The following is a 57,671-nucleotide window of genomic DNA, read 5'->3' as shown; positions in this document are numbered from 1 at the left end:
AATTTCGCAGCTATTTCTTTTTGCCATAGAGATTTGCGCAGGTGTAGCGCGGCCTTCATTCATCAATACACCCAATCTCCAAACCAGCAATTGAGCTTTTGTTATTTCGGTGATCATCTCCGCAAGCTTCTTTTGCTGTAACTGGAAACCGCCAATGCGCCGGTCGAACTGCACGCGTTCTTTGCTGTACCGGAGGGCTGTATCATAACAATCCATGGCAGCGCCCAAAGCACCCCAGGCAATTCCGTAGCGTGCCTTGCTCAGACATCCCAGTGGGCCCTTTAAACCTTTTATTGTAGGAAAAATGTTTTCTTTTGGAACTTTTACATGGTCAAAAACCAGTTCACCAGTTGCGCTTGCTCGAAGGCTCCACTTGCCATGGGTTGTTGGGGTCGTAAAACCTTCCATGCCCCGCTCAACTATTAAGCCCTGTATTTCCCCCGCTTCATTTTTTGCCCAGACCACAGCGACCTGCGCAAATGGCGCATTGCTGATCCACATTTTTGCTCCGTTCAAAACCAAATGATCGCCTGCATCTTTTATAGTTGTTACCATACCCGCCGGGTTGCTACCATGATCGGGCTCAGTTAAACCAAAGCAACCCAACCATTCTCCGCTCGCAAGTTTTGGTAAATATTTCTGCCGCTGTTCTTCGCTTCCGTAGGCATAAATAGGAAACATCACAAGTGAGCCTTGCACCGATGCCGTCGACCTTACGCCGCTGTCTCCCCTTTCAAGTTCCTGCATCATCAACCCGTAGCTGATATAGTCCATTCCACCTCCACCATACTGGGTTGGTATAGTTGGTCCAAAGCACCCGATATCTCCCAGTTGCTGTACAATTTGCCTCGGAAATTCTGCCCTCTGCGCATACTCTTCTATAATGGGCGAGATCTCTTTTTTCACGTAGTTGCGAATGCTTTCGCGCACCATTCTCTGCTCTTCGGTTAATAGCTCATCGAGCAAATAATAATCAGGTGATTGGAACAAATCTGTCTTAGCTGCCATTGTAAATCATTTATTTTTTGTACCGGCTGAATAAATTTTAGTAGGCATTCTTGCGTCGCACACTTGTACCTATTTTTCTCTATTCAGCAAAACTCGCCTTAAAAGGTTCAAAGTTATCAAAGTAACGCTTCGCTCTTATATTCTCCTAGTCCACGTATACTTCATGGTCATTCTCGAAAACCTTAGTAGCTAGGAGCTTAATTTGACTCTCCAAAATTCTATCCTGCGACAGTTCGGGCAAACTATCCATTGGAAAATATTGTACGTCTAAAACATCAAAACCTTTGCTTATATCTATCGTCTTAGGCTTGCAGAGAAAGACCATTTTGTACACATAAAAAGCCTGCGGTGGATGCGCGTGCATCTTCTTATCAAACACCGCCAAAAGCCGTTCGGGTATAACATCCAGCCCGGTCTCTTCTTTAAACTCTTTTACAATTGTCTCCTTTGGACTATAACCTATGTCACCCCATCCACCCGGAAGCGACCATTTGCCATCCATGCTTTCTTTTACCAATAACACCTTTTTATTCTCAGAAATCATCAAACCTCTGATATCAACTTTGGCAGTAGGATAATCTTTTGCAGGAGGAAGGATAGCCTTTACTTCTTCGAAACTTGTGTTACTAAACTGGCTTAGAAGGCTCCAGCCAATTTGTTGAAGCTCGAGGTATCGCTCTTTATCGTACTCATCTTTACTGTATAAAAGACCAATGTCTGCTAGCGATTTGAGCCGCTGGAGGTCATGTAAGATTTGTGTGCTACCCATAACTTTTACTTACTATAAATCTCGATTTAAAAAAAATTTTCATCTTAGTATAAATGAAAACAACAGGTAATTTGGCAAACAACAAATGTTGTAATTTTCTTGTTTAAAGCAGCTAAAATATATTGAATGAATTTTGAAGCGTCGTTGCAGTTCGCCCAACAGAAGGATAATGAAGACAAACTAGGAATATATAAACAACAATTTTACTTCCCGCAAATAGATGACAGGGACACGATTTATTTCTGCGGCAATTCCTTGGGATTGCAATCAAAGAAGGTGCAGGCATCGGTTCAGCAAGAACTAGATGATTGGAAAAACCTCGGCATAGCCGGTTTTTTAAATGCAAAAAACCCCTGGATGTATTACCAGGAATACTTCAAAAAATCACTGTCAAAAATAGTTGGGTGTAAGGAAGAGGAAGTAACAGTAATGAACAGCCTTACCGTTAATCTTCACCTGTTGATGCTAACCTTTTATCGTCCTACAGAAACGAGGTATAAGATCATCATGGAAGCCGGCGCCTTTCCATCTGACCAATATGCGGTAGAGACACAGGTGAAGCATCATGGTTTCAACCCCGAGGAAGCAGTGATTGAAATTGCGCCGAGAGAAGGAGAAAAGACACTTCGTCATGAAGACATTATTTCGGCGATTGAAACCAATGGAGCGAGCGTTGCAATGGTGATGTTAGGTGGAATAAACTATTACTCGGGCCAATTATTCGATATTCAATCCATTACAGAAGCTACTCAAAAAGTGGGCGCCATTGCAGGTTTTGATCTTGCTCACGCCTCGGGCAACGTTCACCTTGACTTGCATAACTGGAATGTAGATTTTGCCGTCTGGTGTTCTTATAAATACCTTAACGGGGGACCGGGCGCTGTTGGTGGATTGTATGTTCATGAAAGGTATGCAACCGATCCGTCTACCCCGCGCTTTGCAGGCTGGTGGGGAAATGATGAGCAGGCAAGGTTTAAAATGAAGAAAGGTTTTGTCGCCAAGCCAAACGCCAGCGGTTGGAACATCAGCACAGCGCAAATCTTAAACATGGCTTCTTTAAAAGCTTCGCTTGACATGTTTGAAGAAGCAGGTTTTGAAAACATCAAAGCAAAAAGCAAAGATTTAACGGCGTACCTCGAGTTCCTGTTACAGCAGCTGCAGCATTTGGATTTTGAAATCATAACGCCCGCTAATGCGGAAAGTCGCGGGGCACAATTGTCACTATACTTCAAAGAAAAGGGGAAGGAGATTCACGAGAAAATGATTGATAGTGGAATTGTAGTAGACTATCGTGAACCCGGAGTTGTAAGGGTTGCACCAGCCCCTCTTTATTGCTCGTACCAGGACGTGTACAGGTTTTATGAAATTCTGAAAAACTTTGATTAGAACCTGTAAAGCTTTGAACTAAGATGCAAGCGATGCTTCCTCGAACAAACTATTCATTTCATCGTGGTATTGCTCCGCTATGGTCTTTGCATCTTCTGCAAAACGTTCACCGGTGCCTGCATAAATAATTGCACGGCTCACATTAACTAAAAGACCTCCATCAGCATGTAATGCTGCGCGGGATACTTCTGCAAGACTTCCACCTTGCGAACCAACACCGGGCACCAGAAAGAAATGTTCAGGATAGGCTTTTCTAATCTGCTGCAGTTGCTCTGCTTTGGTGGCGCCGACAACAAACATTAAGTTTTCAGGCGTTCCCCATCCAGCCATTTGCTGCATTACTTTTTCATACAGATACTGTTGTTTGTGATGGTGTCCGGGTGTTAATTCAGATAAAAACTCTTCGCTTTCTGTACGAACTACCAATTGCTGAAAGTCTTCACTGCCCTTGTTAGAAGTAAGGCCAAGCACGATCGTCCATTTGTTTTCATACTCGAGAAATGGGCGAACGCTATCCTCCCCCATGTATGGCGCGACGGTAACAGCGTCAAAATTGTACACTTCAAAAAACGTTTTTGCATACTGAGCTGAGGTGTTTCCTATATCGCCACGTTTCGCATCTGCAATTTTAAAATGAGTTGCAGGTATGTAGTCAACAGTTTGTTCCAATGCTTCCCAGCCTTTTATGCCCATTGCCTCATAAAACGCAGTGTTGATTTTATAGCTAACGCAAAAGTCTTTTGTAGCATCAATAATTGCTTTGTTAAACTCAAACACTGCTTGCTCACTGGCGTGCAGATGTTTTGGCAACTTATTTATATCAGTATCGAGACCTATGCACAAATAGTTTTTCTTGCCTTTAACCTGTTGTATCAATTCCTGCCTGTTCATACTTTATCGTTTAAAATGCAAGATTTGGGAAATCAGTAATAATTCCATCGACGCCCCATTCCTTTAATTGCTTCATTTTCGATACATCGTTTACAGTCCATGGAATAATCTGCATACCCAGTTTTTTACAATCAGCAATTAACTGCTGGTCGACCAGGTGAAATTCGGGACTATAGATGGTAGGAGTAAATCCTAATTTAGAAAGCCGATCTTGTAAAGTACCAGTACCCTCCACCAGGTAAGCTGTTTTAATTGAACGGTATTTCTGATGAAGGTATTGAATGGTGCGAACGTCAAAAGATTGAATGATAGTTCTTGATTCTATATGTTTCGCTTTAATCACTTGCACCAGTAGTTCGACAAATTCAGCGGGTGGGGGATGATGAAGGTTGTCGGTAGTAGCTTTAGATTTCGTTTCGATATTATAGAATTTAGCAGGAAGATTTCTGGCTTTTGTGTACGTTTCCACACTATCAATTAGATCAGCCAGACGAGGCTTTACAGCTTTTAATTTTTTCTGCTGTGGGAACTGGGGATGAACTTTCATGCCTACATCAAACCTGCTTATTTCATCGTAAGTCATTTGATAAAGCACCAGCTGTTTCTCCTCGCCCGCGGTAAGATAACTCCCGTCGGGCTTGGTAGTAATGGCGGGATTAAAGTAAGGATCATGACTCACAATTACCTGCTTGTCTTTCGTTATCATCGCATCCATCTCCAAAGTGGTTACGCCAAGATCTACCGCATGAAGCATGGCAGGAATTGTATTTTCAGGAAAGATACCGCGGCCGCCGCGGTGTGCCTGCCAATCAAAAGTCATAGGCTTTATATTTTTTCTTGTTGCCACACAAGACAGTAATAATATGCAGCAGAGATATGTCAACCTAGTCATCGTTTCCCCGTTTTTCCATTATAGATGCGACCAGTTTTGCCTCGCTGTCACCATCTTTTAGGTGTTGAATAATATTGTTATAACTCTCCTTATCCCTGTTTTGACTTAGCTTAAAAATGTGGGCTATTTCAGTTACTTCAATCTCAAATCCTACGATTGCTTTTGTTAGTCGACGAACATACTCGCCTTCAAGATTCTCAACCAGGGACGGAGAGGCAGCATTGTTTTCGAACTGCTCGGTGAGTCGGTGTAAGATGTTTAATAAGCCTTCGTCATTCAGAAATTTCAGCTGGCCTTTTGCATGCACTGCCTGGTAATTCCATGTACTGGCCTGCTGTTGATTTGTATACCAACTGGCACTTACATAAGCATGTGGACCTGAAAAAATAGCGAGCACTTGAGGGTTTTGTACAAAGGCTTTATGATGATCTGACTGCCTTACAACATGTGCAAGGAGAAAAATCTTTTCTTCTCGTTCCTCTATTAATACGGGAATATGTGTAGCAACAGGATGATGATTTGCGTTGACGCCAGTAAGTACAATGAACGGATGATGCCGCATGAAATCAATCACCTCCTTCTCATCTTCTGCCTTGTAGTAAGGGATGTTGTACATGGGACAAAAGTAATTGAAGGAAAGTGAAAGCGAAGTGGTTTACAACTAAAATCATAAGAAGTCTTTCTTAAACCCTATTCGCTGTCTTGGTTTTGTTTTTTGATGAATGAGGTTGCGGATGGCATCGAACACCACTTTGAATTGCTCGTCATACTTATCCTCCAAAGCTGAAAGCTGCTTCTTCAATTCTTTGTTATTGTCGAGTAGCTGTCTCATTTGCACGAAAGCCCGCATAATGGAGATATTTACGTGCAACGCCTCCTTGCTTTTTAATACACTAGATAACATCGATAGACCCTGCTCTGTAAATGCAAATGGCACTGCACCACCAAGCCTGCCTTTCGAGGGTATCACATTTTGTGATACCAGGTAATCAATTTCAACAGGGGTTAAGTCAAATTTAAAGTCAACGGGAAACCTGTCTTTGTTTCGCCTCACCGCTTGCTTCAATGCCGTGTTTGTACGTTGTACAGTACAGCGAGATCGAAATCGAGCATTACCTTTTGTCCTCTTATAGAGTAGATCTTATCCGTTACTTCAAATGTTTGCTGCACGATTGCTTTTGCCATATATAAAAGAGGTATCACATTTTGTGATACCTCTAAAGTACTCAATAAACCAGCAAAACAAATAGATGAGCAACGTGCGTAACTGGGGTCTTTGTAAGATAAAACTGCCTTTGCAAATAGCAGTCTCTTCAACAGCTCAACCCTACTCTCCTACCTTACTCATCATGCCCACCTCTTCTACTATTTCCACCACCTGTGTTGCCGTCATGTTAGCATTTCGCATGCTGATACTTCTTGCGGCTGCAGCAGCGAACTCTTCAAATGCGTGCTTGGTTATTGCATCATCACCTACCATCACAGGTATCCCAATGTCACCGCCTTCACGTATGCTTTGCACCAGGGGTATTTGCCCTAAGAAAGGAATGTCATATTCCTCTGCCAATCTTTTACCGCCTTCTTTACCAAAAATGTAATATCGATTCTCGGGTAATTCTGCCGGCGTGAAATAACTCATGTTTTCTACCAAACCAATAATAGGCACTTTAATTTGTGCCTGCCCAAACATGGCAATTCCTTTTTTTGCATCAGCAAGTGCCACATCCTGTGGTGTAGTTACCACGACCACCCCCGTAACAGGCACTGTTTGTATCAGGGTAAGGTGAATGTCTCCGGTGCCGGGTGGCATATCGATTACGAGATAATCAAGATCACCCCAAAGGACTTCAGTAACAAACTGCTTGATAGCGCTGCTGGCCATTGGACCGCGCCACACTACCGCACTTTTTTCGTCTACCAGCAAACCGATACTTAAAAGCTTTATTCCATATCGCTCGAGCGGAACGATTAAACCTTTGCCGTTCACTTCCTGCATCATCGGTCTTTCGCCACGAACGCCAAACATAATGGGAACACTAGGGCCGTAAATATCAGCATCCATCAACCCTACTTTTGCGCCACCCCGGCTCAATGCTAGTGCAAGGTTTGCCGCTACCGTGCTCTTTCCTACCCCACCCTTGCCACTAATTACCGCGATAATATTTCTTACGTTAGGCAACACTGCGTCGCCTTCTTTACGTTTGCTGGTAGTATTCGAAGTGAACTTTACGTTTACGGTTGCCTCTTTATTCACCAGTATCTTCACTGCGTTAATGCAGGCATTTTTAATCATGTCTTTCAGCGGGCATGCCGGGGTGGTAAGCACCACCGTAAACGACACATAGTTGCCTTCAATTTCTATATCCTTCACCATGTTAAGCGTCACCAGGTCTTTACCAAGATCAGGTTCCTGCACATTGCTTAACGCCTTTAAAATCTCGTCTTTTGTCATCACAGAAGTTTTTGTTAAATAAGCTTAGCCGCCCGCAAAGTTAGCCATTGACTGCCGTACTTTGTTTTTGACCCTAAGCTATTTGTTAAGAAGGCGTTGAAGATAATTTTTTGTGTAACCTGCCTTTGTAACTTTGGTTCAACCGCCGTTGCGTCGCACTCCTGTACACATGTTTTCTATGCACCTGTCGGCTTGCTCGGCGGCGGATACTATGAACAAAATTTAGGGTGTTTTGTAATAAATGCTAATAAAAGTACAACTGGTTGAAGTGAGTGACACAACGATGATGCTATGAAAAACAGGGGTTGGAAACCGTCACATTTGTCTTACAATTATAAAAAGGCAGCATTGCTAACGAGATAACTACATGCATAAAACTTTACGATACCTCATTTTATTGATTTGCTTTTTTCCGCTAAGACTGTTTGCTCAGTTCGAGAGTATGCAAGACAGTGTGGTGCAGTTGTACGGAGTAGTGATGACAGCCGACAGTCTGCGTGCGCTTCCTGCAGTGAGCGTGGTAGTAAAAGGTACTAACCGCGGTACCATGACCAATGACGATGGCGTGTTTTCTATAGTAGTTTTGAAGAACGACCAGGTAGAGTTCACCAGTGTGGGCTTCAAACCGAAACTAGTTACGATTCCCTCTAAACTACAGAGTAATCAATACAGCATTATACAGCTTTTGGTAATTGATACCGCTTACCTACCAGCCACTATTTTAAAGCCTCGACCAACAAGGGCCCAGTTCGAAAGAGATTTTGTGAATGCGCGTTTTCCCGATGATAAATATGAGATAGCCAGGCAAAACAACGATATCGCAAAAAGGCGCGTCTTGATGGCAAGCCTTCCGGCAGACGGGCGCGAAGCATCGAATTATGCCTTGAGGCAAAGTGCGCAAAAAATGTACTATACCGGGCAGACACCGCCGATGAATATTTTGAACCCTTTCGCCTGGTCGGAGTTCATCCAGGCTTGGAAACGAGGCGACTTCAAAAGCAAGTAGCCCCAAAAGAACGCTTCCGTTTAATTTAAGGCTGCTTCCACTTCCTTCCACAATTGCTTCCTTAGTATCGAGCATTACAGCAGCAGTTTGCTGAAGCTGATAAATGGCTTCCTGCCTGTTCTTTTAACCGCCTATCCCGCGTTGCAACAACTCATACGCATTGGAATTGCATTTTTTTGTTTCACGTTACAATTTTGGTCCACCAATCAAAAACTAAAACAAAAAATAACTTCTTATGCAACGCTTTAATTCATTTAACCTCATTCACAAAGCCCTTCGTGCAATGCTGTATGATGCAGCGCTTACATTACAACAAACCTACTATGCGGATGTAGAAGAGGCTGAAGCTGCACTGGCAAAAGTAGAGACCGTCATTCACCATTTCGAGCAACACGCCCATCATGAAGATACTTTTGTGCTGCCTGCTATTGAAGCTTTCGAACCTCAGCTAGTGGAGGAGTTTGAACAAGAACATGTGGCCCATCACGAAATTGGAAATCGCCTGCAAACCCTGCTTACTATTTATCGTTCCTTACAAACAAGTGAAGAAAGAGTGAACTGCGGATCCTGCATCAGTAAATCCTTCCGTGACTTCATGGTCTTTAACATCAATCACATGGCTAAGGAAGAGATAGAAATTAACCGTGTGTTATGGGCTAATTATACTGACCAGGAGTTACTTGACCTAAATGCAAGACTTACTGCAGGGATACCTCCTGAAGAAAAAATGGTAACTGCTAAATGGATGCTGAGAAGCATCAACAAAGCTGAAGCCATCAGTTGGCTGCAAGCAGTAAAAGAGACCTCGCCTTCGTTTGTTTTCGATGCATTAATAGACATGACCTATACTGAACTACCAGAACAAATCAGGGCAGAAGTACAGGAAGCTGTCATGGAAGAGGAACTTTTATTTTAGATTATTTGAACTTTCTGAAGTCCGGTTGTTATATAAAAAGCCGGTAGGATTTGCCTCCTGCCGGCTTTCGTGTTTTAATGATGCATTTTCATTTTTCGACAAATTCCTTACCTCTTATTTGTTTGTAGGAGGCCCTTTTGTTGATCACATAAAACCTGAAATTCCTTAGCTTTAAATACTGTACTTGTAAAAAGAATATCTATGATGACAGAAGATACTCCTGACCAGGAATTAACGGAGGATGAAAAGCAACTTTTTGGGCAACTTTTGTGTGAAGACCAAAACCAGCTTACCGACTTTGACGAGGCGCGTCGGAACTTCCTTAAGCAGATCACGCTGGCAGGCGGGGGAATACTTGCCTTGCAAATGTTTGGTAAAGAAACTTTCGCTGGTTCGCTACACGAACCATTAAACGCAGAATTACCTGTTAATCTCGAAAACAGCGTCAACGTATCCTTTAAAGTTAACGGCATAAAGAAGTCTCTAGATGTGGATTCGAGGATGACGTTGCTAGACACCCTACGGGAGCGGTTGCAGTTGACCGGTTCAAAGAAAGGTTGCGACCATGGCCAGTGCGGTGCCTGCACGGTGATTGTTGACGGAAAGCGAGTGCTATCATGCCTAACCCTTGCAGCAAGCTGTACCAACAAGTCAGTAACAACTATCGAAGGCCTGGCCAAAAACGGGGAGCTTCATCCTATGCAGGCTTCGTTTCTTAAACACGATGGTTTTCAGTGCGGCTATTGTACGCCGGGCCAAATTTGTTCGGCAGTAGCATTGATGGGCGAAGCCAGAAACGGAGAAGTAAGTTATGTCACTCCCAACGTTCGTATAAAGGCGGCTCCGATACAACTTTCTGAAGAGGAAATCAGGGAACGGATGTCAGGAAATATTTGCCGATGCGGCGCTTACCCCAATATAGTGGATGCCATAAAGGAAGTACACAGTGCAAAGCCCGTAGCACAAAACTGGAACCTGGTGGATCAAAAAGAGTTAACCGAAATTTAAAGAGCTGCAGACTACAAAAAGACAAACAATGAGACCATTTAAATATTCTGCATCAACAACGATAAACTCCGCTGCTCAACTTTTGTCGGCTAATCCCAACGCAAGAATTCTTGCCGGCGGTACGAACATCCTCGATCTGATGAAGGAAGATGTGGAGCGACCCGACGAGTTGGTAGATATCAACCGGCTTAACCTTTCCGTGGTAAAACCAATAACTGAGGGCGTAAATAAAGGAGGGATATCAATTGGAGGTTTGGGTAAAAATGCAGAAACGGCTAACCACCCGCTTATTCGGCAAAACTTCCCGCTTCTTACGCAGGCAATCCTTGCCGGCGCATCAGCCCAAATCAGGAATATGGCCACAAATGGTGGAAACCTCAACCAGCGAACCCGCTGCCCTTATTTCTATGAGGTCTCTATGCCTTGTAACAAACGTGAACCGGGAACAGGCTGTGGTGCCCGTGAAGGAATCAACAGGATGCATGCAATTTTCGGCTGGTCAGAAAGTTGTGTCGCAGTTCATCCTTCTGATATGTGTGTTGCACTTGCCGCTCTTGATGCCGTTGTAAAAGTGCAGGGTTCAAGTGGAAAAGTGCGTTCGATTCCTTTTGCAGAATATCATCGGTTGCCGGGTGAGATGCCGGAAAAAGACAACACCCTTCAGCATGGAGAGGTGGTTACCTCCATTGAAATTCCTAAAAACAATTTTGCTAGTAAATCATATTATTTAAAGGTTCGTGACCGGGCCAGCTACGCATTCGCACTTGTTTCCGTGGCGGCCGCCATTGAAATGAATGGAAGCGGGATAAAACAAGCCTGGTTGGCCTTGGGTGGAGTAGCGCATAAGCCGTGGCGGGCATTTGAAGCAGAAAGATTTCTTGCAGGAAAAGCAGCCACCGCAGACAACTTCAGGCAAGCCGCAGAAATGGAAATGAAACAGGCTAAAGCACTTGAACACAATGGTTTTAAAATTGAATTAGGCACACGAGCAATTGTGCTGGCGCTGACAAGAGCAATGAATGGAGGGACTGCGTAGCTTGTAGTCTGGAGCTTCGAGTGGACGTTAATTCAGTTGTATATCATGTTTTGTTTTTCTTTTTTTCTTGATTTCAGAAACAAATGGGTGGACTCCTGTTGCAAGAACGAAGCCCGGCGGCTTGAGCTTTGACAGGAGGTTTAACGGTTTTACGAACAAAAATTTAGTTCGACGATAATTGGAAACTAAAAAGCTACACAGTCTTTGCACTAAATAACTTAAGATGAGTGATCTAAACAAATCAATCGGACAGGCGATCAATCGCATTGATGGTCTATTAAAAGTAACCGGCGCAGCCACCTATGCGACTGATTATGTATTGAAGAATACAGTACATGCAGTTATTTTTAAAAGCACAATTGCTGCAGGCAAAATAAAAGATATTGAAACGGGTGAGGCAGAAAAAGCGCCTGGTGTATTGGCAGTTATTACGCACAAGAATGCCCCGAAGTTGAATGAAAAAGGAGGCGTCCGCGGAGGTGCATTATTACAAAGCCAAAATATTGAATGGTACGGACAGCATATCGGATTGGTAGTTGCAGAAACATTTGAACAAGCGCGATACGCAACTAGGTTGATAAAAGTCAGCTACGAAAAGGCCGAGCCAAAGGTTGACTTTGAAAAGCACAAGAAAGAAGCTATTGCACCAAAAGACAATCATGACGCAATTCGCGGTGATGTTGATACCGCTTTTGGTAATGCTGAATTTAAAATAGAAGCGGTATACGAAACGCCTATAGAACACCATAACCCGATGGAGACTCATTCAACCATTGCTTTCTGGGAGGGTGATAAAGTGACTTTGTATAATGGTTCACAGATTGTAAATGGTGCGCAGGGCGCAGCTGCTTCAACCCTTGGCATTCCATCCGCAAACGTGCGTATTGTTACCCCATTTATCGGTGGTGGCTTTGGTTCAAAAGGCGGGCAATGGGCAAACCTGGTGCTTGCTGCAGTTGCTGCCAAAGCTGTTAACCGGCCCGTAAAACTTGCTCTTACGAGGCAGCAGATGTTCAATTCGGTCGGCCTGCGCCAGAGGAACCATCAAAGAATGCGGCTTGCAGCAACAAAGGATGGAAAGCTTACTGTACTGGCTCATGAAACGACAACCCATTGTGCTATTGACAACGAGTTTGTAGAGCCTTGCGGAGATTGCTCGAAGGTGATGTACGAGGTGCCCAACTCACTTATTTCTTATAGGGTGGTGCCAATGAATATCATTATTCCAACCTACACGCGCGGCCCCGGTAAGTCTACCGGCAGCTTTGCCCTTGAGTCGGCTATTGACGAGCTGGCTTATCAACTTAGAATGGATCCAATCGAGTTCAGACTAAAAAACGAGCCGGCAAAAGATCCTTCTAATGGCAAGCAATGGTCATCACGTACTACTGTGCAATGTTTACAGGAAGGAGCAAAGGCGTTTGGTTGGGGGAAGCGAAAAATCGAACCGAGGCAAAATCAACAGGGAGAGTATTTGATTGGTTACGGCGTTGCTTGCGGAACCTACCCTGCCCGTCAGCAAAACTCGTCTGCTATAGTAAAATTAACACGCAAGGGCAACGACGTAAAAGCAACGATAGAACTAGCTGCTTCTGATTTAGGCACCGGCACCAACACCATTATTGCACAAACGGCATCCGATGCTTTGGGTTTGGCAGTTAATAAAATCACCGTTAAAATTGGCGATTCTAGTTTGCCTCCTGCGGCGGGTTCAGTTGGCTCAGTGGGTGCGGCAAGTTTTTCTAATGCCGTAAATGATGCTTGCGAAAAAATTACGGATGAGTTGATGAAAAAATCAACTAAACAGTTTTTCGTTCGACCTACTGTAGCTAACCTGATGGTAAGCGAAAACCTCACTGCGTTTGAAACAAGGGCCGACGCAAAAGCACCGGCAGATGCCACCAATTATTCCTCCCACAGCTTCAATGCGAACTTCGCGGAGGTTTGGGTAAACAGCCTGACTGGGATGGTAAAAGTGAAACGTTTCCTGGCAGTTACAGGGGCTGGAAAAATCCTAAATCCCAAAACAGCACGGTCACAGATTATAGGTGGAAATGTATGGGGCATTGGAATGGCATTAACCGAAGAGTCTATCCTTGACCCTCGTTGGGGGAATTTCGTTACGCGTTCCTTGGCAGATTACCACGTTCCCTCCAATCTCGATATCGGGACGATTGATACCATATTCATCGATGAAAAAGACACCATACCAAATAAACTAGGGGTAAAAGGAATTGGCGAAGTTGGCATTGTAGGAGTGGCAGCCGCTGTTGCCAATGCTATTTTTAACGCTACAGGAAAAAGGGTGAGGGATTTGCCGATAACACCAGACAAGTTGTTGTAAGAATTATTCGTTTTTGGAGAATAGGTTTGTATTTCCTTCAAAGCTTTACCATTTGACCTTCCATAAAGTTGGGTTATCTTGGACAGACAAATTGGCGCGTATGAAAACTTTATTTCTTCTATTGTCGGCATGCTTAATAAAGCCTGCATTCGCTCAAACTATAGATACATTAAGCGGTCGGGCCAGAAAACTTTTACCAGACAGCGCAAGCGTTTTTGCGCCCCTAACTCCTTCCAAATATTCATTTAACACAACTAGTTTTAATAAAAGCCGAAGTTTTGTAACTCCCCTTCCTAACGGTTTAAAAGTAGAGTTGTACTCCAACCCCACCTACTTGCAACGGAACGCCTTCCCTGTTCATCCGTCTGCTGCTGAAACTATATTTGGTACCGCAGCTAAAATAACTGCACAAGCGCTACAACCAAATAAAAAAGTTTTTTAAAGCGTTTAGAGAGTAGCGCCGACAAAGATTTTTTCGCAATCCTTACAAACATCCGCATCTTCCAGGCTCTCTTCGGCACTATTATTATTGCAACTGTAGAAAGTAAACCAATAATAGCACCTATAATTCTATGGAATTTTTACTTGAAAGGGAGGATCTGATCAGCATTACCATGTCCATTCTTTGTGGAGGGATCATCGGTTTTGAGCGCGAATACAATAACAAGTCAGCAGGGTTTCGAACTATCATTCTTATAAGTCTTGGTTCAACCATTTTTACCATAGTATCTAAACATGGAACCGGCTCTGATGACCGGATTGCGGCAAATATTATTACCGGAATAGGCTTTATTGGTGCGGGTGTAATATTCAAAGACAAGCTGTCGGTATTAGGCTTAACAACGGCAGCAGTAATCTGGACAACAGCTGGCATCGGGATGGCAACGGGAATTGGCTATCATGCGTTAGCCTTTTGTCTAACCGTGTTTACAATCCTAGTGTTATCGGTGATGGGAAAAATTGAAACCCTTATCGATGGGTTGAACCATAGCAAGAATGTTTATTTCACTTTTAAGGATGCGGAGATAAACAATGTGTATTCGCTTGAAGGGGTTTTAAAAGAGTCAAAAATGAAAAGTAAACGGATAATGATGAATAAGAGCCACGGGAAATTATTTCTTATTCTGAAGATAACAGGAACCGAAAAACAGTTTGTCGAGTTGAGCGAAGAGCTAATCAAGATTGATACAATAATTGACTTTCATTAGTAGCATTTAAAACAATTTGCCATCCATGAATTTCAGGGCAAATACTATTCAAACCCTACATAAAGCTACACGTACTTACACATTTCCTTTTATGAATGTTCCTTGTTATTTTTCTACGTAAATAAAGGGAACGCATGTTACAGGCCAACACGGTTGATGAGGTATTAAGACATTTAGATAACATTATTGACTGGAGTAAAGAGCGACAAAGCCGCATTGGTTATTTCGCAATTCTGTACAGAAAAATGACTGCAGCTGTTAGAGATGGAATTCAAAACAACAGCTTTACGGGTAGTGAAAGAATGGCTCGCCTTGATGTTATTTTTGCCAACCGATACCTGCAAGCTTGGGACGCTTATGTAAATAAAAAGCCTTGTCCGAATGCTTGGTGTGCTGCGTTTGACGCAAGCGAAAAAAACGGCCTGATCGTGTTGCAGCATCTTCTTCTGGGTATTAACACACATATCAATCTAGACCTTGCAATCGCTGCTGCCGATTGTTGTCCAAAGGATGAGATCTATGATTTGAAAAGCGACTTTGAAAAGATAAATTCGGTTATAGCTAATCTTACTCAATCAGTACAAGATACGCTTGCACAAATTTGGTTGCCAATGAGAATTATCAACCGGATTAGCGACAAGCAGCAAGATGCGGTCATTAATTTTAGTATTAATACCGCAAGGAAAGTTTCATGGAAAAACGCAGTAACCCTTGCAGGTTACAATGAAAATACCAGGAAGAGTCATATTGAAAAGATGGACAACGACGTGGTTTGGATCGCTGACCGAATTAAAAATCCTGGTTTTTTACTAAGTTGTGCGTTGGCGATTATTAGAATCAGGGAGACTAAAAGTGTACCTGCCGTTATAGATATTTTACTTAAATAAATTCCGACAACTGTCGGAAAGTTCGTTGAACGCAGTATTTCAAAAAAGCATTTCTTCTTCGTAAATCATCAAAACTAAAAGCCATCTTTTTTATTTATCTACCATTACGAAAACGGCGCCGTAAGCAGGTACGTTTACTTTAACGCCATTTGTAGTTGCAGCAGACATTGCCTTAAGAGTAGCATAACTGGCAGGACCACCGGCAGCACCCGATGGGCCGGTATTATTTACCAGCACCTTTCTTGAAAATTCGCCGTTATCATTACTTCCTTCTAAGCTGTACCAATAGTACCGACTGCCGGCATTGAAGTTTTTAAACTTAAGGGTAACAGCCTGCGCTTTTGAAGACGTATTTAGTAAGTTGATATTTACCTGGCCCGAACTGTAAGTAGATGCATAAGCTTTAACAGCAGCACTTTCAGCACCTTCTACGGTTGTTGATACGAGCCGATCACCAATTGACTTTTGAAAATAATACATATAATAGAATGAAGGCCGCGGGTTCCAGCGAGGATCGTCAGCACTACCGCCATCACTAAATAGTCCATGGTCGTTGCCTCCCTCCCATCCGTTTAGCAGATCCCAACGAGCAGCCAAACCGAACTTATTTTTAATCGCTTCTGATTGCACTATAACTGCAAAGAGGCCACTTGTATTAGACACTTGTTGCTTTAGATCCTGCGCCCACATGTTCCACTCTGTGAAAGCTATCGGCTTAAGTTCGCCCCCATTATTTTTAACCTGGTTAGTTATGAAACTCATCATAGATGCAGGTACTGAAAGAGCCGAATTTAAAACCGTAGCAGCATTTGACTTTTCACCATAAGGAGTAATGTAGTTGTGTGCGATAAAGAAATCTTCTTTATTATTCAACTCAGGAATCAAAGTGCTGTTCCAGGTTTGTGTAGTATTGGTTTGCCACGACGCTGTAGGACTTTCCTGGATAACTGCACCTATTTTTATACCCGCATTACCTACTTCCGCTGCGGCTTTTCGCATGGAGTCTGCAAAGACTTTAAAATGCTGGGCATACAATTTACCTGTTAAGAATTCAGGCTGGCCATCTTTGTTTTTTGTTACGTCAATTCTGTAGCCTGCTTCCCAGTCTCCATAGTTTTCATTACCTACCTCCCAATATTGCGTGCGGCCCTTATCGTAGCGAACCCAGTCAGCAGCAAGATGAGCAGCGGTGGCTACAGGATTTGCACTAATTCCATAACGGGCGAAGCCATAGTTAACTGTAATGATGCCTTTGCTATTGCTCATTTGCAACATCGAATAGTAGTTGTCCAGAGATGCGCGCCAGTTGTCTGTAGATCGACCATAGAAAAACGAGGCATTAATGACTTTACCATCTTTGTCCAGGTATTTTGTAGGTGCGCCTTCCGGAATGTCCCCTGGTTTCACATTCCAGAAATAAACGTCGCTTCCGCTACCTGCGGGCCAGCGAATGATATTTGGCTTAAGGTTCGTTATATCGGTAATGAAACTGGGTTGGTCAACAAAAGTGCCCATCCAGGTATTTGCGTTATGGGCAAAAATCTGCGTAGGTATTTTAGTAATGATATCAGACGCATCGACTGTAACAGTATTACTTGCCGTAGCGGGAACTGTACCCTCTGTAAAAGCAGGGGCCGTATAGGTTTTTGGAAGCCAAGTATCAAGAAAAAATCCAATAGTAGTCGCTACTTGTGGATCTACTCCGGGTACTACAGGTGCCGAGCCGGTCGTAGGAGGAGGTGTTACTACCGGCGGAGCGTCAATCTCATTTTTTGAACAGGAGAGAGTTGACAGGACAACCAGGGCTGATGCGGCTATTTTTAGAAGATGTTTGTTCATTTAGTATCAGGAAGCTTTGGCTTTTGCAAAGCATTTAAAATATCAATGATAATTGGTTAGCTGAGTTAGCAGTAGTAAAACTAAGTGATATTGGAAAGAGACATTTCACTACATAGCCTAAAGCAGTTTTATAGTTAAGAATTGATAAAAAAGTATTGGTGTAATAAAGAGTTTCACCAATCTTCAATTAAAAAGCTCTCATTTCACCTGCTGTAAAGCGTGTACTTCCGTCAAGCCTCCTGCTCTACTTTGAAGCTTTACAGCGGGTTTTTTAATTTCTTACAAAGTATGAAGTCAAGTCCTTTTATTTATAATCAGTACCCTTACGGTTCGCTTCGCTCTGATCGAAAGCGAAGTACAAGAGTGCGACGCAACGGAAGCCCTTAAAGAGTGCCACTGCTGGCTACCAAAAAAATCACGTTCCTACTTTGAACGTTTTATTGCACTTCCTGCAAGTTCCGAGAAAGGCCTTTATAAACCTTCAAGAGGAAGTTTATACTTGAAACTTGCGAACTCCTAACGATCTAACTTTTAGCCAATGCTAACTACAAGACGTGATTTTTTAGCTACTACTTCAGATCCGGCATGCATCGTAGAAAACGGGAGATTGGTCACGACCTGCGCTCATATTCGCTAACATAGCATTAAGAACAAATTAGAGGTTACAGTGGAATGAGAACAGCAGGAACTTCGGCAACAATACTGCTGCAAATGCTTTGATTACACCCACTTATAGAAAGCCCTTGATATTACCCAAAGTATAGCAAAAATCGAGGTCCTCACCTATCCGTTTCGTGCAGCAAAACGGGCAAAAAACATTCAATCTGTGATGTAAAACTACTGATCGTTTTCACCGATAATTTTTGCGCCACTTAAACAATTGGGGTAACTTTCTTTACTAAAACCATCTTTTATGAAAAGAGTAATTCTACCCTTATTTGCTTTAGTATCATACGCTTCAAACGCGCAATTTTCTATTGTTCCCCGAGTCGGAATGGAAACATTCAGAACAACCATAACCCCCGGAGACTTTTCTTCCTTCTCCCCTATGGGCCAACAGTTTACGCCAAGCCTGTCCGTGCGAATGGCTTATAAATTAAAGTCAGGTCCAGGTGCGTATATAGGTGTTGCTACCACGAAGCAGGCAGTAGACTTTTCGTTTGCTGATCCTTTGCATGCCGCCACTGCATATACAGCAGCTGCGAAAAATTTACAACTCAGACTAGAAGGAGGCTATCAATTTACCAGCAAGGCCATCGCGCTTAGAAAGCCCGTTAATACAAAGAGTTTTGCAAGCAAGTATGCTGGCAGAACTACGAGTGAAACAGCCCGCCGTTGCACACGTAGTAGTAGCATTAGCAGGTGTGGAGGAATGCGTAATTCAGCAAATACTGCTGCGGCAAGTTTGTCTAAAATCACTCCAAAAGATGAAGGACTGTTTTTGCGCATTCAACCTTCTGTAGGACTTGCATATGCACCCATAGGAGGCGGCATAGAAACGACTACAAAAAACGGATCAACCAATTATACTTATAGGGCAGGGTCAACCACTGCCCTTGTAGCTGGTACCGCGTTTGAATTCGGTACGAAGACTCAGACAAAATTTATTGTAAGTGTAAATTACTTGCAGGGTCTTGGCAACAACACGCAGACTGTTACCAGCAACGAGATGCTTAAGCCAACAACCACCACATTCAGTTCAAAAACTTCAGGTTTCAATGTTAGCCTGGGCATTCCTATCGTATTTAAAAAGAAGCCAGCAGTTATAGCAGCGCCTCCAATTATTAACCGCTCTTCTCATCATGGACGTTGTGGGCAATACAGGTCCTACCAGCTATAATTCCTAGTATGGATGTTTTTTATAGAAAAAGCTCGTAAAACTATATTTACGAGCTTTTTCTATGGAAGGACTATGGCTTGTTTTTCAGGCTGATATTTTACTTAGAACACTGAAGTAATGGTCAGAAGGTATCCATCCTTCCACCAACCATCTTACCTTGCAACAGATGAGTGTAATTATTAAATCTGCAATAAAAGCCCTGAGATCGTTAGTGTTGGTCACAAGCCTTTTGTCGTCAGCAACAGTTGTTGCTCAAACTGTAAGCGGAATACAAAAAGGTTGGAGGGTTGCTTTGCAACGGAAGGACGGCAAGGAGATTATTTTTCAATTAGAGAAAAGCATGGTACAAGGCAGAACAGCATTGTCAGTAGTAAATGCCGGAGAAAAAATAAAGCTTACCAATGTGGAACGTTCAGGAGACTCTCTATTTTTTTCAATGCCTGCTTTCGAGGCAAGTTTTAGGGTTAAGGTAGAAGCTAATGGAGATCTGACCGGAACTTTTATAAAAGCGACGTCAGGAAGCACGCAATATTGGCCGCTGTATGGAAAGGCTAATAATATGATAAGATACAAAGCGACGCGAGGTAGTGCAAAAAGTAATATTTCGGGCAAATGGAATGTTAGCATTACCCGGCCTAACGGTACCATTAGAAAAGCGCTTGCCGTATTCAAGCAACAAGGCAACAAGCTTACCGGAAGTTTTCTTACACCATCTGCCGATTATCGTTACCTCGATGGAATTGTAACCGGTGACTCCATGGTCCTGTCGAGTTTTGACGGAGATGATGCCCGATTGTTTGAAGCAAAAATTGATGAAAATAAAAATATCTTAAAGGGAGTTTTTTATAATGGATTTGACGGCAAAGAAGTATGGACTGCTACAAAGGATGCATCGGTTGCTTTGCCCGAAATTAGCGACCCAACAAAACTTCGCGATGGTTATAACCGATTAGATTTTACTTTTAATGACCTGGATGGTAATCCAGTTTCTATAAAGGATGAAAAGTATAAAAACAAAGTGGTTATAGTACAACTTATGGGAAGCTGGTGTGCTAACTGCCTGGATGAGACGAAGTTCTTAAGTAGCTACTACAAGGAAAATAAGGGAAGAGGCGTAGAGGTGGTGGCGCTTGCCTACGAATACACAACTGATAGGGACCGCTCAAAGAAAAGTATCAAAAAGTTTAAAAATTTGTTTGATGTGCAATATCCGATGCTTATTACCGGTGTAGCGGCGGGTGATGACAGAAAAGCTGAAAAAACATTACCTCAACTAACCGCTATCAAATCGTTTCCTACTACTGTCTTTATTGATAAAAAGGGTATAGTAAGAGAAATACATACAAATTTTTACGGGCCGGCTACCGGGGGATATTATGAGCTCTCCAAAAGAAGATTAAGTGATACGGTTAACCGGTTGCTCGATGAGTAGATGCAGGTCTGCAAGCGAAATATTCGAGATCCTCCAAGTTTGTCATTATCGGTTTAAGGCTTTTAAAGATTTTACCTATATTACTTCACTTACCTAAAAAAATTTTTATGAAAAAAGCTTTTTGTATAGTCTCACTAAGTACTATTCTGCTGTTACTGTTTTCGACTCTCTCAGTCTCTGCTCAAGCCATCGACGTTTCGGGAAAATGGAATATGAAAGTAGAAACTAGCGCTGGCAGCGGAACGCCCATATTTGTACTAAAACAAGCAGGTGAAAAGATCAGCGGCACCTACACCGGTCAATTAGGTGAAGCACCTGTATCAGGAACGCTGAAAGAAAAAGCAATCAAACTCGAATTCAAAGTAGGTGACTATAATGTTGTCTATACCGGCACCATCGAAGGCAATACAATGAAGGGGAAAGTTGCAATCGGCGACGCGGCAGAAGGTACGTTCACCGGCACAAAAGAGATAAAGTGATAGCGGCCTTCGAGTTTGAGGCTAGTTGTGTTGATAGCAAAGATTAGCTGGAAAAAGAAAAAGCTCGTAGAATAGATGTTTTTACGAGCTTTTTTATTGATATGATTCTAAATGATCATTGTGGTCGGGACGACAAGATGATACTTTAAGCTATAAAACGTTATCTTTTAATTACTTGTTTACTCTCTACTAGTCTCGTAACCTTTTTGGTCTCAGGCAAATTTAAGAAATATAATTTCTACAAATATGCTTAAATCAAACTAGAAAATGCAATCATTTCAAGATTTTTGAAAGCAGCCTAAGATGCTTTGTGCAAAATTTTTTTGGAGTTAAAACCCGAAATAAGCAAAGAAAACTTATTTCCTGAGTCAACAAAACTTATTACGGAATTTGCAATAGCTGCCTAAAAGCTAAAAGTTAAGCGGTCACACAACACAGGATTTACAGACGATAGAATGCCTATTAGAGTTCTTTTCTTTACCTTAAAAACTCCAATACTTTCTACTCGTAATCCTATTACGATAGGTTCCTTTAAGGTCGGCAATCAACGCATGTTCCTTTGTTATAGTTGCAAAATACCTGTCATCAAAATGGCTATAAGGTTGATGAGGGACAGCAATGATTACAGCATCATAATCGTTATCTAATTGGCTAAGTAGTTCAATACCATATTCATGTTTTAAATCTTCTGCATTTGCATATGGATCATGAACAAAAATATTTAGGTAATAAGACTTTAGTGTAGCAATTACGTCAGCAACTTTCGAATTTCTTACGTCGCTTACATTCTCTTTAAACGTTGCCCCCATTACCAATACCTTTGACTTTTTTACATTTTCAGTATGAGCAATTACGTGCTGCAAGATTTTCTTTGAAAGATAATTGCCCATGTTATCATTTATATATCTACCGGAAAGAATCACTCTGGAATTAAATCCTAGCTCAGCAGCTTTATAAGTCAAATAATAAGGATCAACTCCTATGCAATGACCTCCAACTAATCCTGGTTGAAACTTTAAAAAATTCCATTTTGTACCTGCAGCTTCTAATACTTCATACGTGTTAATGCCCATCCTATCAAATATGATAGATAACTCGTTCATAAATGCAATGTTCAAATCCCGCTGACTATTTTCAATTACTTTGCATGCTTCCGCAACTTTTATAGACGATGCCTTATGTACCCCTGGCTTGACTATTAATTCATATAATGCTGCAATCTGCTCCAACGAATCTGCATCACATCCTGATACTACTTTAACTACAGAGGTAAGTGTGTGTTCCTTATCTCCGGGATTTATTCTTTCAGGAGAGTAACCAACTTTAAAGTCCTCCCGAAACTTTAAACCACTTACTTTTTCTATAATTGGAATACAATCCTCCTCCGTACAGCCTGGATAGACTGTAGATTCGTAAACAACATAATCATTTTTTTTTAGCACTTTCCCGATTGTTTCTGATGCTTTTCGAATCGGTTCTAAGTCGGGTACATTGTGTGGGTCTACAGGTGTGGGAACGGCAACAATGAAAAAATTAGCTTCTTTTAATTTTTCCCAAGATGACGTGAAGGTAATATCACATTCCTTAAATTCAACGTCAGCCACTTCGTTGCTTGGATCAATACTCCTCTGCATCAAGGCTATTCGTTTTTCATTAGTATCAAAACCAATTACTGAGACTTTTCGTGCAAATTCAAGTGCTATAGGAAGGCCAACATAACCCAGCCCTATAACAGCTATCGTTATCTTTTTTCGAGAACCTCCCACCCAAATGTTATCGACCATTTTATTATTATTATTGTTGTTATTATTTATAATACATATAACTTTCCATCTGTCTTATCTCTTGTGCCAATTTTTTTATTGGAAAGGGTAAATATATAGTCAATAAGTAAAAAGATATAATAGTTGTTCAATTCTGACGTTTTTAATTAAGCTTAATCCAATAAAAAATTTTCCTATGAAATTCACTCTTTCTATATTAATAATACTACTAATATTTAAAACAACTAATGGAGCCACTTATTACATTTCTAATATTTGGGGTAATGATTCTTACACAGAAACTCAGGCTCAAAGTTCCTTAACTCCCTGGAAAACGATCGACAGGCTTAACTTGTTTAACAAAGTAATGCCTGGAGATTCAATTCTTTTTAATAGAGGAGAAAGTTTCTTAGGAAGCTTGAAGATTAACGTATCTGGAACTCAGACAAAAGAAATTTTCTATGGCCCTTATGGAAAAGGTGCGAATCCAATTATTAGTGGATTTAAAACTATTTCCGCATGGAATTTATTGAGAAATAGCATTTACTATGCATCTTTAGATTTACCGAACTTAAATATTGTTACACTTAACGATATTGTGCAGAAGATGGGACGATACCCTAATTCGGGCTATTTAAAGTATGAAAGCCACATTGAAAACAAAAGCATTACAGATAATGAACTATCGGGCTCTCCTTCTTGGATCGGAGGCGAGGTAGTAATAAGGAAATCTAGGTGGATAATTGATAGGCAGGTAATTACTTTTCAAAAAGGAGGTACTTTAAACTACAATGCTTTAGCTAAGTATGGAAACAATAATGCCTATAAGCCAGTAAATGGAAACGGCTACTTTATTCAAAATCACCTAAGTACCCTTGATCAATTTGGAGAATGGTACTATGATGCAGTAGCAAAAAAGCTTTTTATACATTTTGGAGATAAAAAGCCAGAAGACATTGTTGTAAAAGTAAGTGTTCAAGATAAAAATTGCGAAATTAGCACGAGAAAATATATTACTATAAGCAACATCACTTTTGAAGGAGGGAATACAAAGGGCATTTCATTAATAAGTTCTCAGTATATTAGTTTGGATAATTGCAACTTCAACAATCAAGGGGGAGTTTCTATTTACGGTGGCTCCCTTAATTATATAAAAGTTAATGGAGGCAGTGTAAATAATTCGCTTTCTAATGGAATCCAGTTTGAATATGATGCCAACTATTGTACACTTAATGGCGTAACTGTTAAAAATACTAATTTAATATCAGGCTCAGGGCGATCAGGTGATGGTGTAGGCAATGGCATATCTATAAGTGGCAACTACACTACAATAATAAATAACGAGGTTAAAAATTCTGGCTATAATGGTATTCACTTCATGGGAAATGATGTTGTAGTTGAACACAATTTTATTGATAGCTTTTGTATTACAAAAGATGATGGTGGAGGGATCTATACTTATAGCGGAAATTCATCAATATTAAACCGTAATAGACAAATTAAAAACAACATTATCTTAAATGCTATAGGGGCCTTTGCTGGGGTAGAGTCTTACTACTATGAACCCTTTGGAAAAGCCGCAGGAATATACTTAGATGATTTTACCAATAATACAGTACTCTCAAACAATACCGTTGCAAATGGGGATTGGTCAGGAATATTTCTTCACAATACTCATAGCAATAGCCTGTTAAATAACCTGGTTTATAACTATGCAAGCCAATTGGAAATTAACCAATACACTGCCATAACTAGAAATACAACAATAATAGGAAATAAATTTATTGCTAGGAAAGCGAGCCAGAAAGTAATGTTTTATAAAACTTATGTAAGCGACAATCCCGCTTTGATAGGTCTCCTTGATAGCAACTTTTATGCTCGACCTATAGCTGATAGTGCAACCTTTGTTGTCGATAAAGATTATCCAGGTGGTGGTGGAGCAGTAGTTATGACACTTGCAAAATGGAAAGTTGCTTCTTTCAGTGACGTAAACAGTCATAAGTCCCCTAAGGCGATTACTAATATTAATGAACTGATGTTCGAGTATAATGCAACTTCTTTTAGTAAAACAGTAAGTTTAGATGCTAATTATATTGATGTCTCTCGCGAGATTTACAACGGAAATATTACTCTTCCACGGTTTACCTCTGCAGTTCTTATACGTAGCAGTCAGCTGAACGTTTTGCCAATAGCAAGTGCTGGAGCTAATCAAACGATAATTCTTCCAGCTAACAACGTTAGTCTCTTTGGAAGCGCTACCAATGATGGAACAATAACATCGTACACATGGAGAAAAATTGGCGGTCCTTCAAACGGAATTATTGCTAATCCCAATGCTGTAGCTACCTCGGTTATAGGGTTGGAGAAGGGTATTTACTCATTTGAGTTAACTGTAAATTATAAAGGAGGTGTAACAGTAAAAGATTCTATGACTGTCAATGTCGTTTCTTCAGATAAAACTCTACCTGTAACTACGATAAGTTTTGCAGGTGAAGTTGCAGGCAATATTAATAGCCTAAGTTGGGCTACTTCCGCTGAGGAAAATAACGCTGGCTTTGAAGTGGAGCAAAGCAATGATGGAACAAATTTTAAAAAGATAAAATTTCAACCTACGAAAGCAATTAATGGGTATAGTAGAACAACAATTTCTTATGCTTTGCTTGATACAAGTGTTGAGATGGAAACGAACTTTTACAGGTTGAGACAAATCAATAAAGACGGTAGATCTACTTATTCAGGTATAGTTAAATTAAACAATCGCAAGAGGTTGTTACCTGTTTCTATTTCTCTCTATCCTAATCCTGTATCAAACACAATTAATCTTAAATTAAAATTATCCCCTACGGATAAAATATCAATTTCAGTAATTGATATTAGCGGCCGAACATTATTACGCAAACAGATAAACAAAATTGTAGGAGATGGCATGCACCAAGTAAATGCAAGTAGTTTGCCCGCTGGTACTTACTTTTTAGAAATCTTGTCTTCAAGTACCGGTAGGATAGCATTGAAAAAATTCGAGAAGCAATGATATTAGAGTTTCGAAAATAACATTGTCCATATATTCGTAGGTGACTTTTTAAAACATCCACCGCATTTAATTAGCTCGAAACGTTGTGATTGGGCTCAGTCTTTGCACTTAGATTAGCATAGATTAAAGTTAAAGTGTCAATGATTCTTTCAGATGATTTTCCATCCCAAAACGGTGGAACTCTTCCTCTTTTCCAATTTCCTGCAATAATTCTCTCAATACAATATTTCATCTTACTTAAATTGTCTCCGATTAACTCATTTGTTCCAAGAGAAACAGTTTCAGGCCTTTCCGTTGAGTTTCGTAATGTTAAACACGGAACGTCTAGTATAGTAGCCTCCTCTGTTATGCCACCGGAATCTGTAATTACTCCTTTGGAATATTGTATTAAAAAAATAAATTCTAAATAGCTCTGAGGTTCTATCATTAAAATGTTTTCCATATTAATCTTAAATCTATCTATAATTTGCCTAGTACGGGGATGAACAGGAAAAACGATTGGAAAATTTAAAGAAGACGCCTTAATTGCAGAAAGGATCGAATTAAGCTTCTCTGGATTATCCACGTTAGAGGGACGGTGAATCGTTGCAAGGAAGTATTGTTTTTTGTTTAATTGATGCTTGTCCCATAAGTCGGGTTTTTTAATCTTGGATAAATTTTGGTGGAGCGTATCAATCATGGTATTGCCAACAAGATGTATTTTACTGTCGTCGATTCCAGATTTTTGTAAGTGCTTATTCGCCGTCTCTGTTGTAGTAAAAAAATGATCACATATAGAATCTGTAACTATTCTGTTAATTTCTTCCGGCATTGTCATGTCACCAGACCTTATTCCGGCTTCAACATGTGCCACATCTATACATAATTTTTTTGCAGTTATAGTACAAGCCATGGTAGAAGTAACGTCTCCTACAACTAGCACTACATCCGGCCTATTATCAATTAATTCCTTTTCGAAACCAACCATGATAGCCGCCCCTTGTTCAGCTTGGCTTCCTCCACCGCAACCAAGGTTGATATTTGGATGAGGAATACCTAATTGGTCAAAAAAATCGCTGCTCATCTTTTTATCATAGTGCTGGCCAGTGTGTACAAGGCGAAAAGAAATTAGCTTCTGTTTTCGTTGTGCAGATTGAATTGCTTTAATGATAGGAGAAACTTTAATGAAATTGGGCCTCGCCCCTGCTACAATAGTCACCTTCATCTATTTACTAATTTTTTTTTCCTGCAAAACAACAAAAAAAGCTGCGAGTCAAATTACTTAAACTTTTCATTTAACTAATGTTATTGTCGCGATTGCTTTAACAAGTGATTTTTAAACAATTCATATGCAACTTTTCCCTTCTCAATCAACGTCGCATTAATCTCTCTCCTACTGGTTGATTCGATGAAGGTTTCAAATATGGAAAAAGTTAGCTCAGGCTCGTGGGCTAACAGTTTTTCAGTTATCAAAAATTTGTCTACGTCTAATAGCGCTTCCTGGTAGACAGAAATCGTAGGTATACCCATTATAGCCATTTCCCTTGTCATAGATCCTCCTGCTCCAATGAATAATTCGCAGCCAACCGCTATATCCTCGAAAGATAAAGGCTTCTCGGGTACATCGATGCCTAAAAATCTTGCTTGAGAATAATGTATGAACTGCGCTTTGTCCCTAACCAAAACTGTTACCGAGTATTTCTTTTTTATCATGATCAAGAAATCATCAAGAAAGTTGAGCTTACCTGAATAATACTCCGCGGTAGTTGGTTCCGCTCTTACATAGATTTTTTTATCACAGAAATTTTCCCTTCTTCTGTCTTGAATTATTTTCCCTTTAGGCCATAAATAAACACCTTCCTTGACGCCCGGATATTGAATTATTTTGCTCTTTCTTGCTCCTTTTTTTAAAACTTTTGCTATAGATAAATTCTCAGGGATGAATATTTTATTTGCAAATAAAAAAGCTGGAATGTTACCTAAAGCATGTTCATTATCATTAGTATATATGGAAGGCACTCGCAATAGCCTACTAGTCAAAGGCAAGTAAAAACTGCTTTGGCATATAGCCACATTTATACCTCGATGTTTTAAAAACCTATAAAGTGCGTTTATGCGTAATGGAAACGCTAGCAATTTTTTCAAAATTCCTTTTTCTGCTTTACTGCCTATTATTTTACAACTCCATTTTCGTTGTTTTATTAATTCTACAGTATTTGCGGAATCTCTACATGTTAAGACAAATTCGTGCCCAAGTGAAGTAAGTTCTCCTATAAGAGGTTCAAAAAAGCTTACTTGGGGCGAATTAATAAAATCGATCCAAATTCTCATCTTATTTGCTTTTAAATGCAAAACTCAGCCAACATTATTGCATTTACTTACCGTATAACTTCAAAAATTGATTGAATATTTCTTCTGTATACAGCTTTGCTCCTTTTTCATTTAAATGGTTAGGGTCAGCAAAGTTGTCAACCTGATAGATATTTGCATACCTGTCAATATCGAACAAACAAATAGTTCTTGCGCCTTTAATTTTATTAATAATTGGGATTAACTGCTCATATTGATAGTATTTCCATTGTAGAGGAACAATAAAAAATGTAATTATACCTCGTTGCTTAGAAATAGATATAATGTGTTGTAGACGGTCAAGATAAGGTTGCGATAAATGTTGGTCTACAAGATCTGGATAATTTCTTACAGCCAATCTGGCTGATCCAACTACTTCACTATATAATGAATATTCTGTCGAATTCATTTTGTGAGACATTGGAATATAACCATTATACATTATGTTAGAATCAGATGGTAGAAATTTTTGATTTGCAACAAAATTTTTGTACTTAAAGTATTCGTGCACTTTTCCAATATTCATCAAATTTTCACCATAATTTAACGAATAATGAAAAAGTCCCCACGCTGAACGCATAATAGGGACGGTAGAATTTAAAATTGAACTAATACTAAAATTATAGTTTCTAGGCGTTAACCAATAAAAGCTTCTAACAGAATTTAAATTTTCAACTTTAATAGTAGCGATCCAATCGAGTTCAATAAATACATATTTAAAGCTAAGGGAGTCGTGAAGCAGTAAATTTTCGTAAATGTGTAATGACTCTAACGGGGTAAGGCCACCAACCCCACAATTATATGAGCGAATATCTAACCCATTTTCTCTCGCTTTTTCATCAAAAATTTGTGGATGAATTTGATTATGAGTTTTACTCGACCCGATAAAAAGTGAATTATACTTAGCGGCATTTCTTCTAAGAAACTCTCGTTTATCTAAAAGTTCATTACTACCCCACGAATAAGGTAGTAAACGTGTATAAATAGCAGAATACAAAAATAAATTTAAAAGGATAGCTAGAGTAATTATCAATGCTGCTTTTATAAGAATTTGCTTCATTGCTAAAACTGAAAATAGATAAACTGACTATTATTAAAAATTCCGAAGTTCAATAATACGGTTAGAAATACGGCATATATAGGAATCTTTATAAGATAGGGCAACGTCTTGATTTTACTCATCACATTATTCTTTTCATCCATAAACTGAATTATTTCTAATCCAATTATTAGCAGCACAGCTAATAAAAATTGAGTCAAATCAAACGCAAAGGTTTGTGAATTAGAGAATATATTTCGAAAAACTGTTCCTGCATCTTTCAATGTATTTACCCTAAAAAATATCCAAGTGACGCAGATTAAAATTACAGTAGTTGACCGCTTGATTATGGTAGGAATGCTGAAAGTATTTCTTTTTTTATCAATAAAAATTTCACCCATAATAAAAATTCCGTTAAGACCACCCCAAATAATAAAAGTCCAATTTGCACCATGCCAAAAGCCACTTACAAGGAAGGTAATTAATAAATTAAACATCCACCGAGGCACAGAAACCCTATTTCCGCCAAGAGGTATATATAGATAGTCTTTAAACCAGGTAGATAGGGAGATATGCCATCTAGACCAAAACTCTGAAATAGATTTTGACAAATAAGGGTTTCTGAAATTTTTCATGAGATCAAATCCCAAGACGCGTGCAGAACCAATAGCTATGTCAGAATAACCTGAAAAATCACAATAAATCTGCTCAGCGAAAAATAAAGTCGCTATCACAATATTTAAACCGCGATAATTTTCGGGACTGTTGTATACTTGGTCGACCATAAGAGATAAACGGTCAGCAATAACTAACTTTTTAAATAATCCCCATGCCATTAACTTCAATCCACTTACGGCAAGATCAGGATTAAAAACTTTTTTTTCGTGAAACTGGGGCAGAAGATTTTGCGGTCTTTCAATTGGGCCTGCCACTAACTGGGGGAAGAACATGACATACAATGCGTAAATACCGAAATGCCTTTCTGCAGGTTGGTTCCCCCGATAGACCTCTATTGTATAACTCATAGCCTGGAAGGTATGGAACGAGAGGCCAATAGGTAATAGCATTGTTAGGAGAGGCACTTCTATTTCATATCCAAAATAAGCGGCAGCATCAACAATATTATAGTTTATGAAATTATAATATTTAAAAAAACCCAGTACTGAAATATTAGCGACAAGGCTGACTATCAAAAACTTTTTCTTCTTTTTGACATTTTCTGTCGACGCTATTATTATTCCGGCAAAGTAATCAACAACGATTGTGAATGCAAGTATTAATATGTACTCCGGCTTAAAGAACATGTAAAAAAAGCAAGAAGCCAGTAATAAAAAAAGCCACCTCACCTTATGTGATAGGATAAAAAAGAATATAGTTACGATAGGAAAAAACAGCAAAAAAGCAAATGAGTTAAATAACATGATTTCTACAAAACTCTGATCTTAATTATTTGTTTCCTGTTTGAGGTATTCCGCGAAGGCATAGAAAATCCACCCTTGAGACCACCGCATATAGGGTATTTTGTTTGAATAGTACTTAGATATTTGAAAGTAGAAATATCCCTTTGAAGATTGCATGTTTTCAATTGTCCATTTTAGTACTCTGTCAATAAGCACTTTATTTTCATTAAACAAGTTTGCTTTTGCCAATGTTATTACCAATTGAGATGGGGCATGAATATCTATAGGAAAAAGTGAATTATTATAATACTTTGAACGACCCTTCTTGTCAAAAAAAGTATTAAGATAATAAGTCATGCCCTTGTTAAAATTTTTATTAAAACTGTTGTCTTTAGAAAAAGTAGCATATTCGGAAATACATTCTAGGTTAAAGCCAGTATGGAAATTATCTATCCACTGATGAAAAGGAAGTGTACTATAATACCATGAACCGTCGCTATTCTGATAGCTACAGCAGTATGCTACAGCCTTTTTAGCTAGTTGAACTAACTCTTCTTCCTCAGTATAACAATAAATCCTGCTAAGTAATTTAGCACCTAGCAAAGAAGCATTGAAAACTGATGTGTGATCATGTGGAGAATAAGAAAATACAAAATCTCCGTTTTCGTTAAAAGTTCTATTAAGGTCATTTAAAATAAAATCTTTAGCTGAAATAGCTGTATCTAAGTAGTTCCTGTTTCCAGTGGTTTCATAAGCATCGATTAAGGCATTAGCAACATAAGTAGTTGCAACAATTGTAGGGGTATATTTCTTTTGAAAAAAAGCTCTTGACTCCCAGTCAAAATTATATCCCCAACAACTACCTGAATAGCCGGGAGTCTTCAGTGTCAAAATTTTATCAGAAAGAAATGTAATTGTGTCAATTGCTTCTTTTTCATAACCCGGAACCTTACTTAATTGCGAGTATCCGGAAATGAAAAGAGCAATGCCTTTTGGGTTGTACTCTTTACTGATTTTAAGTACAGGCCTAAGATTAATTGGGAACTTTTTAATAAATTGTATCCACATTAGTCTGGTTATGCGATTTTTGGGCAAAACCGGCATTGCTTGAAAAACTTTACTATTTAATCCGTCGTAGGGATCCCATCCTTTATATTCCTCCTTTCGGCAATATTGCTCCAATTGGACAAATGAGCCCCTAATTAGGTTAGACATCTATTCTAATTTGTTGTGGTAATCCGGTTTTTAAACTATCTATTACTTTAAATGTCGTCATGGTAGTAAGGCAAATAGAACGAAATGAGATTGGCGTTTCTTTTCCTTGTGTAAGCGAATGTAAAAAAGCTAAAACTTCTTGTTGATGGCCTTTTCCTGAAGATTTCAATTTTCTTCTTTTATTACCACTATGAACACTTCCGTCTTGAAAGTCATTAATTACCGCCGCCTTTCCTGCGCCAAATACTTCGATATACTCCTTTGCTAAGGATTTGTCTCCATTTGCAACATAGGTGAGATTACCAATTGATCCGTTGTTAAATTTAATGATGATAGAAATATTATCATCGAGCTTAAGTTTCTCATTGGTTGATCGAATACATTCAGCAAAGACTTTTACCGGCTCTTCGTCAGTAAAAAATTGCATAAGATCAATAAAATGGCACATTTCTCCAATTATCCGGCCGGCACCTACTGCCTGGATCTGTGTCCAGTGGTCTTTAGGTATAAATCCTGCATTTACCCTTATATTAACGACTAAAGGCTCTCCTACATTTTTAAATTCTTTCTTCACGCTTTCGCAGACTGGCGCAAAACGCCTATTAAAGCCAACCATCAAAGGAAGATTGTGAGCGAGTTTTACTTGTATTATCTCTTCCAGCTCTTCTTGTGTTACTGCCAAAGGCTTTTCTACAAATACATTTTTATTTGCTTTAAGAGATTCTACAACCTGACCTGCATGTGAAGAATGGGGGGTTGCCACAAAAACAGTGTTGATCTCTTGCTTTCCTAGTATATCTTTTATATCTGCAGAACAAAAATTAAAACCAAATTTTTGGGCCACGTTCTTTGAAGTAATGCCTTTAGAGGTAACTACTGTATCAAGAGAAGCACCGAAGGCTTTTACATTAGGAATAAGATAACTTTGGGCAAAGCTTCCGGCTCCAATAAATCCAACGTTTATTTGTTTTACTGGTTGACTAAAAATCCGCTTAGTTGTCAAAAACTTTTCTTTGTCTTCAGTATATTTTAGTAGAATTCCAATGTGCGGTTCCGGTCTCTTTCCAACTACAATTTCATATGCTTCCTCAGCCCGGTCTACCACAAACGTGTGCGTGACCAAAGATTTTGTATTTATCAATCCTTTTGACACCATATCAAGGAAAGCTTCCATATTCCTTTGTTCTGTCCATCTTACGTAGGCAAAAGGATAATCGATTCCTCCTTCTTCATATTCTACATCATATCTTCCAGGCCCATACGAGCAGGAAATTCTTAATTCTAATTCTTTTCTATAAAAATCAGGTTCTCTTGGAACATCCATCTTCACTGCCCCAACGACGACTATTCTTCCTTTCTTTCGGCAGATTTCTGTAGAAAGAATTATTGGATCGTTAGTTGGTGCAGCGGCAGTTATTATAATACTGTCAAATCCACGCCCATTTGTAAAATTGTTACAGGCAGCAGCAAGGTTTGAATCATTACGGTGGTAGGCTTTATGTACACTTATTTCAGCCGCCAGATTTATAAGCCTTTCTGAAAGATCAATACCAAGTACGTCGCATCCGTTCGATTTTAATAACTGACCCGTTAGCTGTCCTAAAAGACCTAGCCCAATTACACAGACCTTTTCACCCAACTTCGGTTCTGCCTGCCGTACTCCTTGCAACGCAATTGCTCCCAGAGTCGTAAAAGCAGCTTCTTCGAATGTTACGTTATCTGGTATTTTTGCTACTAAATTTTGGGGAACGGATACAATTTCTGCATGCGAAGCATAACCTTGTCCCCCACAAGCCACCCGGTCACCTGCTTGAAATACGCCATTCCTATCCAATGATGTTAAGACTGTTCCAGCGGTGCTATATCCCATTGCTTTTAAAGTGTCCAGCTTAGTTCTAACCTTATCGATTGTGGCTGTCAATCCTTCTTTCTTCATATTTGCCAAAACCTGCGCTACAAGATCGGGCCGTTGCCTTGCCTTTCCCATGAGACTGGCTTTTGCCACTTTCACTGTACTTCTTTCAGTTCCAGAACTAATCAGTGAATATTGATTTTCTACCAAAACCATCCCTTCTGAGATTGATGGCATTGGTACTTCATCAACGTATAATTCACCAGTCTTAAAGTTCTGTATTAATTGTTTCAAATTTTTTTATTTATGTATCTATTAATCTAAATATTCTCTGCACCATATTTCTAAAGTCAACAGTTGATATATCTGATAAGCGTAATCTTCTTTACCATTACGATCCTTTTCAATTAAATCCTTTACAAAAGCATAATTTAAAAAACCTCTTTTAATAATACTTGCTTCCGAAAGCAATTCATCTACCATACCTCGTAAATCATTTGATATCCAAGATCTTATAGGTGCACCGAAAGCTGCTTTAGGTCTATATATTATTTCTTTAGGCAAAATATTTTCAGCTGCTTTTTTTAAAATATATTTAGAGATGCCGTCCTTTATTTTCAAATGCCCTGGAATTTGCATTGCTTCTGTAACTACTACTTTATCAATAAAAGGAACTCGCACTTCAACAGAAGCGGCCATCGATGCTCGATCTGTGTAGGTTAAATTTAGACCTAACATGAACAGATGAAGATCTGTATTGCACATTTGATTAACAGGGTCAGAGTTATACTTTGAAAAAAAAAGAGTCTTGTGCTCTAAACGTAGTTTGTCAATGGCAGAGACATAATCTTCTTTTAATAACATTTTCAATTCCTGAGTATCATAGTAAGAGTAGCTTCTCATATACGCCTCGTCAACTGGTAATGCTGCGAAGGTCAAAAATCTCTTCGACCATCGCCCGATTTTAAACCCTTTGCCAAAAAACCTGACAGGCATTTTTCTTACAACTTTTAGAATTAAGTTTTTGACAACGTTTGGTAACCTATTATACCTTATTGCCAGCAGAGTAGCCTTCTGCCTCCTATATCCAAAATATATTTCATCTGCCCCCATACCTGATAATAATACCTTTGCTCCATTTTGCCTTGCTGCCTGACAGATAAGATAGGTATTTATGGCTGCAGGATCACCTATTGGTTCATCTAGCGACCGAACAATATTTGGAAGGCTAGTTAAAATATTAGGACTTATTTGGATGACATGGTGATCTAATTGATGTAGAGAGGCAACTAGATTTGCATATTTTTCATCGTCCGGCATCCGTTCTATCTTCTTGTCCTTTTCTGTTGTGGATATTGTAAAAGTTGACAATTTTGAAGTTAAAGGCTTCGCCAATACTGCAATTAAGGAAGAATCAAGACCTCCGCTTAAGAAACTGCTAACGGGTACATCGGCAACCATGTGGCGTTTTACAGAAGACCCTATGGTATTTACTACGTCATTTATTAGTCGACTGCCTTCAGCTAGTTTCAATTTATCGTCTAACTCCCAATATCTAATTATCTTGATCCCATCATTCTCACTGTATGTTAAATAGTGGGCTGGTGGAAGTTTGTAACAATCAATAAACATAGTTTCATTGCCTGAAACCCACAGGTAGTTAAGGCAACTAACTAGTGACTTAGAGTTTATAGATTTATTAAAGCCTGGAATTCGAACCAGCGTTTTCAGCTCTGAACTAAAAGCAAACGATTCTCCAATAGTCGTATAAAATAATGGTTTTATACCAAAATGATCCCTTGCTATAAACAGACTCCTTTCCGAAACGTTATAAATAGCAAAAGCAAACATTCCAACTAAATGCTCAAGAACTTTAAGACCATAGTGTATATACATTTCCAGGATTACTTCAGTATCCGATGAGGATATAAAAACAGCCTCTTTTTCATTTATTAATAAACTTTGTAGCTCTTTGTAATTGTAAATTTCCCCATTGAAAACAATGACGAAATTATTTTTAACAAACGGTTGGTTTGCTGAATCTGATAAGTCTATTATAGACAGTCTCTGATGTGCAAGGGCTATTGTTTCATCTTCCCATATAGATTGATTATCTGGTCCGCGATGGGCTTGTGTTTTGTTTGCTTCTTTAGCTAAAGATACATTATCAGAGAAGCCAACGAATCCCGCTAAACCACACATCGCAGCTGTTGTTTACATATTACCGATCTCATATTTGAAAAATCAAATAGCTTTATTACTTAAAATCATTTTAAAAGTCCTTTCCATGTTTGCTTCAAAATTTTCTAAAGCAAAATGACCTCTACATCTTTCGTAACCCTTACTTCCCATTTCCAATCTTAAAGCTTCGTCTTTAATTAAAATTTCAATCTTTTCCGCTAACATTGAAATGTCTTCCTTTTCAACTAAGTAACCCGTCACCTCATTTATTACAACATCCGGTATACTGCCTTCGAATGTAGAAATTACCGGTAACCCATATTGCATAGCTTCTAAATTGACTAATCCAAAGGCATCATTATAGGTCGGAAAAACAAATATATCAGCATTTTTAAACTCCTTAAATTTCAATTCACTGTACAGTGGTCCGACTACGGTTACATGACCTTTCATTCCCCTTTCCTCTATTTCATTTTCCAGCATTTCAATTGTAATATTTGAGGGAGCACCGACAAACCTTGCTTCAAAATCATAGCCTCTATCTTTAAGTATAGTCAGTGCATCAAGCAATACCAAAACACCTTTATTTTTTATGAAATTAGATACAAATAAAATACGAGGAATTCCCTGTATTAAAGCTGTCTTTTTCAATCCAGCATCTTTTTGTATCTCAATTCCATTAGGAACAATAAACGGCTTTCCAAAATAAACGTTATCTAGATCAAAAATAAGTCTCTCAGAGAGACAAATAATACTAGTATCTTTTAATACATGTCTATATAATTTTCTTTTTATAATATTGTCAATATTATTCTGAATTCCTTTTCCGTGCAAATGAAGGACTATTTTTGAACTAAAAAATTTCATAATTAATACATAAAGCGCATCTCGATAAAAGCCAAAACCAGTAGGAGTAAGGGTAAAATATACAATAGAATATCTCACCATACACGTTTTGTAAATTATTACAAAAATATATCTAACGGCTATTATTAGTTTTTTAATTGAGAACTTCTCCAGCTCTTTAATAGTTCGACCAAACTTCAAATCAATAAAATCAATTGTGAATTCTGCTCTAATTATTTTACTCTGCAGTAAATAATTATTTAAAACACTAACTCCATGAATCGGGGGAGGAAACTGGCCAACAAAAAGTAACCTTCTTAAAGTAGTATTTTTATTACTTCTCACAATTTTAGTTATTACTTGTTAAGCGTATTAAATATCATCTAACCACACTTCTAAGCCGCTCAATTGCCCATTCCACTGGATAAGAACAAGCAGTTTTTCTAGCTTCCAAACCAAATTCTTTAATAGCTTTTTTGTTATCAACAAAATATTGCATTCTATTCGCCAATGTTTCAACCTGACCAGAAGGATATAAAAACCCGCTAATTCCGTCAATAACTCTATCCTTTGCAGACCCAGATTCTATTGTAGCAATTATGGGTTTTGCCCAAGTCATCGCATCTAAAACAACAATCGGGAAAGGATCAAAATGGGAAGGATGAACAAATACATCTGAACTAATAAAAGCAAGCTCTACTTCATCTTGTTGTAACCAGCCAAGAAACTTAACTTGGCTTAGAACATTTAATTCTATTGCAAACCGTTTCAACTCTTCTTCCTGAGGACCAGTACCTGCTATCCAAAGAACGACATTTCTATTATTCAGTCTACGAATAGCTTCAATTGCATTCTCAAATCTTTTCTTTGAAATTACTTGGCCGGCACATAAAAAAATTACATCATTATCCGAGTTAATGTTTCTCTTCTTAAAAGCTAAAGCTTTTTTTATTTGTATGGGGGAAATATTAGTGTAACGGTTCAGATCAAAAAAAAAGGTGAAAGACCTAATCTTCTTTTTATCACATCCTAATTTTTCTAGTGCTTCACATCCAGGAGTCCCGGTGCTCCACACCTCGTCAAAAACATTAAAAACAATTTTAATAATTATTCTCCTAATGTATCCTTTTATTCCAGACCATTTCTGTTTATCCAAATTAGGAGTATCAGTCCAATATATTTTTTTCGTTGATCCCATTGGAAATAACATGAGTATGAGATGTTGCCAAAATGCCCAACCTGATATGATCAGTAAATCAGAACGAAGGCTTAGACTTAATACTTTTAATAAATTACCGTCGATATTTTTATTTTTAAAATGAACTTGATCCAACTCCCATGGATGTGTTCTTTCTTTTATTTTATAAAATACTTTCAGGTCAAAATGTTTGTCAACCTCAGTATGTAAATAGTCAAGATAGGGCGCTCTAGCAACAGCACACCATGTAATTTTTTTCATATTATCACAACAAAGATTTATTAACAACTAATACTTTACAGCTAGTTACTTAAACTAATTTTTTCTACTGGATATCCTTTCCACCTAAAACAAAATATCCAGTTCTTAAGGTATATCCCCCTCAAAAATTTTTCTAAACCATATACTAGTTTATAAAATAATAGCGGCTCTCCTCCGTATTGGTTTCCGTGAATTTCTTTGATCATAGCTAGATCACGTATATAGTCTTTATTTTCCCACCCGGCGGCAGACTTAGAAGTATCGTGTACCCTAAATCCAGCTAATAATTTTTTTATTTGCCCAATTCTAATATTATTTTGAAATATTCGAATTAAAAATTCCCTGTCCATTGACGCCTGAAAATCATTTCTTAAGAAACCTACCTTTTGCAAAACTTCTTTTCGCCAGAACATTGAAGGCTGAGATACATAATAGACTCCCCTACGCGCATACCACTCTTTTTGGCGAAGTGTAACAAGATTATCTAAGATGTTAGAAAATTGATCTATAATAACGAGATAACCATTAACCACTTGATATTCTTTATTATTGATAAAAAAACTACTTACTATATTTAGAGCGTTACTTAAAAAAATATCATCACTGTTTAGCCAACATAAGATATCGCCCGTAGCAATCTTAAAGCCCTTGTTAATTGCTTCACTTTGTCCACTATCCTTTTCACTAACCCAATAACTAATCTTATTTTCATACTTTTTAATTATCTCTATTGTATTATCGGTTGAACCACCATCAATAATAATATATTCAAGGTTTGAGTAACCTTGATTAATGACGCTAAGTATAGTTTCTTCGATATACTTACCTTGATTAAACGAAGGAGTTATAACTGAAATCTTTAGTTTTTCTCTATAATTAATTTGGTTACTCATTTTTACAATATTGATTAACTCCGAGATTAAAAGGACTAACAATTGTATTATTTGCTAGGTTGTTTATTAGGCCTAAATACATCATTTGCATACTTAAAGAATACTTTTCCCAGATCGCTTCCTGAGTCCAAAAAGGTATTAGCCAAAAAAAGGAAACAACAATTAGCAATCGAATTATATTATTCTCATAACTATCAAAATTTCTCAACTGTCGCCAAAATAAAATTGAATTCCGGTATAACATGAAAAGAATTAAAAGATATACCGTTGTACCCACTATACCCCGTATGAAAAGGGACGTAATAACAAAATTATGTGCACCATTTATGTCTTCCGGCAAACCGAAATTATGAAGATCATCATAACCATAACCAAAGAATGGACTTCTCTCCCATGCTGTAAGAGCATATTGCCTAGGTATAGATCTGCCCTTATCCCAATCCGGATTGTCTACATCTACTGAAAATTGGGCAATTTCTACAACCTTTTGAATTGGGTCGTATCCTCTTTGTGCTAATGCCCTACCAAATATAAAATACAATGTCACTAACAAGGAGAAGACTATAAATGCTTGTTGGATCTTTTTAATAATAGTCTTCGAAAAGACCAAGGAATAAATTATAGTAATTAATAAGGTTGAAAATAAATCACCTCTTCGGAAGGAGTAAACTAAGGATAAGTATATACTTAAAATCGCTGTTACAAATAGAATTTTTTGATATCTCTTTGATGAATTCTCTATATAGAATAAAGAAAAAGCATAAACAAAAGATGTTAGGATTGAAGTATAAACAGATTCCTTTTCCCCAATAACTTCAAGGCCCACCCTGATTTCAGAATCAACATAAATGATGTTACCATTAATAAAGGAATATAGCAGGTAGGCATTTTTCACTATAACTGTTATAGCGCCAAGTACTGCTAATCTTTCAATAAATTTAATTATTTCAGCCTTGGAAATATCGAAGGTTAGTAAATCAATGATAATAAATATTGTTAGAAAGCAAATAAAACCTGCAATCTGAAAACTATCCTCTGTTCTACCCCAACTTCTAATTAATTGCAAGATTTCGAACAACAATAAAATAAAGCATAAAATCAAAAGTCCTTTAGTTTTATCAATGTTGGCTGGTTTAGTGAATGCCTTAAAAATATATGCAGTTACTACAACTATAATGAAAAAATCAATCCATCTAAAATTTAAAAAAGGTAATCTCAGTATTGTCTGAATATCAGCGCCAAAAAAGTGGGCAAGGGTGCCAGCCATGACACCTACAAAATAAACGATAACTAAGAAATAGTATTTTCCTAACTGCATTACATTTTATTCTTCTAGCGCCCGCGTTTGATTCTTAGCAAATTAGAATAGCCTACAAATTATAGATAGTAGCGGGAATATATTTATTAAATATTTTCCTGATAAAAATTGAGATGCTGACTGTTAAAATGAAGCTGAAGGAAATAAAGAAGTAATCTAATTTTATTTTGATAAAAAACTTACTTATATAATATATGGCATTTAAAATAGTGGTATTAAGTAAGTATATCGAAAATGTGTTCTGTCCAATCACCTTTATTAAACTTTCAAATTTACTTGGCCATTTTGTATTGCAAAGATAAATGCCACAGCAAATAATGCATATACTTGTTATCTGGAAGGGAATAATTGAATAATCAAACAGGTTTATAAATATTACTATTGATGTCACAATAAATAGAACTTTTCTACTTTTTTTCAAAGTCACTAGAAAAAGTTGTTGCTTTAATAAAAGCAATCCTCCGGCTAAAAAGAAAAAGAAATATTTGCAGAAAAGCTCGGCGCAAAATAAAGGAGAAGGTGTAAAGCTGGTCATTAGAAACCCGAAAAACAATAATAGGTATAAAATTGCATTTTCCAATCTAATTAAAAAAGGAGTAATAGAATAAAAACCAGTTAGTACGTACAGGTACCAAAGAAAAGCTGCCGAGCCTCTTGTGGGTCTAAAAAAAAAAGAAAAAGCAGCTTCCCCGAGTTGGCGGGTTGTCAAATCTCCAAATAGAATATCTAAAAGGGTAGCAGTAATTGAAAAAAAAATGTATGCTGGTAGGAACTTTTTAAGCTTTTTTCTTAGATAGAGATAATAATCACTTGCTCTTATTATTTCTAACTTTTTTGTTGATAAAAAAGCGAGGTAGCCTGACAAAGTCATGAAGAATTCCATATGGAATTTGTAGATGATCTCAAGGCTTATATGATGAGAAGGAATTTTTTCTGTTTCAGGAAAAAAAATATGGCCGTAAACTACCAATAGTATTGCGATGCCGGCGGCTTTATCAATAAACGGTACTCTTTTTAGACTTTCTTGCAAGATTTATTTTTCTGGTTAGTAATCATTCAATTTGAATACTTCTGACTCTAAATTTTAGACAAAATATATTTCAATTTACCTTGAATAGTACGGACTAACGGAAAGTGTTTTAAATAAGGAGCAATTTTGGAAATTTTTGTATAAAAAGTATTGTAAGGCGCTGGAGAATTAGCAATAGGAATTCGCCAATTTTTGCCATATAATTCTTTCAAAATTTTCTCTGGATTATGTGGTATATAGAGTTCAATCCCTAGAAAATGATATAGAACTGGTTCTTCCAAATTTTTTGCGGAGTATTCGTTATGGTTTTCTAATATCCTCACCTTAAAAAATCCAAGCTTTCGTTTTGGTCTAAAAAAGTAAACATCTATATATTCATCAGCCCTCATTAGTGAAATTAAATTTTCTTGACAACGTACTAGTATGAGTCCGAGCTCCTTGAATTTAAATAAAAGACTTAAAAATTTTTCTTTGTCTTCACTTAATACATATATGTCAGTGTCTTCATCATGCACAATAAAATTCTTCTCCCGGATTGCACCTAACAAAGTACCAAAAAACAAACCGTAAGTAATTTTGGATTGACTAACAAGTGAATGGAATATTTTTAAATTTTCTGTTGCTATATTAACATTCATTTTCTTTGTACCGTTCACTAAATATATCTCCTCATAATAATAATCCTGCTCATCTATTCGTACAGATTTTGGAATTCCATTCATCATATTAATTTATATATGCGACAATAATAAGATCTAAATAATAAGATAAAAAAACCAGAACATACAGTTGCTATTGTTAATTGGTATAACCCGATAGATTTAAATAAATAAAGTAGGAAAACATAAACAATATAAATAATACTTCCAATAATAATACTCATATTATATTCCCTTTTGTGTCCTGTAGCTAGTAACATAGGAGCACCCATAAAAGTCGAAATTAAATCTATTATCAAAGTAATACCTAATATATACACCACTTTTGTAGAGGGCAAAACGTTATGACCTCCTAGAATTACTACTAAAAAAGGAGCGAGTAGATAAAGAGAAAAATACCCAAACGTATAAAAAATGATTAAGATTACTAAGGCTTTTTTAACCAAAACAATATTTTTGGTTTTCGACACATTTGGAAAAATAACCTGATTTATTATACCAAAAGGTACTTTAAGTGCTGCTACTAATTTTGCTGCTATATCGTAATATGATACTTGGGTATAGCCGATAAAAGACCCTAACAATACAGTGTTTGTTTTCTCCATAAGCAAAACGGAAAGTCTTGAGGAAAAGAAAGGTAAACTTTCAACGATATGAGCCTTGATTTGTTTAGTATGGGGGAAATAGAACTTAAGGTTATCATTTTTAAAAGCAGTATACAAACCGAAAGCACTTCCAGTGAATGCGCCAAAACTAGTAAATAAGGGAACTAAATTTACATGTCCTTCATTCTTTACAAACAAGAAGATTAAAATTAAAAACAACAAGCTTGATAGTACGGAAATAATCGTAGTAAATTTCATTCTTTCTATCCCCTGGAAGTAAAAACTTGGGTCAATTGCCGCATTAATCATCACCCCTAGGTAAGAAAAGTACAAGAGTTTATGGGTTTTTAAAATACTAACGGTAGAAAGACAGATTAATAATATCAAAATAGAAACAATTAAAAGCAGCAATCTTATCGCGATAACAGAAGATACAATTTCAGAGACTTTCTCCCTATCGTCTCTATGTATGGATATTTCTTTTATTTCAGAAATGTTGAAACCAAAGTTAATAAACATAATAAGATAGGCTATGATTGCAGTTGAATAAGTTAATAGACCAAAAGTTTCCTTTCCCAATACTCGAATTAAGTAAGGATACGTTGCAAACGGAAATAAAACTTGAGAGATCTGCAGAATCGACATGAAATTGAAATTTTGTATCAATGTCTTATGCCTGACAAACTTTTCTTTTATTTCATTCATCATATCCTAATAATAGTATTACACCAACTACAATGTCTTAACACTTTTTAAAGCCTAATTTTTGTAAACAACATTTAGTTGAAGTAAGCTGGTGTCGGACAAATTTCGTAGCTTGAATATTTGTAGAATTAAACTAAACAAAACATATTTTCACTACTTCCCAAGGTTTAGAACAGACTTTAGTGCCGTAGTTGAAATTAGTTTAGTTCTTCGGAGATATTTTACTTCACAGTATTCTTTCAAAAAATCGAACTTTCCTTCCCAATCATCTCCCATTACGAACACGTCAATCTGATATTTTAACACGTCGCTAATCTTCTGTTCCCATGTTTCTTCCGGGATTACAAGATCAACAAAACGAAAAGCCTCAACTAATCGCTTTCTTCTCCAATACTCAATTTCACAAAACTTGTTTTTTTCCTCGTTAAATTTATCAGTTGATAATCCAACGATTAGTTTTGTTCCTAATTCGCTTGCTCTGTATAACAACTCCACATGTCCATAGTGAAGAAGATCAAATGTTCCGTAGGTAATAATGTTTTTCATTTTTTTGTAAGATTAAAAGGTCTTCACCGTAATATTGTTTGTAGAACTAAAGCTGTCATTATTTCTGCAATTATATCGACTCAATATTCTGAAGCAATTCTACAAAATTGTAATTCTTTTTGTAATACAGAAATGAGCCTTTATAAGTACTACTTTAAATATCTCGCTTCAATTCTGCTGCTGTTAACTTTTCGGAAGACTGTAATAATTAAAGGCAAAGCATTTAATATCAACCACTATTTACACCAAACACCGGACGCTTTTCCAGAAATAATTTTTTCATATTGAACGGTATAAATTAGTCCCATCACACCAAATGTTAGTGAATTCCCACATACGATCCCTGGTAACCCAAATTGCTTTCCTAAGTATATAACTAGAGGAATATTAGCTAATACGCCCACCAATACTACAAACAATTGTAACCTAATTTTGCCAATACCGTTCAAAAAATATACATGTAGAGTATGCCACATATATACAATCATATATACAAGCATGGAGAATGAAAGTGAAGCCGGCACCTTAATAGAATCATTAATCCAAATTTTATAGATTCGATTTGAGAAAAAATAAATTAGTATTCCAGTCAACGATAAAAACAGCCAAACAAGCCTTATCTTTTTAATGCTTTCTTTTATCCAATTAAGGTCATTGCTAGCAAAAGCGTCTGTAAAGGCACTCCAATAGGGCATCATAATGATTGCAAATGACATCGAGAGAATGGAAAAAAATCGAAAAGGTATATTGTATATAGTAACAGCTTGTGGTCCTAATATTCGTGCAATTATGAAATTATTTGCATGAATTAAAGCCATGGCGCCAAGTTGAATGAGAAAAAAAGAACTGCCAATATTTAATAAATTCTTTGAATATTTAAAATTTATTAGCCTAACTGATGGAGCAAATCTTTTTAATTCAGTATAATATAAATAAACGCTAGCAATTGTTAAAGCTAAAGTTGGAGCACCTGAAAGTACAAAAACTAGTATTATTAATTTTGGAGGTACAGTAAGAGTTAAAATGTATATAGCCGTAATGGCGATAATCTGTCCCCACAAAAGAATAATTGACGACTTGAACACTTGTTGGGTGGCGCTAAGAACTGCATTAATTAACTGTAAGAAAAATTGAAGGCAAAAAAACGCAAGGACAAGTACGGTTATCTTGTAAATACTGTAATCAATATTATCTGAAATATTCAGAATTTTATTCCAATTGAAGAACGAACATATAAAAGAAAGTATGATAAAAAGAGCTGATGCAATAATAAACAACAAAGCATAAGCTGTGCTAACATAAGCCTTTATTTTACTTTCGTCTTTTACTGCTAATGCATAGCCAATTTCATTTTTCAAGCCATTTCCTAATCCTACATCGAAAATATTGATCCAATAAACTATGCCACTAATTGTTAACCATATTCCATATTGCTGTGGATTTATATAATTAATTGTCAGAGGAAGAAGTAGTAATGTTATTAAAACACTTCCTCCTTTTATGAGAATAGAAAAAATAATATTTTTTCTAATTAATAGACTTCTTGCATTTTTAGTTCCTAATAATTTATGCACTTATGTAGAAATTTTACAACGACACCTTAAGATAAAGGTCTCTTTAGCATGACCATATTTATATTCGATCGAAAAGTAGCTGGAAGGTCTTAGGCACCAGTAAGTTATTCGAAAACCGAGTCTCTACCGGTTAATAGTTATCAACTATGAATATATCTCTAACTAGCTCAGCAACTTTACTTCAACCAAGATGTACTGCTTCTATCGCCATTCCATGTTTTTTAACTTAAGGTATATTTCGATAACAACTGAATTTGAATTACAACAAAACGAGCAAAATACTTGAATTTTTTGCAGAAAAAAGAGTGTCGAATCGCTTACATTATTATTATAACAAATATTAAATTCCACTCAAACAAAATTGAATCAAAGGCGCAAGATGGGTGTAACTAGTAATACTTTATAATCAATTATTAGTTGAATCGACGCCTTAAAGCAATTTGCTAAATATTGTTAACTCCACGTAGACTTTTGGCTTATAAGTTTCATCTTGCGAGGCTTAGAATTATTTAGATACTCAAACTCGTAACCATAACTACTCTTAGTAAATCCTCGATGACGAACACCGTTAAATATAATCCTTAAATTCTTTAACTCATTGGCCTTATTATTTTCGTCGAACCTTTGAAATCCCGCCTTAGGTGTATGATTATGACGTACTATAAAAAATGTAGTATCGGCTAAGGGAGACAATATATAAGCGTCAGATAAAGCTGATATCGGAGCAGTATCAATAATGATATAATCAAATCTTTCTTCCAGAAGAGTCAATGCTTTTTTAATATTCCCATTCATAATAAGTTCGGACGGATTGTCTGGTAATTGTCCTGCCGGAATAATATAAAGATTAGGACTTTCCTCGGTGCTTCTTATAATATCTTCAAGATTGATTTCTCCCAGCAAGAAAGCTGCTATGCCTTTTTCTTCTTGTACAAGTAATTTATCGCTTAAGGAAGGATTGATGAGGTCTAGCTCTAATAAAACAACTCTTTTACCTGCTAATGCAAGTGCCAATCCAAGGTTTGCAGTGATAAAACTTTTACCTTCTCCTGCTATAGTGGAGGTAATTAATATTTTTTTTATCTTGCCGTTACTTGTTGATGATAGTGAAGCTCGTAATTTTCTAAATTGCTCAGCAACAAGTCCTCGTTGCCCGTCCAAAATAACAAGAGAGCTCTTAGACTTTTTAAATGCTATTTCCCCAATAATTGGAAAAGCAGTAAGTTTTTCAATTTCGGAACGATATAAAATACTACCGTTTAATTGATCCTTGCCAACTACTACACAAATACCTAAGCTAAGAGCAATAGCAAGCGCAACAAGGTAAATATATACCTTACTTGGTTTAACAGGGCTAATCGAAGCTGCAGCAGTATCTATAATCTTATTATCTGCAATATTTGACGAAAATGACAAGCCTGCCTCTTCTCTTTTCTGTAGTAAAAAAGTATACACACTACTAATAATACCTTGCTGCCGCGTCAACTCCAAGAGGCCTTTTTCCTTTTGGGGGATAGCACCTAATACATTACTATAACTACTATTAGTAGTATTGATATTTAGTTTACCAGCCTGCAAACTCCGCCTTTGATTTCTTATGTTCTCTAAAATTCCCGGCCGTAGTTGTTGTATTTGAGCTTGCATAGATAATAATATTGGGTTGTTTTCACCCGTTAGCCGTTTCAACTTTTCGTATTCTGTTTCTGCAGAATACAATTTATCTAAAAGCTTAGTTAATCCAGGATCTGTTACACCTAATGAAGAAGGAATAATCCCTGTCGTGTTATCTTTGGCAACGACATATTTCTCCAGCTGGCTTAATACTGCCAGCTGCATATTAATATCTGCAATTTTCTGATTATTACTCCCGACATTTTGAATATATTGTTGGCCCTGCACACTTAAATCTACAATTCCCTGCCCCGATTTAAACATTTGAATTCTTCTTTCTAATGAATCAAGATCTCTTTCCACAATTTCAATACGCTCTTGAAGAAAATGCAAAGTATTTTCTGCCATTTCGTTCTTATCTCTGATGGAGAATGTATAATAAGTGTTTGCTACGGCATTTAAAATATCGTTGCCTCTTTGTGGTACTTCATCTTCAATATTAAGGCGAACAACGGTAGATAGTTTACTAACAGGGGTCACCGAAATACTTGATGATAAAGTAGCAACAGCTTTATTTACATCAATCAAAGAAAAGAAAAGGGCATCAGTATGTATTGACGTTTGTCCTTTGTTTTCTAAAAATTTTAAAGTTCCATACGGAGTTTTAACCCAGTCATTCAACTTATATGTACTATCTAAAATTTTAACTTGTTTTGTTTTTGACAGGTAGGAAAAAGGAATTTTGTTGTCTTTCTCAAGATCTTTTGTAGGAAGAATATTTCGAACATCGATCGTTACCGGAGAGGTAACGTAAGCAGAAATGTACTTAAATTTTTTCTTTTCAAAGGTTGGAGCCAGTAAAAAAAGCTTTTTTATTACTTCCGTTAAAACAGCTCTGGAATGAATAACTTCAATTTCATTTTCAACAATCTTTTTAGATGAAAAATAATTGAAGTTTTCTGTCATCTTTGACTCCTCAGCACCTTTCTTTTCATCTTTTATCAAAATAGTAGCAGAAGACAAGTAGACGGGAGTTACTATTTGTAAATAAACATAAGCAGCAGCTAGGGAGATTGTTAACAGAATAAGGAAAACAGGCCAATAAGGAAAAAATTTGCTGGATACCTGCGCTATTAAACTTTCGTTTGTTTCTGTCTTATAATTTGAATTCATACGTTTTTATCTTAATAGTCTGTCAACTGAGATGATAACAACTGAAAGCGCACTAAAAATTACAGGCAGCAATAAAGTTGTACGGCTAGTAGACGCAACTTTTGATCTATTTGGCTCTACGTAGACAATGTCATTGGACTTCAAATAATAATAAGGCGACGTGAAAAGTTCCGAGCTATTTAAATTAAGGCTTGTTACTATCTTTTTTACTCCTTCATCCCTGATCACTCTTACGTTGTCTCTTCTCCCGGATATGGTAACGTCACCAGCCAAACCAAGTGCCTCCAACAAAGTAATCTTTTCATTTTGCACATTTACTACCGTAGGATGTCCTACTTCTCCTAGCACAGTTACCTTGAAATTAAGATATCTTATAGTAATGTTTGGCTCAAGTAAAAGTTTCTTATCAACTAAACTTTTGACTATGTTTTCTCTTAGTTCTTTTTTGGTCAGCCCTGCCGCCTTTATGTTTCCCAGAATCGGGAAAAATATATAGCCGTCTTTGTCAACGAGATAACCCGCAGCGTTACTGTTAGTACCCGTTGAAGTACTTGAAGTAATTTTATTTTCATTAGGAATATTGAAAATTTCTGTTGCCGCAGGAAGTAAACTCATAACAGAAATGCTAAGCAAATCGCTTTTTTGAATAACAGGCTCTAAGTCCACAGGTGGAGCTGCTATTTCTGCTCTATAAGTATCATTAAAATAGACAGCTTTTTTAATGTCAATGCAAGAAAGATTAAAAATTAAAATACTGAGCACAGGAGCAAGTTTGGAAATTGCTTTAAAATTCATAAATTAGTTACGTTCTTTAAGTGCAAGCAAGGATTGTTAATTGGTTTAATTTAAAACCTCCCACCGTTAATACTATTTCAGCTCGACATCATACCGTTGCAATCTTTTCTGCTGAAGACGAAACATCGTTTTTGTGTATAAGAGATACGGTTTCCTGAATGTTAGCTTTAGAAGAAGCTCCAAACAAAATAGATTCGATATTAGGTAGATTACAAACATATTTGATTGCATCATTAGGTGGTATTGCCCCAGAAGCTAATACCTGCATAGCTATTACCCTGACTTTGCGGGTTGCAAGTATTTCTTCGTAGGCCTTGATTCCCCCTGACATTCTAAAGCCAATTTTATTAATTGAAGTGCAAATGACTGGATTTTCAATACCAACTCCTTCCAGCTCGTTTAGTAATTTTGGTAGATTCATAGTAATAAAGCCACCTTCTGCATTGTATTTCTTTTGAACATACAAGTAAAAACTTTTTAGCACTTCAATCATACCTAGTCCCAATAATAGGTCGGTTATAATATTTTGAAGAAAAATTACCGGCGTATTTATTCCTTTAAACATTTTCATCTCCGAATCTACCAGCAATTCCATTATTGAGAGGTAGTCTTTCGAGAGAAATGCACGCCCTCCTTTATAAAGAGACCCCAAAAAGTTTCCCGGCACGTATTCTTGTAATGCCCCTAATATTCCTAATTCAGTCACTGCATTTGCATATTTATGAGCATAAGGCATACAAGGAAACATTTTAAAATCAGTATATCTTCCGGGATGATTTCTAACATGTTCGCAGATATTTGCGATACGATCATGAGTTGTACACATAAAGGTTGTAACTCCTGCCCCTATCGCATGATCAAGCGTTTTTAATATTGCTTTGTCATCCTGAAATCTTATAGACTGAGCTCTTGATTTCTCATCTGAAATATGGTTAACGGCGAAAAACTGGTTGTCGCCAAAAAGTATCCTTTCCATAACAATTATCTATTTATAACGTCAATTTCTGTTTACACTATTTTTTATTAACGAAATTACTCTGTCTGTATGCCAGGCTGAATGAAACGTATTAACATTATTAGGAGATTGACCCTGCACAGCTTTAATAAAATAATCTACCTGCGCTGAGTATTCTTCGCCTCTTAAATAGAAGTTAACATTATCAGTAAAGTTCGTAACATATTTTACATTCCATCCCTTTGTATAAGTTTCGGGACAGTCGCGTGTTTTGAAATATAGCTTCAACTCGTTCGCGTCACAAATTATTTTTCCTTTACTTCCAATAATGGTGATCGAGGTAGACATTTTTCGATAAGTGTCGTCACTCCAATTTACAGATAACATACCCGAAACCTTGGGCGATATTTCTAGTAGCGAAAAAACTGAATCTTCCACGCTTTTTGAATAAAACGACTTCATGATAGTACCATGCACTTTCGTTACAGGACCCAAAATATGGTTAATCAAATCAATTACGTGGGATGCATAGTCAAGAAGGCAACCGCCCCCTTCTCCAGGCTTTGATCTCCAGTTTTCTTTTTGAGGACGAACAACTACGGGGCCATAAGCCTCACCAACGAAATGAAAAACCTCTCCTAAATAGCCTCCATCTACTATCCGTTTAACTTCCTGAAAAGTGCCAATAAACTTGTTATGGTAGCCTACCTGGTTTATTAATTTCTTCTCTTCAGCTAAAGCCACTAAGCGTTGCCCTTCTTCATCCGTTAGGCATAGCGGTTTTTCAGAAAAAACGTGTTTTCCCTTTTGCATTACTTTTTGTGCCATAGTAGAGTGCAACTTTGTTGGAACAGAGATAAAAACTGCATCAGGATTTGCCTGCATCAGCATTTCCTCGTAGTCTGCAAAAACAGGAAACCTTGAATACTTTCTAAATACATCAAGGACCATTTTGGAAGTGTCACTAACTCCTACCACCTCAACTTCTGGATGCGCACCAAGTATTGACAGGTGGGAGATCCCCATTTTACCTGCACCGATTAAGCCGACTTTAACCATTTTAAAAGATTTTAATTCCTTTTTTTATTTATATAAAGGCGCAAATATTATTTATAGATTTTTGGCTAATGTCGCCGCTATATCACCCTCAACTTTATTTTAGCTAAATACCTCGTTTCACTTTTGAAAGAAGTGTAGCAGTAACTACGTGTGGCACAATATTTGTCTTTCTACAATTAATTAAAGATTATGTTCTATTATTTGATTGAAATTAAAAGCCGAACTCTCTCTAGTTTAGAATTTCTCAATATGTTTTAAAAACTAATCTTACTATAAAAAAGCTCCGCTTTCCTCATCCACAATCGTGCAAGAGAGTAAACCTAATAAACAGGGTATTTCGGATTTAAACTGAATTATTGGACGAGAGTATCCATCATTACTTTTAAAGACAACAATGAAGTATTGACGTTTTTCTACATAGCAGTATGTTTTTGTAGAAAATGGGGAGGCCAAATATAATTGGTTTTCGAGTATAAAAAACAATCATTAACTTTTTTATATCACAACTTTTCGTGCAGTGTTAATGTACTTAAAATTCGATTAAATTATTTATCTTCTTCTACGAAGCTCTTTTTAAAAAATATCAGAACTTTTCTTCTAACCCTGTTCTAAAGCTACCATGTAGAGTAAAAGTTTTACAAGTTTCTTAATGAGTTTTGATGTCGTTGACATCTTTAGTATTTAATTTACTGATGCAATAAATTGACTATTGTCCGCGTTTTAATAGAAACGATTTTCTATGTTTTTTAAACCCCTGTTAGATTTTTTAAGGTTCTTGGCAAGTTTTGAACATTAATTTAAATTTGGGTTGTGATAAAAAGACCTCTTTCTCTAGCTAGCTCATAATTGTCTAATTCCAAGGTAACAGCAGTAATTAGTCAATGTTTCCCCTCCTTTGCTAATACCTCGTCAATAGACCTAATTACTGACCTTATTGAGTTTTTTTCAACATTTGGGGAATTAAGTGTAAGAATTTGCTGAAACAATGCTCGAGCAGTAACATATTTCTTTAGATTGATTGCCTTTAGCGCCTCATTCATTAAGAACCCATAATTATTTCCCTTACCCTTATCCACATTCTTTTGTTTTACGCTGCCAGTCTTAAAGCTACCATTCGGTTTTTCTGGAATTCCTACTGGTGTACTCGGATTGTCTAATGATTTTGTGGATCCGGTTGGGGCACTAGAAACTTTGATGGATGCATTTCTATTTTTTTCCTGTCCAGTTCGACTCTTCGTTTTTGATAAATCCTGGTATTTGTAAGCATTGCCCACCTGCATATTTATTTTTTTGGTTTTACTCTTCTTAGTAAGTTCTTGATTGATCGTTTTATCCGTATTTTCTGCTTCACCTTCAATTAAAGCATCAGGTAAAGAGTTTTTTTCCATTGCGCTAGCAGTTTGTCTAGTAGCCTCCAGCTGTTTAGTTGGAGTTTCGGTAACTGAAGAGGTATTAGCGCCTCTTAGCAAACCGGGAGTTCCCAAAGAAGTATTAAGGGCATTGATTCTATGGTTTGCGAAATCTTCTATGGATTTAACCGGGCTTAGCGAGAGTACATATAAATAAATTTCTCGGGAAGCATCCCATTTACCTTCATCCATTGCTCTTCCTGCACTGTCTAAAGCGCGATTAATTTCTGCCTTTCTGGCTAAATCCCTATCTCGCTTTTTATTTACAGCAATAGTGGCAATGCTATTTTCAATACTAATAATCATTTGATTAGGAAAAGTATTACCAGGTCTTAATTCCAAAGCTTTTTTGTAGTATTCTTTTGCCTTGTTCAACTCCTGATTTTCTAAAGCCAACTCGGCTTTCGATAGTAGAGTATCATACTTTTCAGAAGAAGTTTTTTCAGTGTTTTTTAAATTTCGCTTTGCATTCTGAGCGAGCAGAAATTGTTGTATGAAAAGTAGTTGAATAAGTAAAAGATATTTAATCACGACAAAAATTTTATAACTGCAAACAAGACTTAAAATAAAAATTAATCTTGTATAATGTGTACAATGTATATCTAATAAAATTATTTAATTGTTAGTGCACTACAAATTTTTACTGCATATAGAAACATTATACGCTCTAGAAATGCTAGTGTCATTGAAGAAAAAAGAAAAGCTTTTGAGCGCAATAATCAAACTTTTTAGTCGTTCTAACCAAAAACTTCCAGATGTTGGGTTTACTCTTTTCAAAATACAGTTTGACTTTTTATTTCGTCATGTTAAACATTGAGTATTTGATAAAGTACATTGGATCAACCACAGGGTCAGCTAGGACAAGCTCTTTAATAAGAATTGCGGATCTCGGATGCGTGGCAGGTTTTTTCTTTTTGATTTTTTACAGCTATGCTACCGTATGGTGGGCATTTATTGGACTATTACTGGTAAATGTTCTATTATTTATAGTTGTAAATAATGCATTTATTCTTCTTCGGACTTTGATATCATCAATCAAGCAGATTAAGATATCACATTAGCTCTCGCTTCAAGGTCTACTTCACTTGCTTCAGTTCGGAAGGTATCATTTGCTAATTAGCAGTCTTTTTAGGGGAACGTGCAACCTTGAGCTCCCAAAAGTTTTCTATCTACAGTAAGTTGTAAAACTCGGGTAATACTATTTATTAAAGGGAGTAAAAATTTCAACTCAAATTGAAAACCATCGTTTTCTAGATTAAGCGATTTCCCATTTTGTTACATTTTTAGTTATAATTACACTTCTGCTGAAGTTTATGCTGCCATGAATAATTACTATCATCTTCTTGGACTACAAGAAAACGCCTCTGCCGAACAAATAAATGACGCATATAAAAAGCTTGCACAAAAATTTCATCCAGACAAAAACCTTGATGATCCTTTTTTTAATTCTCTTTTCGAGCAAATTACAGAAGCGAAACAAATTCTGACGGATAAGGATAAGAAATCGGAATATGATTTACTTCTCACTAACTATTCTGACGCTTTTGATCTTTTTACTCAACAAAGAATTGAAGATGAATTTAACAGGCAACAGAAAAGAAAACACTTTGAAAAAGCAACTGCCAGAAGAAAAAAAGTAGCAATTTTAGTATCTATCACAGTACTTACTGGTCTGCTTATTTTTCTGTGGCTTGGAAGCAAGAGTACTCTTTTTGGGTCTGGTAGCAAAGGGAAATTTCAAGCAATCCAAGAAATAGCTAAGGACACACTTTATGTTTTAAAGCAAAACCTGCCTCAAAAAGAAAAGTTGAAAGATTCGCTGGACAATAAGCCTAGCGAGACTATAATAAAACAAGAGGAAAAAGTCGAAAAAATACAAACGGCTTTTAGCAAAAAGACTTTAAAAGCGAAATATATTAAACCTTTTGAATCAGAAGAATTAGATAGAATATACGTTGCAATCAAGTCAGAAAAATTAAAAAATAACTACAATACTAATTGCATTACTATTAAGAAAACAAGAAGCAGCAATGTTGATAATGGTTTTAAAATTGGAGGTTATCTACAACAAAGGGGTTTTATAATAAGTGGGCGAGAAATAATATCTGGCAATGTTGAAGGTATACATGTGGGATTTAACGGGCTATGTTTGACCTTAACTATTGGAGAAATGTAATTTTTAAGGTGTACTCAAAATTAAAGTGGTAGGACCAAGGTCGGCGATTATTTTCCTGGACAAATCAGGTAAAATAAGTTAAAATGCAATAAATCGGGTTATTTGCATGTTATTAGTGTTTCTATACTAAATACTAGCAAAGCAAAACCGTAACAGTGAAACATTTTTTAATAGTAGCAGCTTACCTGCTTATCTCCTTCACATCCCGTTCCAATAGTTATTACTTCTCTTCCACCTTAGGATCGGATGCCAGAACAACAACCGAGGCTCAAAAACAGGAAACTCCATGGAAGTCATTAGAAAAACTTAATTCAATCCTTCCCGTCCTTGTTGCCGGTGATATGATTTTTTTCAAAAGAGGGGATACTTTTTATGGTTCTATAATCATTCAAAAATCAGGCAATTCTTCTTCACCTATTTCTTTTGGCGCTTACGGCAGTGGTAATAAGCCAGTCATTACAGGCTTTAGCGTTCCTTCTGGTTGGGCACCTGCAGGTCAAAATATTTGGGAGACTACCCATCCCTTTTTTAGTTCTTCTATCAATACACTTTTAATTAATGGAACAGCAAAAAGGATTGGACGATTTCCTAATTTTGTTAATTCTTCGGAACAAGGGTTTCTATACTACGAAAATGCTACAGGAAACACTGCCATTAGTGATAGTAAAATGTCTGGCCTTAATTTTACCGGTGGAGATGTTGTAATTAGAAAAAACCGCTGGGTTTTAGATAGAAATAGAATAACGAATCATTCTGGAAATACGCTCAACTACGCTTCTCAATCTGGCTATTTAGCTGACAAGGGATATGGCTACTTTATTCAAAATCATGTAAAAACATTAGATCAGGAAGGCGAGTGGTATTACGATAGAGCAGAGAAAAAAATAGGAATATATACTACGGGAGGAGTTGCAGCCTTACAAAATGTTCGAGCAAGTACTGTTGATGTTTTGGTATCAATAGCAGAACAGAGCAATATCGTTTTTGATAATATTGTTTTTACTGGCGCAAATACACATGCTTTTCTTATAAAGAATTCAAGCAATATTAGGATAAGTAGCTGCGAAGTTCTTTTTTCAGGCGGTAATGCTATAACTGCAAACAATACGGACCATCTAACCATTGGGAATTCCTCCATTACCCACACAAACAACATTGCTCTTAACGCAACTTCTTGCGCGAATACTACCTTTATAAACAACAAAGTTAGCCTAACCGGTATTTATGCTGGCATGGGTGACGGAGACTCAGGATCCTACGAAGCATTATTAATTTCAGGCGATAATAATCTTATCGAACAAAATGTAATTGATAGCACAGGCTATATTCCTGTAACATTTAGTGGAAATAATGTAACGATAAAGAATAATTATATTAGAAACTATGCATTTGTAAAAGATGATGGCGGTGCAATTTATACCTGGAACAACGGATCAAATCCACCTGTAAATAACGATAGAAAGGTTATTGGAAACATTGTGGAGAATGGCATTGGCGCTCCTGAAGGTACTGCAGATAAAAGTAAGAAGTATGCTCACGGTATTTATATAGATGATAATGCTACTAATGTTGACGTTTCGTCAAACACTGTTGCGAATTGCAATGGCTTTGGCTTATACATTCATAATGCCAGAGATCTGGTAATAAAGAATAATACTATTTACAACAACGAGGTACAGTTAGAGATGCAGCACGATGATATCGCGCCGAACAGCCCGGTACGTAATAATACTGTGACTGACAATATATTATTTTCGTTATACGCAACGCAACCTGTCGCAGAATATAAAACTAAGAATGATGACCTTGCAAACTTTGGCACTTTCGATAATAACTATTATTGCAGACCAATCGAAGACAATGCGGTTATCAATACATTAAAAAACGTAAATGGCAACTACATATTCAACCAGGTAGATCTACAAGGATGGAGAGCTATGTATGGCAAGGATGCTAATTCAAAGAAAACTCCTAAACAAATTGCCTCCTATAGAATTAATGAAATCATAGGCGGCAATAAATTTAGCAATGGTTTATTTTCCGCTGATGTTGGTGGTTTATATTCTTATTCGCCTGCTAGTAACTTTACAAACCGGTGGAATAATGGTGCTCTTGATGGGGGTACATTACAACTATCTTTTTCAAATGTGGCTGGTAACAACAATAAGGGAACTGTTATTATTAACGTAGGTGCAGTTACCGCTAACAAAGCATATGTTTTACGTTTCAGTTTACAGGGATCAGATGAAAACAAGATGCTCGATGTGTACTTGAGGAAAAGTTTATCGCCATATACAGACCTTACTGATCGAAAGTTAACCAAAATAAGCAGCTCTCGATCTGAGGTAGAGTTTCTGTTTGTGCCTCTGGAAAGTGAGGCCAATGCAAGTATAGGTATTGATGTACCAGAGCAAACAACTCCTGTTTATATTGATAACATTCAACTCTTAAATGCTAACGTAACGAATACAAATGTCGAAGACTCCGTTAGATTAACTTATAATCCTGCCGTCACTACAAATAGCTTTGCATTAAACACTAATTTTATTGACGTAAAGAACACTGTATATAGCGGTTCAATTTCGTTAAATGCGTTTTCATCTGTTATTCTACTTAACAAAAGCACTAATGTGGCTACTACTCCTATAAGCCAATG

General features: G+C 37.3%; 44 protein-coding genes and 1 pseudogene (1 of these 45 running past the window's edge). 15 read left to right on the top strand and 30 right to left on the bottom strand.

Annotated features, from left to right (window positions below):
- Positions 1–1,008, bottom strand: the 5' portion of a protein-coding gene (locus tag SAE01_RS18980; protein ID WP_147205380.1) for an acyl-CoA dehydrogenase family protein. Its footprint begins 177 nt before the window's first position; the window shows 1,008 of its 1,185 coding nt (coding positions 1–1,008); the start codon lies at positions 1,006–1,008; its stop codon lies beyond the left edge, outside the window.
- A 145-nt stretch (positions 1,009–1,153) separates the two neighbouring features.
- The gene (locus SAE01_RS18975) at positions 1,154–1,777 is read right to left on the bottom strand and encodes an NUDIX hydrolase (protein ID WP_147205379.1); all 624 of its coding nucleotides are present in this window, start codon (positions 1,775–1,777) and stop codon (positions 1,154–1,156) included.
- 126 nt (positions 1,778–1,903) lie between these two features.
- Between SAE01_RS18975 and kynU the strand changes: the two genes are divergently transcribed.
- A complete protein-coding gene (gene kynU / locus SAE01_RS18970; RefSeq protein ID WP_147205378.1) occupies positions 1,904–3,163 on the top strand; it encodes a kynureninase in 1,260 nt (419 codons plus the stop codon).
- Between the two features lie 18 nt (positions 3,164–3,181).
- Here kynU and pyrF read toward each other — a convergent pair whose 3' ends face one another.
- The 5 genes and pseudogenes from pyrF to SAE01_RS18945 form a co-directional block, all read right to left on the bottom strand.
- Positions 3,182–4,054 carry an orotidine-5'-phosphate decarboxylase gene (pyrF, locus tag SAE01_RS18965; protein ID WP_147205377.1) on the bottom strand — a complete coding sequence of 291 codons (873 nt, stop codon included), beginning with the start codon at positions 4,052–4,054 and terminating at the stop codon, positions 3,182–3,184.
- Between the two features lie 10 nt (positions 4,055–4,064).
- On the bottom strand, positions 4,065–4,874 hold the full coding sequence (locus SAE01_RS18960; protein ID WP_246113281.1) for a glycerophosphodiester phosphodiesterase: 810 nt from the start codon (positions 4,872–4,874) through the stop codon (positions 4,065–4,067).
- A 64-nt stretch (positions 4,875–4,938) separates the two neighbouring features.
- On the bottom strand, positions 4,939–5,562 hold the full coding sequence (locus SAE01_RS18955; protein WP_147205375.1) for an FMN-binding negative transcriptional regulator: 624 nt from the start codon (positions 5,560–5,562) through the stop codon (positions 4,939–4,941).
- Between the two features lie 51 nt (positions 5,563–5,613).
- Positions 5,614–6,059, bottom strand: a pseudogene (locus SAE01_RS18950) (ORF6N domain-containing protein).
- A 214-nt stretch (positions 6,060–6,273) separates the two neighbouring features.
- On the bottom strand, positions 6,274–7,398 hold the full coding sequence (locus tag SAE01_RS18945) for an Mrp/NBP35 family ATP-binding protein (protein WP_147205374.1): 1,125 nt from the start codon (positions 7,396–7,398) through the stop codon (positions 6,274–6,276).
- Positions 7,399–7,765: 367 nt separating this feature from the next.
- Here SAE01_RS18945 and SAE01_RS18940 point away from each other — a divergent pair, with 367 nt between their 5' ends.
- The 8 genes from SAE01_RS18940 (at position 7,766) to SAE01_RS18905 (ending at position 15,803) form a co-directional block, all read left to right on the top strand.
- Positions 7,766–8,404, top strand: a complete 639-nt coding sequence (locus SAE01_RS18940) for a carboxypeptidase-like regulatory domain-containing protein (protein ID WP_147205373.1) — start codon at positions 7,766–7,768, stop codon at positions 8,402–8,404.
- A gap of 235 nt (positions 8,405–8,639) precedes the next feature.
- Complete coding sequence (locus tag SAE01_RS18935) at positions 8,640–9,320, top strand: hemerythrin domain-containing protein (protein ID WP_147205372.1); 681 nt, start codon at positions 8,640–8,642, stop codon at positions 9,318–9,320.
- Positions 9,321–9,521: 201 nt separating this feature from the next.
- A complete protein-coding gene (locus tag SAE01_RS18930; protein ID WP_147205371.1) occupies positions 9,522–10,328 on the top strand; it encodes a 2Fe-2S iron-sulfur cluster-binding protein in 807 nt (268 codons plus the stop codon).
- Positions 10,329–10,356: 28 nt separating this feature from the next.
- A complete protein-coding gene (locus SAE01_RS18925) occupies positions 10,357–11,364 on the top strand; it encodes an FAD binding domain-containing protein (protein WP_147205370.1) in 1,008 nt (335 codons plus the stop codon).
- Positions 11,365–11,587: 223 nt separating this feature from the next.
- Positions 11,588–13,708 carry a xanthine dehydrogenase family protein molybdopterin-binding subunit gene (locus tag SAE01_RS18920; protein WP_147205369.1) on the top strand — a complete coding sequence of 707 codons (2,121 nt, stop codon included), beginning with the start codon at positions 11,588–11,590 and terminating at the stop codon, positions 13,706–13,708.
- A 100-nt stretch (positions 13,709–13,808) separates the two neighbouring features.
- Positions 13,809–14,150 (top strand): hypothetical protein, encoded by a 342-nt coding sequence (locus SAE01_RS18915; protein WP_147205368.1) that lies wholly within the window; start codon positions 13,809–13,811, stop codon positions 14,148–14,150.
- 130 nt (positions 14,151–14,280) lie between these two features.
- A complete protein-coding gene (locus SAE01_RS18910; protein WP_147205367.1) occupies positions 14,281–14,916 on the top strand; it encodes an MgtC/SapB family protein in 636 nt (211 codons plus the stop codon).
- Positions 14,917–15,050: 134 nt separating this feature from the next.
- Positions 15,051–15,803, top strand: coding sequence for a DUF5995 family protein (locus tag SAE01_RS18905; RefSeq protein ID WP_147205366.1), 753 nt, complete (start codon positions 15,051–15,053; stop codon positions 15,801–15,803).
- 90 nt (positions 15,804–15,893) lie between these two features.
- On the opposite strand, the gene SAE01_RS18900 is transcribed toward SAE01_RS18905, so the two are convergent.
- Entirely contained in the window at positions 15,894–17,642 is a 1,749-nt protein-coding gene (locus SAE01_RS18900; RefSeq protein WP_147205365.1) for an alpha-L-arabinofuranosidase, read from the bottom strand.
- Positions 17,643–18,555: 913 nt separating this feature from the next.
- Here SAE01_RS18900 and SAE01_RS18895 point away from each other — a divergent pair.
- From SAE01_RS18895 to SAE01_RS18885, 3 genes are all read left to right on the top strand, one after another.
- Positions 18,556–19,482 (top strand): hypothetical protein, encoded by a 927-nt coding sequence (locus tag SAE01_RS18895; RefSeq protein WP_147205364.1) that lies wholly within the window; start codon positions 18,556–18,558, stop codon positions 19,480–19,482.
- 166 nt (positions 19,483–19,648) lie between these two features.
- Positions 19,649–20,914, top strand: coding sequence for a TlpA disulfide reductase family protein (locus SAE01_RS18890; RefSeq protein WP_147205363.1), 1,266 nt, complete (start codon positions 19,649–19,651; stop codon positions 20,912–20,914).
- A gap of 107 nt (positions 20,915–21,021) precedes the next feature.
- Positions 21,022–21,393, top strand: a complete 372-nt coding sequence (locus SAE01_RS18885) for a hypothetical protein (RefSeq protein WP_147205362.1) — start codon at positions 21,022–21,024, stop codon at positions 21,391–21,393.
- A gap of 482 nt (positions 21,394–21,875) precedes the next feature.
- On the opposite strand, the gene SAE01_RS18880 is transcribed toward SAE01_RS18885, so the two are convergent.
- Complete coding sequence (locus tag SAE01_RS18880) at positions 21,876–23,177, bottom strand: nucleotide sugar dehydrogenase (protein ID WP_147205361.1); 1,302 nt, start codon at positions 23,175–23,177, stop codon at positions 21,876–21,878.
- Positions 23,178–23,352: 175 nt separating this feature from the next.
- Here SAE01_RS18880 and SAE01_RS18875 point away from each other — a divergent pair, with 175 nt between their 5' ends.
- Positions 23,353–26,187, top strand: a complete 2,835-nt coding sequence (locus tag SAE01_RS18875; protein ID WP_147205360.1) for a PKD domain-containing protein — start codon at positions 23,353–23,355, stop codon at positions 26,185–26,187.
- A gap of 70 nt (positions 26,188–26,257) precedes the next feature.
- Here the strand turns inward: SAE01_RS18875 and wecB are convergent, their stop codons facing one another.
- The 21 genes from wecB to SAE01_RS18770 form a co-directional block, all read right to left on the bottom strand.
- On the bottom strand, positions 26,258–27,391 hold the full coding sequence (gene wecB, locus SAE01_RS18870) for a non-hydrolyzing UDP-N-acetylglucosamine 2-epimerase (protein ID WP_147205359.1): 1,134 nt from the start codon (positions 27,389–27,391) through the stop codon (positions 26,258–26,260).
- An 80-nt stretch (positions 27,392–27,471) separates the two neighbouring features.
- Positions 27,472–28,497 (bottom strand): DUF354 domain-containing protein, encoded by a 1,026-nt coding sequence (locus tag SAE01_RS18865; RefSeq protein WP_147205358.1) that lies wholly within the window; start codon positions 28,495–28,497, stop codon positions 27,472–27,474.
- A gap of 43 nt (positions 28,498–28,540) precedes the next feature.
- Positions 28,541–29,575, bottom strand: a complete 1,035-nt coding sequence (locus SAE01_RS18860) for a hypothetical protein (RefSeq protein ID WP_147205357.1) — start codon at positions 29,573–29,575, stop codon at positions 28,541–28,543.
- Between the two features lie 2 nt (positions 29,576–29,577).
- Positions 29,578–30,858: an MBOAT family O-acyltransferase gene (locus SAE01_RS18855; RefSeq protein ID WP_246113279.1), complete on the bottom strand. Its 1,281-nt coding sequence runs from the start codon at positions 30,856–30,858 to the stop codon at positions 29,578–29,580.
- Between the two features lie 138 nt (positions 30,859–30,996).
- On the bottom strand, positions 30,997–32,169 hold the full coding sequence (locus SAE01_RS18850; protein WP_147205355.1) for a glycoside hydrolase family protein: 1,173 nt from the start codon (positions 32,167–32,169) through the stop codon (positions 30,997–30,999).
- Positions 32,162–34,315 (bottom strand): bi-domain-containing oxidoreductase, encoded by a 2,154-nt coding sequence (locus SAE01_RS18845; protein ID WP_147205354.1) that lies wholly within the window; start codon positions 34,313–34,315, stop codon positions 32,162–32,164. The genes SAE01_RS18850 and SAE01_RS18845 overlap by 8 nt, the downstream gene beginning before the upstream one ends.
- A 21-nt stretch (positions 34,316–34,336) precedes the next feature.
- Positions 34,337–36,223, bottom strand: a complete 1,887-nt coding sequence (gene asnB, locus SAE01_RS18840) for an asparagine synthase (glutamine-hydrolyzing) (RefSeq protein ID WP_147205353.1) — start codon at positions 36,221–36,223, stop codon at positions 34,337–34,339.
- A 42-nt stretch (positions 36,224–36,265) separates the two neighbouring features.
- Positions 36,266–37,393 carry a glycosyltransferase family 4 protein gene (locus SAE01_RS18835; protein ID WP_147205352.1) on the bottom strand — a complete coding sequence of 376 codons (1,128 nt, stop codon included), beginning with the start codon at positions 37,391–37,393 and terminating at the stop codon, positions 36,266–36,268.
- A gap of 34 nt (positions 37,394–37,427) precedes the next feature.
- Positions 37,428–38,507 carry a glycosyltransferase gene (locus SAE01_RS18830; RefSeq protein WP_147205351.1) on the bottom strand — a complete coding sequence of 360 codons (1,080 nt, stop codon included), beginning with the start codon at positions 38,505–38,507 and terminating at the stop codon, positions 37,428–37,430.
- A gap of 41 nt (positions 38,508–38,548) precedes the next feature.
- Positions 38,549–39,400, bottom strand: coding sequence for a glycosyltransferase family 2 protein (locus SAE01_RS18825; protein WP_147205350.1), 852 nt, complete (start codon positions 39,398–39,400; stop codon positions 38,549–38,551).
- Entirely contained in the window at positions 39,393–40,718 is a 1,326-nt protein-coding gene (locus tag SAE01_RS18820) for an O-antigen ligase family protein (protein WP_147205349.1), read from the bottom strand. The genes SAE01_RS18825 and SAE01_RS18820 overlap by 8 nt, the downstream gene beginning before the upstream one ends.
- A gap of 52 nt (positions 40,719–40,770) precedes the next feature.
- Positions 40,771–41,748, bottom strand: coding sequence for an acyltransferase family protein (locus SAE01_RS25215; protein ID WP_170234207.1), 978 nt, complete (start codon positions 41,746–41,748; stop codon positions 40,771–40,773).
- 47 nt (positions 41,749–41,795) lie between these two features.
- Positions 41,796–42,473 carry a LicD family protein gene (locus tag SAE01_RS18810; protein ID WP_147205348.1) on the bottom strand — a complete coding sequence of 226 codons (678 nt, stop codon included), beginning with the start codon at positions 42,471–42,473 and terminating at the stop codon, positions 41,796–41,798.
- A complete protein-coding gene (locus SAE01_RS18805; RefSeq protein ID WP_262713377.1) occupies positions 42,470–43,717 on the bottom strand; it encodes an oligosaccharide flippase family protein in 1,248 nt (415 codons plus the stop codon). Before SAE01_RS18805 ends, SAE01_RS18810 begins: the two co-directional genes overlap by 4 nt.
- 153 nt (positions 43,718–43,870) lie before the next feature.
- Positions 43,871–44,263: a glycerol-3-phosphate cytidylyltransferase gene (gene tagD / locus SAE01_RS18800; protein ID WP_147205346.1), complete on the bottom strand. Its 393-nt coding sequence runs from the start codon at positions 44,261–44,263 to the stop codon at positions 43,871–43,873.
- 236 nt (positions 44,264–44,499) lie between these two features.
- On the bottom strand, positions 44,500–45,837 hold the full coding sequence (locus tag SAE01_RS18795) for a lipopolysaccharide biosynthesis protein (protein WP_147205345.1): 1,338 nt from the start codon (positions 45,835–45,837) through the stop codon (positions 44,500–44,502).
- 453 nt (positions 45,838–46,290) lie between these two features.
- On the bottom strand, positions 46,291–48,621 hold the full coding sequence (locus tag SAE01_RS18790; RefSeq protein ID WP_147205344.1) for a GumC family protein: 2,331 nt from the start codon (positions 48,619–48,621) through the stop codon (positions 46,291–46,293).
- A gap of 6 nt (positions 48,622–48,627) precedes the next feature.
- Positions 48,628–49,383, bottom strand: coding sequence for a polysaccharide biosynthesis/export family protein (locus SAE01_RS18785; RefSeq protein ID WP_246113278.1), 756 nt, complete (start codon positions 49,381–49,383; stop codon positions 48,628–48,630).
- A gap of 121 nt (positions 49,384–49,504) precedes the next feature.
- Positions 49,505–50,392: an aldo-keto reductase family protein gene (locus SAE01_RS18780; protein ID WP_174834624.1), complete on the bottom strand. Its 888-nt coding sequence runs from the start codon at positions 50,390–50,392 to the stop codon at positions 49,505–49,507.
- A gap of 21 nt (positions 50,393–50,413) precedes the next feature.
- Positions 50,414–51,430 carry a Gfo/Idh/MocA family protein gene (locus SAE01_RS18775; RefSeq protein WP_147205341.1) on the bottom strand — a complete coding sequence of 339 codons (1,017 nt, stop codon included), beginning with the start codon at positions 51,428–51,430 and terminating at the stop codon, positions 50,414–50,416.
- Positions 51,431–52,308: 878 nt separating this feature from the next.
- Positions 52,309–53,370 carry a tetratricopeptide repeat protein gene (locus SAE01_RS18770; RefSeq protein WP_147205340.1) on the bottom strand — a complete coding sequence of 354 codons (1,062 nt, stop codon included), beginning with the start codon at positions 53,368–53,370 and terminating at the stop codon, positions 52,309–52,311.
- 790 nt (positions 53,371–54,160) lie between these two features.
- On the opposite strand from SAE01_RS18770, the gene SAE01_RS18765 reads away from it, so the two are divergent.
- Together SAE01_RS18765 and SAE01_RS18760 are read left to right on the top strand one after the other, a co-directional pair.
- Positions 54,161–55,015 carry a J domain-containing protein gene (locus tag SAE01_RS18765; RefSeq protein WP_147205339.1) on the top strand — a complete coding sequence of 285 codons (855 nt, stop codon included), beginning with the start codon at positions 54,161–54,163 and terminating at the stop codon, positions 55,013–55,015.
- Positions 55,016–55,170: 155 nt separating this feature from the next.
- The coding region (locus SAE01_RS18760; RefSeq protein WP_147205338.1) for a right-handed parallel beta-helix repeat-containing protein at positions 55,171–57,671 on the top strand (2,501 nt) is incomplete at its 3' end.

The sequence above is a fragment of the Segetibacter aerophilus genome, from assembly GCF_007991655.1.
In the GTDB taxonomy this organism is placed as follows: domain Bacteria; phylum Bacteroidota; class Bacteroidia; order Chitinophagales; family Chitinophagaceae; genus Segetibacter; species Segetibacter aerophilus.
This window is presented reverse-complemented; position numbering and strand designations above follow the sequence as displayed.

Excerpts from the sequence above, each read along its gene's own strand:
- SAE01_RS18975 (WP_147205379.1), bottom strand. The coding sequence starts at position 1,777 with ATGGGTAGCACACAAATCTTACATGACCTCCAGCGGCTCAAATCGCTA.
- kynU (WP_147205378.1), top strand. The coding sequence starts at position 1,904 with ATGAATTTTGAAGCGTCGTTGCAGTTCGCCCAACAGAAGGATAATGAA.
- pyrF (WP_147205377.1), bottom strand. The coding sequence starts at position 4,054 with ATGAACAGGCAGGAATTGATACAACAGGTTAAAGGCAAGAAAAACTAT.
- SAE01_RS18960 (WP_246113281.1), bottom strand. The coding sequence starts at position 4,874 with ATGACTTTTGATTGGCAGGCACACCGCGGCGGCCGCGGTATCTTTCCT.
- SAE01_RS18955 (WP_147205375.1), bottom strand. The coding sequence starts at position 5,562 with ATGTACAACATCCCTTACTACAAGGCAGAAGATGAGAAGGAGGTGATT.
- SAE01_RS18945 (WP_147205374.1), bottom strand. The coding sequence starts at position 7,398 with ATGACAAAAGACGAGATTTTAAAGGCGTTAAGCAATGTGCAGGAACCT.
- SAE01_RS18940 (WP_147205373.1), top strand. The coding sequence starts at position 7,766 with ATGCATAAAACTTTACGATACCTCATTTTATTGATTTGCTTTTTTCCG.
- SAE01_RS18935 (WP_147205372.1), top strand. The coding sequence starts at position 8,640 with ATGCAACGCTTTAATTCATTTAACCTCATTCACAAAGCCCTTCGTGCA.
- SAE01_RS18930 (WP_147205371.1), top strand. The coding sequence starts at position 9,522 with ATGATGACAGAAGATACTCCTGACCAGGAATTAACGGAGGATGAAAAG.
- SAE01_RS18925 (WP_147205370.1), top strand. The coding sequence starts at position 10,357 with ATGAGACCATTTAAATATTCTGCATCAACAACGATAAACTCCGCTGCT.
- SAE01_RS18920 (WP_147205369.1), top strand. The coding sequence starts at position 11,588 with ATGAGTGATCTAAACAAATCAATCGGACAGGCGATCAATCGCATTGAT.
- SAE01_RS18915 (WP_147205368.1), top strand. The coding sequence starts at position 13,809 with ATGAAAACTTTATTTCTTCTATTGTCGGCATGCTTAATAAAGCCTGCA.
- SAE01_RS18910 (WP_147205367.1), top strand. The coding sequence starts at position 14,281 with ATGGAATTTTTACTTGAAAGGGAGGATCTGATCAGCATTACCATGTCC.
- SAE01_RS18905 (WP_147205366.1), top strand. The coding sequence starts at position 15,051 with ATGTTACAGGCCAACACGGTTGATGAGGTATTAAGACATTTAGATAAC.
- SAE01_RS18900 (WP_147205365.1), bottom strand. The coding sequence starts at position 17,642 with ATGAACAAACATCTTCTAAAAATAGCCGCATCAGCCCTGGTTGTCCTG.
- SAE01_RS18895 (WP_147205364.1), top strand. The coding sequence starts at position 18,556 with ATGAAAAGAGTAATTCTACCCTTATTTGCTTTAGTATCATACGCTTCA.
- SAE01_RS18890 (WP_147205363.1), top strand. The coding sequence starts at position 19,649 with ATGAGTGTAATTATTAAATCTGCAATAAAAGCCCTGAGATCGTTAGTG.
- SAE01_RS18885 (WP_147205362.1), top strand. The coding sequence starts at position 21,022 with ATGAAAAAAGCTTTTTGTATAGTCTCACTAAGTACTATTCTGCTGTTA.
- SAE01_RS18880 (WP_147205361.1), bottom strand. The coding sequence starts at position 23,177 with ATGGTCGATAACATTTGGGTGGGAGGTTCTCGAAAAAAGATAACGATA.
- SAE01_RS18875 (WP_147205360.1), top strand. The coding sequence starts at position 23,353 with ATGAAATTCACTCTTTCTATATTAATAATACTACTAATATTTAAAACA.
- wecB (WP_147205359.1), bottom strand. The coding sequence starts at position 27,391 with ATGAAGGTGACTATTGTAGCAGGGGCGAGGCCCAATTTCATTAAAGTT.
- SAE01_RS18865 (WP_147205358.1), bottom strand. The coding sequence starts at position 28,497 with ATGAGAATTTGGATCGATTTTATTAATTCGCCCCAAGTAAGCTTTTTT.
- SAE01_RS18860 (WP_147205357.1), bottom strand. The coding sequence starts at position 29,575 with ATGAAGCAAATTCTTATAAAAGCAGCATTGATAATTACTCTAGCTATC.
- SAE01_RS18855 (WP_246113279.1), bottom strand. The coding sequence starts at position 30,858 with ATGTTCTTTAAGCCGGAGTACATATTAATACTTGCATTCACAATCGTT.
- SAE01_RS18850 (WP_147205355.1), bottom strand. The coding sequence starts at position 32,169 with ATGTCTAACCTAATTAGGGGCTCATTTGTCCAATTGGAGCAATATTGC.
- asnB (WP_147205353.1), bottom strand. The coding sequence starts at position 36,223 with ATGTGTGGTTTAGCGGGATTCGTTGGCTTCTCTGATAATGTATCTTTA.
- SAE01_RS18830 (WP_147205351.1), bottom strand. The coding sequence starts at position 38,507 with ATGAAAAAAATTACATGGTGTGCTGTTGCTAGAGCGCCCTATCTTGAC.
- SAE01_RS18825 (WP_147205350.1), bottom strand. The coding sequence starts at position 39,400 with ATGAGTAACCAAATTAATTATAGAGAAAAACTAAAGATTTCAGTTATA.
- SAE01_RS18820 (WP_147205349.1), bottom strand. The coding sequence starts at position 40,718 with ATGCAGTTAGGAAAATACTATTTCTTAGTTATCGTTTATTTTGTAGGT.
- SAE01_RS18810 (WP_147205348.1), bottom strand. The coding sequence starts at position 42,473 with ATGATGAATGGAATTCCAAAATCTGTACGAATAGATGAGCAGGATTAT.
- SAE01_RS18805 (WP_262713377.1), bottom strand. The coding sequence starts at position 43,717 with ATGAATGAAATAAAAGAAAAGTTTGTCAGGCATAAGACATTGATACAA.
- tagD (WP_147205346.1), bottom strand. The coding sequence starts at position 44,263 with ATGAAAAACATTATTACCTACGGAACATTTGATCTTCTTCACTATGGA.
- SAE01_RS18790 (WP_147205344.1), bottom strand. The coding sequence starts at position 48,621 with ATGAATTCAAATTATAAGACAGAAACAAACGAAAGTTTAATAGCGCAG.
- SAE01_RS18780 (WP_174834624.1), bottom strand. The coding sequence starts at position 50,392 with ATGGAAAGGATACTTTTTGGCGACAACCAGTTTTTCGCCGTTAACCAT.
- SAE01_RS18775 (WP_147205341.1), bottom strand. The coding sequence starts at position 51,430 with ATGGTTAAAGTCGGCTTAATCGGTGCAGGTAAAATGGGGATCTCCCAC.
- SAE01_RS18765 (WP_147205339.1), top strand. The coding sequence starts at position 54,161 with ATGAATAATTACTATCATCTTCTTGGACTACAAGAAAACGCCTCTGCC.